Source organism: Haloplanus ruber (assembly GCF_024494725.1).
GTDB classification, from domain to species: Archaea; Halobacteriota; Halobacteria; order Halobacteriales; family Haloferacaceae; genus Haloplanus; species Haloplanus ruber.
Genome location: NZ_JANHDK010000007.1, coordinates 1 through 57,671, shown reverse-complemented (window position 1 = coordinate 57,671; position 57,671 = coordinate 1). Strand labels below are relative to the sequence as shown.

The following is a 57,671-nucleotide window of genomic DNA, read 5'->3' as shown; positions in this document are numbered from 1 at the left end:
CGCCATTCCGCACTTGAAACGGTCTGTGATGAGCTTGACGGGGTTGCTAGTAGAGATGCCCTTGATCTTCTGACAGGCATCAGCAGTCTGGAGAAGCAACTCCGGAATAGCGTCGAGGAATACACCTCGTCAGCGGCAGTTTTAGAAGCCGGTGCTGAAGTAGTAACGGGCTCGGAAGGTAGTGTTTGGCAGAACAAATACTCCGGGATTGAACGGATCAACGTCGTCGGAATAAGTACGTTGGGAACGCCGTTGCTCACGTTTCTGACGGCTATCGGTCGTGAGACGTCGAGTACTGTGCATCTCTATCTCCGAGCACACACTGGTCCGCGGATTGCCAGCCGACTTCGGTCACGACTAAACAGTGGTGGTACTCCCAGTACATCCGATTCGGTTGCTCGCTCGCAGATCAGTGAGTTCCGGACCACGCCAGTAACAGAGATTGTAGCCAAGACACGCGCGGAGGAGGCAAGGGCTGCAGTGGCGACGTGTGATGGGCTTCTTCAAAAGGGCGTATCTGTGAGCGATATCGCGATTGTCGCTCGCGACATCGACAAGTATGAACGTGTTTTGACTACTGCATCGGACATATACGGACGCCGTCTCTCATTTTGGACGCAGCTAGAACTGAAGCGAACGCTCCCGTATCGGGTTGTAGCTGAAACCTGTTCGCTGCTTGCCGCTGCGTCTGACGACACCTCCATCGATACGGAGACCATGTTCCAGCCACTGAAATGTCAGTGGATCGTCACGGAGGATGACGCGAAAAGAGATGAGGTCATCAGGCCGTTTACACCTGCTGAAATTAGTGAACTCCGACAGGAAGTCGGCACGGACTATTCCGGAACGCTGGCTCAGTGGCGTGACACTGTTGGCATGACAACATCGATTGGTTCGAATACTCAGCGTCGCTTCGAGAACTATCTTGACTGGTGTCAGCGCCATCGGTGTGCGCCGGAGCCAGATGATATTCTCGCTACGCTTGGTCCAGTCCTGAATGGGTTTGAGACTGTTGTTCTTCCGGACATCGAGGAAAACGATACAGCAGCATATGCAGAAACCTCACGTGCTGCCCGGGCCATGCAGCGTGTCGCTGGGGATACCGATTCCGAGCACTTGCTACGGGAGGCGCGTGCGAAATACGCTGACTGGCGTGACCGACACCAGATTGAGTCGTCATGGTCGTCAGTTCTGGAAGTGATCGAGACGATCGCGACAGTTCGCCCAGGCCGCCGAGAACACGAGAACGCTGAGCGACTCGATGTACTCGATGCGACTGACACATGGTTACGCTCGTATGCATACGTCATCGCACTCGGGTTTGTCGACGGTGAATGGCCACAGCAGCCCCACGGCGAATTGCCAGTGAAGGTCCAAACGGCCGTTACAGACGGCGACTCACCCGAGGCACGCAGTCTTGGGGTCAGAGGTGCGTGGACTGAAGAACGCGAGTACGACCACGCAGTCGACGCACTCCGGACGGCGACAAATCACATGATCGTGACTCGGTTTACCGAAGATATGGAAGGGGTCACCTATCAGCGATCACCACTGCTAGAGGAACTCTCGACAACGACACTCGGTGCAGAAGCGTATCACGAACTGTTGGACTACGATGCCGCGTTACCTGACCGACTCCGGAATTCGATCCCAGAGGACGTCAGCACAGAGGGGGTGAATAAATGACGGAGACTGTTCCCCCCTTGAAGGGGACACAGGCCGATATCCGTGGGGACTACTTTCAGCACGACGCTGGCCTCTTCGTTTTGGATTGCAAACCAGGGTTTGGGAAGTCCACGACACTCAACCAGATCGCCGCAGAGACACTTGTTCGGGCTGATGCGGCCGGCGATCGGTGCCCCGAACAACAGCTCTGTGTGCTCTCGTTTTCACGTGAGGATGCAGCGAGCATCAAGCCAGGCATCAGAAATGCGCTTGAAGCGTTTGCTGAAGACACGGATGAACAGTACCCTGTCCAGATATCCTTCGAGACGGCAGACCGGCTCAAGCGTCGACTACAGATGACAGATCATATTGGAACAATAGACAGCGTTCTTCGTGGCATTTTCGAGGATATTGCGTCTGAACTTGGCTTCGATAGTATGCCGAGCGTCGGGAACGCTTCGCAGCTCTCGCTCCTCCGACAGAATTGCATGGCGTCGGTCCGTCAAAATGAGGCCTATTCTGAGCTCTGTACACGGCTTGAGACTGCGTATCCGACGACTGCGGATTCGGACGGCCGTCTTCAGTCGCTTCTCGAGGACGCAAGAGTCAAAAAGCGTGATCGGCGGCTCTCGACCGACGACTTCGAGGCCCGGCTTCGAGAGACCGTCAACGACGTGTATCCGAATGGACCACCAGAGACATTTTCAGACCTCCTTGCCGATATACGGACCTTCTACGACGACGACATCGCCACCGATTTTGCAGCCCAACAGCCGCTTGGAACAGACGAGGAAACAAGCGAGGCTGTCAAACGCGATCAAGAGTGCTATACTGAGTGGCTCACCTGTATCGAAGAGTTCTGTATTGTTCTCGAAGGGTACGAACGTGCGTACGATGCTGCGTGCCGTGAGCAGGGTGTTGTTTCACACGCTGACATCGCTTATTGGATCGCGGAATACTTCGACAACCCGCTGGAGGACGTAGCTGGCACCGACAAGGGTGCGTCGGAGGAATACCGAGCCCGCGTGAAAGAGCGATATGCCGCCAAGTTCCAGTCGCTACTCATCGACGAAGCACAAGATATCTCGATTGCACAGCATGATGCGTTAGCGCCGTTTGTTACCGACAGGACACGGGTGCTGATGGCTGGCGATGTCGATCAGTGCATCTACGTTTGGCGGAATGCACGACCAGAGCAGTTTGTAACGGCTTTCAAGCATGGCGAATACTTCGAGACAGAGTGGATAGAGTATCAATCCTATTCTGGGTCTCGCACCTACCGGATGCGCCCAGACATCGCAGCAGCCGTGGATACAGTCTTTGGAGACGTGTTCACTGATCCAGCCCGTGGGGGCGGTGTCAAGGCTGTCTCGGCGAACACGGACTATACCTCACTCAAGCCGACGCGAACTGGTACAGCAGACCCTGCAGTCCATATTGCAGGATACACACAGCCAGAAGGTCCGCCCGGAACCCCACAGTGGTTCGAGACAGAAGTAACACCATTAGCGAATTATCTCGGTGGCGGACTTACAGATGGAACATTCGAAAATGACACCGTGACGGTCCTGTTTGCAAGCCGCTCGAATATGGATGAGTTGGCGGAACAGCTGACAGAACAAGGGTTCGCTGTCGTCAATGCAAGTACCCACCTGTTTTCGAACCCGCTGATCAAGCTCATCTGTCGAGTCGTCTGGTGGCTAGTTGAGCCATATGATCCCGAACGCACCCGTAGCCTCGTTGAGTCCGAGTGTCTCCCGCTCTCGTCCGAGAACAGCAGGCTATTCGAGAATGCCGGATATCAGATCGATGCCGTAGCAGAACGTGTTGATTCTGATCGACAAGCAGCCACTGAAGACGGATTTCTGGCCGGGCTCGTGGCCCTTGCGCGGCGGCGTGCTCAGCACGCAAGTGATCCAGGCTCGATCGTTGCCGAAGAGATCATCGAGATGCTCAGCTTGCGTGCAGACCCACTTGATCAAGTAGCAAATCCAGAGCGACGCCTGGCCGCCTGCGATGCACTTCTCTACTCGATTGAAGCTTGGGAAGGCGATGAGCGATATTCACTGAGAGAACTTGCACAGATTCTGGACGGCTACGCTGCGGAGCCAAAGGATGGTCTCGTCCTCCCCGTTCCAAATCAAGAGGAGTACGATGTCGTGTTTCGGACGATCCACAATATGAAAGGCGACGAAGACAGCGTTGTCTGTCTCGCAGATGCGAGCGGCTCCGTAAACTTTCGAGGGCCGCATACTGACACATTTCTCGCACTCGGCGATACACTGGCGCTTGCGCCGCCAGAGACAGTCTCTCGAACACCGCTCACACGGTCAGATGATCAGGGGCGTGCAACGACGGACTATGGGCCACTTCGGTGGGCAAGTGACTACCGGAATAACGGTTACGTCGCTGGTCCTCCAGCGCTCAGTAGGGTTAGTCAACGGCACTGTGCAGAACAGTGGCGACTCCTGTACGTTGCTCTCACGAGAGCACGCGATCATCTCGTCCTTTCACTTCCAGTTGAGCGCCGGAATACCGGTGCTGAAACGTCGTGGATAGCAACGCTAGCTGACGAGCTCTCGTTTGAAAAGAACTCATCAGCAGGGACATACGAAGCACCAGTGTCCGACACTGGGAAAGAAGAGACACTCACGGTAGGTGTGAACGACGTTGCATGGGCAGAGGGGAAATCAAGTGAGAGCCAACAACCAGCGCCTCAGAGCGCGTACGCCCCATCTGAGGTCAAGACCGGATGGACAAGTCGATATGTAAATGCAACATCGATGTACCAACTTGCCGCTGATTCGGCTAGTTCAAAGGCGCAATATATCCTAGATGAGGGAGAAAAGAGAGTCTCTACTCAACGTACAGCAGGAGACGCAGACCTACCGGATGGGATTGGACGAGAACAACTTGGAGAAATCACGCATCAGATTCTCACAAGTGCCGTCGCGCAGAGTTTGTCTACCGCGAAACTCCGGTCGTTTGATGAACCGCTTCCAGATATTCTAGCTCAGAGCCTTGCAGCCTCGAATTTTCGGATCACGCCTGAGATACGAACTTCGATTCAGACGTATCTCAGTGATCGTATTTGTCCACAATTTGCTAAGAGCGATACTTGGGCGGAGATCCAGCAGGCCCAAGCCCAGTACGTTGAGGAACCGATCCATACCGTGCTTGAGATAGATGACATCGAGATAGAAACCCAAAATCGAGCAGACATCGTCTCTATGCAGTCCGATGGACAGTGGGTTGTTGACGAACTGAAGCTCACGCACACACCCATCAATCAACAAACGAAAAAAGAGCATCAGCTGCAGACGGCGTTCTATGGATGGGTGCTTAAGCGACAACTTCCAGCAGAATGTTCGGTGGCTGCACGACTCACATATCTGGGTGAGTCGGTTGAGTCAGCAGTCGTGACATCTCCTATTGCGCCAGTTCCTGAGTGGCTCGCAAGCCTTGCCGATTCTGAGTGATTAGCATCAGAGAGCTCAGTTTGAGCTACCCACGACGAAGTCGTCTTTTTCGAGCGCGACACAAGCTCGAGAACGCCGTTGAGGTTCGTCTCCTCGTAGAAGAACGTGTTCGACTCATCATTGCTGGCCCGCCCGGGGACGTTGTACCGCGCCAGCGAGTGGCCAACATGGCCATAGGTCAAGTACGTTGACCGACTTGCGAGTTGCTGATAGTCGATGTCCAACCACTGACTCAACGAGAGGTCGTCAACGCCGGCACCCCCAGCCAACCACAGCGTCGGGACGATTTCGCTCGTCGAGCAGACCAAGACGTCCGGAGCGTCGACAAGTCGCTCGCCGAGCTATCGGTCTCGCCCCTTAGACAAACATTCCAGATAGTTCGCTTCGTTAGAACGATTCGCTGAATTTGATTACTAGATTGTATAGCGAGTTAGATTATTTTAGCCGTTCAGCTGGATTAGCTGGCTATACAATATAACTGAATTAAATAGCTAGATAGAATATTCAAGCAATACAGCTATACCGCTCAGCTATACTGTCTGACTTAGTTTTATGAATATTCCCTGTCGTTGTAGAGCTATGCTGGCCTATACGACGTACTCGGAGGCGGGCGGCGTCGGTAAATCCACCCTTGCGGCGAACCTCGCTGTATCGGACGCACGTGCGGGACGAAAAGTCCTGGTCATGGACTTGGATCCCCAAGAAGCGTCAGTTTCGTACCTCTTGGATGTGGGAGACTACCGGAGCGACGCGCAGGCCGACTCCCTCGTCCGGCACATGGTTGAACGCGAACGAGGTCCGTTCGAAGATCTCATCGAAACCAGTGAAGGCGTTGACGTCGTTCCGGCGCACAATAGCCTCGAACAACTCGATCGCCACTTGAATCGACGGGAAGAGGAAGCAAACGACTTCGGTGAAAACTGGAACCGCAATGTCCAGCTATTACGTGTCCTCCGCGAGAACGATATTCACGAGACGTACGACACCCTCATCGTCGATCCGCCGGCGACAGCTGATGTCAAATTGTATAATGCCATCCACGCCACCCGTGCCCTCCTCGTGCCGTTCGAACCGTCGGGTAAGGGGCGAAAATCCGTCGACGGACTGGAAGAACTCGTCCCAGGACTCGAAGAGAACCTCAACATCAACGTGGGCGTCCTCGCAATTGTTCCCAACCGGTTCAAAGGAACAAACGACCAGCAGGATATGCTCGCTGACATCAAAAAACGGGAATACGATATTCCAGTCGTACTGAACGAACGCGGATCGTTATTCGAGGGCTGCTGGCGACAACAGTGTTCGGCGTTCAAATATATCGAAGAGTATCGGTCACGAAGACGGGACTACGAGTTAGAGACGCTCGAACGGATCGACTCACTCGCGGACCACCTACGGGAAACTGTGGAGGCCCCAGCATGAAACCCGGCGCCGGTGACGACCCATTTGCTGAGAATAGCTCAGAGACAGTGGACACGCCCCCTGAATCGGAAGCCTCCGATAACGCATCGTCGAAGAAAGAGCGAACAGATTCGGAGTCTGGGTCAACGGCCGTCATTAGCCCAAGCGATCAGGCACAGAAGCAAGCGCTCCCATACAAGTACAGACGTGATTCGGTAAAACAAGGACGGAATCAACAGCCGGTCTTTCTGCAGTCTGAGACTGAAGATTTGATCGAGGAAACCATTGGCCGTATTGAGGACCGGTTCGACGAGAAGGTCTACAAGACCGATGTTGTCGAGGCAGTGTTGGTTGCTGGCGGAGAAGGGACAACACCCGAGGAAGTTCTGCAGCGGTGGGGATATGGGATGAAAAATCGGTGAATGCTTTTTAACTATCACTCTGCAACACGAACCCGAGCTTGATACTCGATCTGCGCTTGTGTGGAGGTAAACTTTCTGTACCCCGGCATCACCAATACGCTCAACCACCGACTGTCCTTGTCGGGAGCTCGCTATCGCAATAGATGTCCGCAGTTGATTAAATTCAATCCGAGTGCCAGTTGATACACTGAGTACATCGATGCGTACTGCTTCGAACTGGCTGAAGTGGGAACTGTACCCTCCGGTGTTTCCGAAGCTTTCCTACCCCTCCACCGTTTCCGAAGCTTTTGCCATGCGGCTAGGCTAGTCTAACTAAACATTCATCATCAGGTTCGAAATATTGAGTGGGAAGATACTGGTAGTATACGCTTTCTCACTACGATTTTCGGGTTTCAGGACTATATTTACCCTCCGTCGTTTCCGGAGCTCTCAGTAACACAATACCGCGTTAGAATTGACTCTCTTGTCCCTGAAGGCGAGGGTATGCGCTTGCCCCTCTATCACAAGATCCCGATTCAGTAGTCAGAGATATCTGACTGGAGGAGGTTATTGTCGTTGGCAGTCGATTCGATGATATTTGCAAGTTCCTCGAAGCGGGTCGTCGACAGGAGGACCTCAAGAACGGCCTTCAGCGGAACATCGAGCTCGTATTCGTGGTACCGGCCAGCAGAGAGCCCTTCGTTCCGTTCATAGACGCTGATGAGCCCAAGCATATTCATATCCGAGAGGTGGTCACGGACGCGGCGCTCGCTCACGCTATCGGCGTCAAGCCGGTCGCAGATCTTTACGTATCGTTTGTAGAGGTCGCGAGATCGAATGGGGACATCGTCAAGTGCTTGATGATACGAGAGTGCACAGAGGACAGCGTGTCCCTGTGTCGTGAGTTCCTGCATTCCCTCATAGAGTTGGTTCTTTTCCAGTTCGTCCTGGGCGTTCCGGACGTGCTCTTCGGTCACGGTGTCAGAGTCGGCGGCTTGCGCAAGCTCGCCGGCCTCACGGAGCAGTCGGATCGCCTGCCGGGCCGATCCCGTGTCTTGGGCAGCAAACGCCGCACAGAGCGGGACAACGTCATCCGCTAAGACATCGTCATGGAACGCTTTCTCTGCGCGTGGGTTGAGAATTGAGCGCAGCTGATTCGCGTCGTATGGGGGGAAGAGAATCTCTTTTTCGGCGAGTGTGTCCTTGACCTTCGGCGAAAGATTGTCACGGAACTGGAAGTCGTTGCTGATGCCAACAATCACCGGACGGACGTCACCAACGTAGCCATTCGACCGTGCTCGTGGGAGCCCGTAGAGAATGTCATCGGAGTGGCCGATGTTGTCGATTTCGTCAAGGACGATCACGACGGTACCACCGAGCGCGTCGAGTTCTTCGTAGAGGATGTCGAAGACCCGCTGCTGAGAATAGCCAGTGGTACTGATGCGGTCCTTGTCCTGGCTTTCACGGAGTTCGTTGACAAGAGCGACAGCGACTTGGTAGGACGAGGAAAGATTCTCACAGCTGACCCAAACAGTCGAGAGATCGACATCATCGTACTCAGTTGCATCGTTTTCAAGATGCGACAGCATAAACTTCGTTGCGACAGTCTTTCCTGTTCCAGTTTTCCCGTACAGAAAGATATTCGACGTCGGGCGGTTGTCGATGATCGGCTGGAGGGCTCGCTGGTATTTCTCGAGTTCCTCATCCCGTTCACGGATGTCTTCGGGCTCGTAAGAGTCGTCAAGTGGTTCGGCATCAGCGAATACCTGACGGTCTCGTTTGAACATCCCCATGACAGGTTGCCATACAGCACGATATCATAAAACCACCGCTTCCTTAGCTTCCGAAGCGTCCGGAGCTCGAGAGTATATAATAGAAGGACACACCACCGTTTCCCGAGCTCCTGATATTTATAAAACCCTCTCACTCCACCATTTCCGAAGCTATGGAGAAGATATGGGGTTGCCACTCAACAGAGCACTATAGGTATAGGGAAAGAACTAAGACACTCACTACAAAATAATATCCGCAAACCAGTCAAACTAATAAAGAATTTGATTGGGTGAGAGATGTGTACTATGGTGCAGACCGTCTTCCCGGCAATCTATGCCGTGTCTTTCGTGTCTCCCTTCGTTCTCCTGCGAATAGCTCCGGAAATAGTGGAGTGAGGGTCTCAGTAATTCGCCGTTAGCAAAAGCTCCGGAAACGGTGGAGGGTTCGTTAACTCTGTTCCACCTTTTCGATTTGCCCTGAGCGTCTCTCGGCTTTGAAGTGATTCATACTGTATGACAAGGCAATCGATCCCGCTTTCTCCGGCAATCTGCGAACGAGAGCTATTTATTGCGTATGTCATATTCACACCAGAACTACCAGAGTATAATCAGCGCTATAACCATTAGCTCCGGAAACGACGGAGGGTGCAGGCCGTCATAGCACTCCGAACCCCGTCGAATGGAAACACATACTGTCGGAAAACTAGCGCTGTCGACGATATCCGCGAGAATCCCGCGCAGTCTCTCGACGCCGACCGACTTAACGACCTCAAGCTCGCGAAAGCCCGGATCCAAGGGGCCGACTACAGATAATCAAAGAGAGAGCCCACGGCTTTAGCCGTGGGGTGAATCTGACAACTGAGAATCATCCCATGAGCCGTTGCAGGCCCGGATATTTATGCTTCTAGCTCGCTCAACCCTGCTTCCAGCACCTCTGTGTAGGCCTCTGAAAGGTCCAAGTTGTTCTCTTCTGCGTAGTCTTTTATCCGGCCACCGAGCGTGTGGGAAATGTCGATGTTAGGGCGCATGACCGAAGGTCTTTCAGACTAAAAGTATAATACTCTGTTGTTGTGAAGCGGACCAACACGTTCGCCGTGCGCCCGCTCACTGACGACGATGAGCAGGTACTACGGAATGTGTTGGACGCTTCTGCTTCCCTCTGGAACGAGGTCAATTATCAACGACTCATGCGGTACAACGATGAGGACGGCTTTGAAAATGAAGATGTGTGGGACGCCGACACCGGGCATCTCGAAGGTAAATACAAAGGCGTTCTTGGCGGCTCCACTGCTCAACAGGTGATTGCGAAGAACAGCGAGGCATGGCGTGGATTTTTCAAAACAAAGAAGTCGTATCACGACGAGTCAAATATGTCGGTCACGGAACACCCGGAGCCGCCAGGCTTCCGTGGCAACAGGGATGATGGGCGTGTTCTCAAAGGCGTCATCCGGAAGGACGCATACTCTGTCGAGTGGGGCGACCGATCCCGGCTTGAGATACTTGTCGGAGAAGACCTTCGAGACAAGCACAACAGCCCAAAAAGTCGTCTTCGGCTAGAGATCGTTGGCGAGCCAAACTGGTCTGACTACGAGGACCAAAGCCGATTAGATTTGTGGTACGACGAGACTACTTGCACGTTCCGAGCTTCGCAACCCGTGACTGTTTCTGACGACGCACGGGACACTCCACTGGCCGATGAAACGGCCGCTCTGGACATTGGTGCAAACAATCTCGTCGCCTGTACCACGACGACCGGTGAGCAATACCTGTACGAAGGCCGTGGGTTGTTCGAGCGGTTCCGCGAAACAACAAAAGAGATCGCTCGGCTCCAGTCCAAACTCAAAGAGGACCAATATAGTAGCAAGCGCATCCGGCGGTTGCACCGTAAGCGAACCCGTCGACGTGATCACGCGCAGGAGGCGTTGTGCCGTGAGCTGCTGGAACGGTTATACGCTGAGGGCGTGAGCACGGTGTATATTGGCGATTTGACTGATGTGTTAGACGCGCATTGGTCGGCCGAAACGAACGCCAAGACCCACAATTTCTGGGCGTTCAAAAAGTTCACCAAGCGACTGGCGTGTACTGCCGAAGAGTATGGTATTTCAGTTGAGGTTCAGTCAGAAGCGTGGACGAGTAATGAGTGCCCTCAGTGTGGCTCAACAGACCGAACAACTCGGCATCAGGACACACTCACCTGCTCATGTGGGTTTGAAGGCCACGCTGACCTCACTGCCTCAGAAACGTTCTTGAAGCGGCACACGCAGACAGAAGTCAGGCCGATGGCACGGCCCGTGCGGTTCGAGTGGGACGACCACGAATGGTCGGAGTCACCATACTCTCCCAGGCGGGAAAGTCCCAAAGAACAGCGCACAGACCAGAGTACCGTCCACCGAGATGGAAAAGTTGCCTCTGGGGAAGCGGCATAGCTAATATCCCCACAGAGGAATCCCACGGCTTCAGCCGTGGGAGGATGTCAAATCGCGATACTTCACTGCTGAAAAGCCGTTGAGCGGCAACTGCTCTACGAGCGCGAGGCCGAGCTTGAAGAGATTGAGGATCGGGACGAACGCCTGCCCGACGAGATCGGGTATTGGGACAACAGTACCGACGCCAAACTCCACGAAAACACCGGAGGGGGCCTCTCACAGATCGAAGATCGGCGGCCGATCACGAATCTTACCGAGGGATTCCGAGACCATCTCCAACAGTACGCTTCGGAGCACTGCCCAGAAGCTCAGCCGGGGAGATGACCGCTACTCGCGGGCATATCTCGGACAGCCTAACTGTCTAATTCTGTCCTTCGCCGTCCTGCGATTCGAACGAATCCTGCGAAACGCTTAATGACACTTGGTGACCGATAGTGACAAGAATGCCAGTCCACGTCGACGAGTTCACGAACGGTGAACCCTTCCCGGTCAAGCCGGACACCAACGAGTACGAAGCACTCCGGTTCCTCGTCGCCAACCGCGAATACGGCTTCACGCCGAGCGAGATCGCGGACAAGACCGACATCAGCGACTCCAGTATCACGAAGACGATGACCCGCCTCTTCGAAAAAGACCTCGTCGCGCGGTCTGCAGGCGTCTACTACGTCCCGCCGGAGGGCGCCGATACGATCAAGCAGCGTCTTGAGTCACTGGACGCGACCGTGCAACTGTTCGAATCGACACCTGACGACGACGCATACAGTAAGGACGGCTGGGAAGACGAAGTGCCGAGCCTTGAGGCCAGCGAGCAGGAGAGCACATCCAGTAGCGAGTCCGGCAAGTCGGTAGAGGATTGACATCCTCCCATCCCTGAAGGGGTGGGCTTTCTCCTTGCTACTGCTGTAATAACGACTCTAGTCTTGTTGTCGTATATAGTACAGGCGAGCGAGGTTTGGCCTTTCGGCATTCAGGTGTAAAATTCTCTTAACGACACGAGCGCTTGAAAACGCATCTTCCGAAACTCCGGCGGTATAACGTCTTCGTACGCTGTCCCGTCGGCCGACACGCTCTCGTGACAGTCAATCATCGAATATGTTTGTCTCGTAGGCGTCACTCAATTCACGGAGTAACCGTTCTGTCCCGTCGTGGTTCTGAAGTTCTCCTTCTTCGAGACTCTGATTGACTTCTTCGATGGTTTCAGCCGTTACTTTCTCTGTTACCTCGAACTCTTCGACAGGCCGGACGACACCCCACAGCGCCCCAACTGCGTGAAGCACGACAGCCAACGGCGTCAGAAGCAAGAAGATCGGCCAGAGTATCGGATGTTTTCGATATGCAATGACGCCGAGGAACATATACACGAACAAGATACCGAGCAAAGCCGATGAAATTAGACTGTAGAGTTCAACGCCGGGGGCCGTACCGGGAAGCAGATATGAGGCGATGGCCAACAACGGCACGAACGGAGAGAATGCCCACGCAATGATGCGGTGAAGTAGAGTGGTCGGTACAACAACGGAAGGAGATAGTCGTCTTTGACTGTCCCAGACATCCATCGACGCCGCTGTTTGAGCATTGATTTGACCGATGGTGGGGCTTGATTCCGGAAGCGTAAATCCGCAAGCTGGTATGTAAGGTCGTACTCTTTCGCGGCACGCCATATTAGATTCGCATCCTCGGTAATCGTCGCTACGTCCCATCCGATCTCCTGTTCGATTTCGTGGCGGATAGCAAACCCACCGCCCCACGCGTAGAGCGGATACGACAGTCGATGAAACCCGAGTTGCTCGAACTGGTAGCCAGTCCGGAAGACCTCACAGAGATACGTCAGCCGAGAGCCAGTGTATATCGGTTTCTCCGTGAACTGAATGAAATCGGCGTCCTGGAGTCCGGTAAAATCGGTCACGAGGGTATCCTCGTCGAGATAGAGAACATACTCCTTGTTACAGTCTACGTCGCGCCGCGCCCATTCGACAGCACGTCCCTTGTTTGTTGCGTCACAGGTGAACTCGTCTGGCACGACGTGGACTGTCGCCCCGTGGATAGCAATATTGGCTTCGGCAATGACACGAACATCTGTCAGGCCCTCCGGTATCGCGTTGACCGTCTGTTGGACGACCGACTCGGCATCAATTGTAAGGATACGGACTTGAATGTCGTCTAATCCCCATGCTCCAGTGCTATCTGGCTTCCACCCGCACGAGAGAACGAATGTTTCGATAATCCACCAGAGAGAAGAAAAACCGTACACGACAAGAGCGGCCCACAACAGTATAGAGAGTAGAACTTGGGCCGAAACAAATTCCACCATAGCGTATTCAGGGCTATGTTCATGCGCATTACTAAGTTTTCATCCACTACTTGACAATCACATAATGTGTTCGATAATTGCCCACCTCACAGGGATGTTCAAACCGAATCACGGAACGATTCGGTCCCCGAGAGCGACCTTGATAGTGTGTGGGTTTGGTATCCGCCTTCGTGCTGGTTCTAAGGCGTGCACGTCGGCGTACTCGGTAAGCGCATCAGCGACGGTCGTCTGCCTGACCTGTTCGGCAGCGTACTCGTCAGCGGCGCGGATTCGTCGACGGCCAAGCCAAACCCCGATAAGAACCACGCCAAGTGAGAGTCCGAGTAACGACCACCGTGATCCGATACCGATGACGGACGCGATGAGTGCGATACTCGCAACGAGGACAGTCCCAAGCCTGATGTCGAAAACGTGGGTCTGAAGTTTCCCTGCCTCGGTTGCAAGCAGCGCGGTGGCTGTCTCATCGCCGAATACATCGAGAAATGCACCTGTGACGAAGAGGCGTCGGTAGCTCGGTGGCCCGCGAACGACTGTACTCGCCGTTTCTTCATTTTCAGTTTTGAGGATTCGGGCGTTTCGTACGTTAGACCTGCCCGTGAACAGAGCCGTTCGACTCAATCGGCACGCACCCCAGTCGGCGTTGAAGTCGAACGAAGTACTGGGATCAGCCATGGGGACGCGTACAGCACACCAAGTATGAGAATGACGAGAGCGGGAACGAAGACAAGTGGTGAAGACGCAAGCGAGAACACTTGGAACGGTATGAATACTACCGAAAGAACAACACTATGCCCGACGACGTACCGTGCTATCTTGCTGATCGCGGTGCTGGTAGCAAGTTTCACATCATGTACTTCGCGGACACCTCGTACCGTCGGGAGATACGAAACAAGCCAGATACAGCCGGCCGCGAGGAACGTGACGAACTGCGAGAGCACTCCATCCAGCAGTTCCGGACTAAGCTGGAAGCGCCGTGAGGAATGCCGCCCCGGAGCCAGTGAGGGCTAATACGCCCTAGGAGGGCTGTGTTGAATCGCCATATGGCGGTGGAATTCACTGTTTCACAGATCGCTTGATGTTATAGACGACACACATCAGGGCGATTTCTCGGAACTCACGGAACCAGGAACGCGCTCGCACGGCGAAGCCGAGCGAGCGCTTGACAGCCGAGTTCACGGTTTCGGTCATCGAGCGCTGATTGTAGCGCTGTTCATCGATTCTGGCGTTGTGCGCGTGATCATACGGTGCGAAGATGCGATGTTTGATGAGCGGGCGAATCCCGAGGTCACGAAGGGATTCGCGGAGCGACTGCTTGTCATAGCCTTTATCGGCGGCAAGAGACCGCAGATCGCCCGCATTCCGGCGGGCGATCTGCTCAGCGAGGTCTGCGTCGCTTCCTTCTCGAGTCGTCGAGCAGTGAACGTCAAGGATGGCTTGAGAGTCTGTATCGACGAGTTTCGTGACCTTCAGCATCTGCACGCGGTAGCTTATTCGCTGGCAGTAGTGGCGGCTCGCTGCTGAGCGTTCGTAGAATGTCGCGTCGATCGCGCCGTGTTTCGAGGGGTCGTGCAGCTGCGCCGACTGGCGCAGCAGCACTCGGCAGACGCTCATACTGATCCGGTCGAACGCTTTACACAACGTGGATGGAGAGGGGAGATCGGCCGCGCTGAGGCCGATCTCCCCGGTTATTTGTGGCATCTCTTTGAGCAGGTCAATCGTCATTCGGTAGGACGTGTCGAGGTAAATCCGCAGACAGTGGAGGGAAACGAGGGCATAGTCGGCGAATCCGCCGCCACCTTCCGGGGCGGCGGATTCGTCTCCATCACCGGTAACAACTTGGGCAATCGGCACAATCTCACCAGTGAAGCGGGAGATTTGTGTCATAGACAACCAAATCGTCCCGCTTCAACTCCTTTGATTTAGCGACCCATCCCGACGCCATCTAGTGATTCAACACAGCCCCTAGGAGAGTATGCATACGGGAAGAGCACGGCCCCATACAGCAACCGGTACTTTCCACGGGATTTCGAAGTTGGCGAACCACGGCGGTACCGACGATCCTGATGAGGCCGCCGATGAGCGTAAGCCCAACAAATGCGGCGATCGCGGTACTAAGGGAGGGCGGCGTGGCCGCCAAGGAAATCGACCGCTCCGGCACCGAGTTCGATCCGATCGGGCGAGACGACCGTCCTCGCCTCGCTCGCGAGTACGGTGTGGTGCATGACACGTCGACGAAGGTTTGTGTCTATCTTATACCCCCGGGTCGCGATGGACTCCGGGCCGATAGCCAGTGCCACGACTGCCCCACCGCTGGGCTCGATGCGACCCGGACCGACAGAATCAACATGTGTAAAAACCGTTCATATCGATATCAAATACGTCAACTGACGTGACGTATCGCGTCGGTTCCTTTGGTGTGGCGGCGCCGTCGTGGCGAGCATCGACGGGACAAGGGATCGATCACGTCGAAACGCTTCATATCGGGCGCTCAGTCCCATTTGGGGGACCGTTCGTCGCTGTTCTCCGGAACGACGAGAGCCGCGGAATACGTGGTCGGGGACATCGCGAACCCGTTCTAGTGCCTCTGAACGGGCGGATATTCGTGGATTGTGCGTCGACCGACATCCGACTCCGGGATGGGGGCGGTCGAGCGGCACTCGTCGCGGACGTATAGAAACAATGTTTGTTTGACATGTGTGGATCCAATACAGTCTTTAGAACTGATTGGTTTGCGGGACGATGCCGGATCCGGCGCCTCGTTACCGTATCAGGGCGTCACGCCGTGTCCCGGGCCGGCGATCGAATGCACGGGGCCGCCGTCCTCGACGACATCCGCAGCGAGGAGGCGGTTGCCGTCGAGGTCGACATAGTCGAATCCGCCGAGGCCGGCGACGACGTGAGCGCTGGTGTGGATACCGACGGCGCTTTCGAGCATACAGCCGACCATGAGTTCGAGGTCGGCCGCCTCGGCGATGGCAGCGATGTCCGCGACCGCGAGCGGTCCCGACTTCCCCAGTTTCGCGTTGATGACGTCTGCGGCTCCCTCACGGACGATCCTGCTCGCGTCCGCGGGCGAGAAGACGGCCTCGTCCGCTGCGATCGGGACGCCGACGCGCTCACGGACGCGGGCAAGGCCGGCGACGTCGGACGCGGGCACCGGTTGCTCGATCAGTTCAAGACTGACGCCGCTTTCGGCCATCTGGTCGGCGAACCGGCCGGTCTCTTTGACCGTCCACCCCTGGTTCGCGTCCACCTTCAGCGACGCATCCGGAGCGACACGGGCGACAGCCCGGACGCGTTCGGCGTCCTCGGCGACGTCGGAGCCGGTCTTGATCTTCAGGTGGTCGTAGCCCGCCGAGACGGCCTCCGTCGCCCGCTCGGCCGCCCGCTCGGGAGTGAGGATCGGGATCGTCATGTCCGTCGTGACTGGCTCCGGAGGCCCGCCGAAAAGCGCCGACAGCGGGAGATCGACCTCGCGGCAGTAGGCGTCGAGGATCGCCGTCTCGACGGCGAACAGCGCCGAGACGGCGCCGGGCACGGCGGCTCGAACGTCGCTGACGAGTTCGCGGTAGTCGGCGACATCCCGTCCCTTGATCAGGCCGGCGACGCCGCGGACGGTTTCGACCGCCGCAGCCTGCGTTTCGCCCGTGACTGGCGGGAGCGGCGAGCCCTCGCCGTGGCCGGTGACTCCCGCCTCGGTTTCGACGGTGACGAGGACGCTCGACGCCTCTCGCTGTGTCCCGAGGCTGATCTCGAAGGGTTCCGCGAGCGGGTGGTCGAACGCGTCGACCGTCACGGCGACGACGTCGCTCATGCTCCTGACCCCGTGGCTTCACCGGTCGTCGACGGCGCCGCGAGCGCCTCACTGACGGCCGAGAGCAACTTTCGCGGCCCGCCCTCCTCGTAGACGTTCGCCACCGGGAGGTCGTGACGCGACGCCTCGGTTTCGGAGTCGCCCCACGTCGAGACGGCGGCCACCTCAGCGTCGGACAGTTCCTCGACGAGACGCACCTCCGTCTCGACCCCTGCCACCTCGAAATCCTCGAAGTGGGTTCGGGTCCGCCGCCCAGGTTCGTCCGCGATGACGACGGCGTCGGGCCAGCTCCCGTGCAGGACCGAGAGTGTCACGCCGGCGTAGGCCCGGTGGGTGAGCGACGCCTGTCCCTCGACGAAGACGACGTCGTGGGTCTCTCCCACCGCAGCCACCATGTCCTCGACGACGCCGGCGGTGAAGTCGGCCGGGACGCGGTCGATGACTGCCCCCTGGTGAGCGCCGATCATGATGCCCGTCTGGCCGGTCGCAACCCAGCCGGCGTCGTATCCCGCGTCGCGTGCGGCCCGATAGAGTTCGTATGTCGTCGTCCGCTTGCCGACCGCACAGTCCGTGCCCAGCGTGAGCACCACGTCCGTAGACACGTCGTCGACCGACCCGTCACCCACTCGGAGGGCGTCCTCGCCAGGGGGTTTCCGGACGTCAATCAGTCGTGTGCCGTGCTTCTCGGCGAGGTCCGTCCAGTGTTTGTCCTCCGTGAGGAACACGTGCAGACCGGAGACGACGTCACAGCCCGCTCGGATCGCCGCCTCGATGTCGTCTACCCACGACTCGGGCAGGGAACCGCCGGCGGGCGCCACGCCGATGACCAGTGCCTCTATCTCCGGGGCTTCTGCCAGGGCAGCCGCCACCGACGCCACGATGGGCACCTCCGGCGCGTCGCGACTCTCGAGGACGTCAGTGGGATGACGCCCGGCCCGCTGTGAGTCCACCACGACGCAGGTATCGAACACCTCGCTGCTTGTGACGATACCGTTCGCGGTCTTCCCTTCAGTCGTCCCGAACTCGCCCTCGGCGAGAACGGCAACCGGGACTGGCGTCTCGAAGTGGTCTCGAAGGTCCATACTGGTCTCCGCGGGCGGCTCCATCTAATCTTCCCTCCCTCTCATGAGAGGGTACCGTTCCGACGGGATTGGATGTCTCGACGAGCTGTAAGACGTTCGATACCAAAGGATATGTATGAGCAAAGAGACACGACGGTATGGATTCAGTAGAGCAATTAGAGCGGCTGATGCGGATCGAGAGTCACGAGGACGTCGACGAGATTCAGGAGTACCTGATCAAGGTGATCGACGGCGCGGAACTGGACGAGACGGGCTGTGTGTGCGCCGAGAAGCGCGGCGACCGAGACGGGCCACGGATCGTCCTCAACTCCCACATGGACGTCGTCTCCCCCCACGTCCCGTTCGAGCGAGTGGGTGACGAGATCCGCGGGCGTGGCGCCTGCGACGCAAAAGGCTGTCTCGCCCCGATGTTGGCCGCATTCTCCTGTGTCGACCCCGACGCCGGGAGCGTCCGACTCGTGATCTCTCCGGACGAGGAGACGACCCAGCGCGGCCTTTATCACTACCTCTCGGACGGTATCGAGGCTGACTTCGCAATCGTTGGCGAGCCGTCCGGACTGGATGTCTGTCCCTCGGCACGCGGGCACTACGACCTGCTGGTGGAACTGTTCGGCGCGTCGGCCCACGGCGCGACCCCCGAAAGCGGCACCAACACAACGGCGTGTGCCGCCGAGGCGATCAGGCGGATCGGCGACCTCCCGCATCTGGAAGACGAGACGCTCGGGCCGAACAACTTCACGCCCACGATCATCGAGGGTGGCAACCGTCCGAACCAAGTTCCGGAGTACACGAAGTTCGTCGTCGACTACCGGACGGTCCCCGGCGAGTCTCGGGAGGACGCCGTCGGCAAGATCGAGGAAGTGCTTCAGGATCTGGTCTGTGAGGCCGACGTCGGCTTCTACGACGGCGGCTCGTCGCTCGACTCCTTCAAGACCGACGCGACCGATGCGTTCGTCACGTCGTTCCGGGATCACGTGGTTGCGGAGCGGGACACACAGCCGACCGTCCGGCCGTTCGACGCCGCCACCGAGGCGGCGTTTTTCGCCCCCTACATGCCCGTCGTCGTGTTCGGTCCCGGGCTGATCAGCGACGGCGACCAGCCAATCGCCCACTCCGAACACGAGTTTGTTCCCGTTGAGCAGGTCGAACGCACGGGGGAGATCCTGACCAGGTTCCTCGCGGCGACGCTTTCGTAGGCCGCTTCGGTTGGAGGCCGCCGCGACACGTCTGCATCCGCTGTCAGGTCGGTGCGGAGAACGCGACCGTCGGGGATCGATGCCTCAGATGATCCCTTGGAAGGACAACACGGCTTGGGCGATGATCGCGGAGCCGAAGAACGTACCGAAGAAGACGAAGACGGCGACCACGACCAGTTTCCAGCCGATCTGTTTGAACCGGTCCATCTGCAGAGAGACCGAGAGCCCGGCGTATGCCAAGATCGGCGTGGCCGTCGCGAGGAAGCTGATCCGGTCCGTGTACCTGAGGAAGACCTCCTGTGTCGGTGAGAAGGGAAGTGCTAGGACCATCGCGATGAAGATGGCGTACGCGAACGAGGGGAGTTCGAGCGGGATCTCGCGGGCCAGAAACAGCGAGACGATTCCGATCGCGATGATGAGGGCGATTCCGGGGATCGATTCGACGAGGCCAGCGTCGTATCCCACGGTGTTGCCGATGAGCGTGATGATGCCGACGACGACGAGCATTGCCAGCGCGTTCGTGACGAATTCGGCTCGATCCATGTTAGTTCCCCCCGATGGTCGGATTAAGCACGCTGTACAGCTTGTTGATGAGCGGGACGCCGACGAACAGGACGACGTACACGCCGGTCAGTCCCGTGAGCAGGTTGCTCGTCGCGGCGAACGCGAGGATCTCGTCTTCCGGCACCGCGGTGACCGCGGTCGCCAGCGACCCCGCACAGGCGGTCATCATACTCCCGCTTCCCATGCCACAGGCCATCGCGATCGCTCGCGGATGGAGACCGGTTATCGGTGCGAGTCCGCCGAGGATGCCGAAAAAGAGCGTGCCGAGGAACGTCCCCGTCAGATAGGTGCCGAGCACGCCGATCCCCTCGGGCGAATCGGGGCCGTAGAGGTCAGTGATGATCCCCAAGGTCGGCTCGCGGGCGATGCTGACCGCGGCTCCGATCGCTTCCCGCTTGAGTCCGAGCAGGAGGGCAAGCGGCAACGCAAGTAAGATGGTGCTCAGATTGCCGAGTTCTTGAAGCAGGAACGCCGGTCCTGCCCCGATGATGTCGTAGAAGTTCGGGGCGACCAGCGTCCCGTACTTCACGCCCAGCGGCATCAGTGCGACCACAATCAACGGCGAACTGATCTCGCTGACTTCCTTCGGGACGACGCGCCGCAGTGCGTCGACGTACGATCCGAGGACTTGGTAACCGAGCAACATCCCGAACACGACGGCGTAGAGCATCGGGAGGATGACTACCTGTCCGGGACCAACCGGATACGTTTTCGTGCCGATGAACTCGGAGACGACCACGATCAGGAGAACCGTGAGGTGTGCCTTCAGGTGGAAGTTCCAGCTCCCTGATACTCGTATCGGATCCCATCGATCGCCGTCCGAGTTCGCATCGGTCGGATCGTCAGTCTCTGCATTGGTGTTTGCCATGATATACCTCGACATAGGATGCAAGGTCACACTTCAAAAGCATTGTTATTATTTACAGAACATCCGCGGTATATTCTATGGATGTGAACCGAACGAGCTCCGGGACGCAGACGCCTCATATGAGAGGGGCGGTTTATTAGTTCCGTCCACTCCCGGGAAACGTATGGAGACGTTCATTCTGAGCGGGTCCGACGTGGCGACGTACTCACCGATGACCGACGTCGTGCCGGCCGTCGAGGACGCGTTCGCGGCGTACGAGACGGACGCCGTCGAGATGCCGGCGAAATCGTACGTCGATGTGCCGACCGGTGACTTCCGATCGATGCCCGCGTTCGTCGGCGCGGACAGCTGGGAGGCGGCCGGGGTGAAGTGGGTGAGCGTCCACCCCGACAACCCTGGGACCCACGACCTTCCGACGGTCCTCGGCGTCATGGTCTACTCCGATCCGGCGACCGGGCTTCCGCTCGCCATCATGGACGGAACCGAACTCACGATGCGCCGGACCGGCGCGGCGGCCGCCGTCGCGACCGATCACCTCGCCGTTGCGGACGCCACCTCGATGGGGTTCGTCGGCGCGGGTGTTCAGTCGTACGCTCAGTTGAAGGCCGTCTCGACGGTTCGACCGATCGAGGAGGTAGTGGTGTCGGACCCCGACGACGACCGCGTCGAGCAGTTTGTCGACACGTTCGCAGACGAGTTCAGCGTCCGACCCGGAGACGTTGGGGACGCTGCCGCCTGTGATGTCCTCTCGACGGTCACCCCCGTCGAGGATCCGATCGTCTCCGCGGCCGACCTCGGCGGCCGGACCCACGTCAACGCCATAGGCGCCGATGCCCCGGGGAAACGGGAGCTCGCCGCCGACGTCATCAACACGGCCAAACTCGTCATCGACGACCACGAACAGTGTATCCACTCCGGAGAGATCAACGTCCCATGGAGCGAGGGACTGATCGACGAGTCGGACATCGACGCCGAACTGGGCGAAATCGTGACCGGTCAGCGCGACGGTCGCGTCGCCGTAGACGGCGTGACAGTCTTCGACTCGACCGGCCTCGCCATCCAGGACGTCGCGGCCGCCCACATCGTCTACGAGGCCGCACGCGACGGCGACGTTGAGGCGTTCGATTTCTTCGCGTAACGCTCAGGGGGCCAAGAGTTTCGCCTCGGCCTTCCGAAGGTGTTCCAGCACCGTCGCCTTCGCGACCCCGACCTCCTCGGCGAGGTCGGCGGCCGAGACGTTCCGTGGCCACTCGTAGTAGCCCCGTTCCCGTGCCAGTTCGAACATCTCGCGCTGGCGGTCCGACAGGGTCGGTAGATCGGCGTCGCCCCCGCCGACCGATCCACGGGTCGCGATCCGACGAACCGTTATCTCTGCGTCGTTCTCGCTTGCAATCGCGTCCAGAGCCGCCTGCAGCCGGTCGCGGGGTTTGTCGACGGCGACCGTCCAGTACTCGTAGCCGTCGCGCATCCGGAGTGGCTCTTGGGGAAGAAACCCCTTGGAGACGATCGCGTCGTGGATGCTCCCCTCGGGATCGAACTCGACGAGCAAGCCGCGGGTCGCCTTCCCGATCGGTCTCGACGCGAGGCTGAACTCGTCGCGTGGTTGCATCTCGGTGACCGAGTCCGTATGTACCGACCGGCGCGCGGCCGCGACGAGGTCGGCGACGGCCGCGTCGGTGTTGGCGTGGACGACGACGTGAGCCGTCACGTTCCCCTCGCCGGTGTAGACGGCGCTGACGAGTAGCCGTCCGTCGTTCTCCAGGGTCACCTCTGTCATCCAGCAGTTCGGGTGCCGAAGCTTCAGTTTCAGTTGGTAGCTTCCGCCGCTCGCGGACCGGTCGCTACGCCGGGTCGCCATCGGTGTCGTTCTCCCGGCCGGAGGCAGGCGAGCGGGCGGCCGTTACTCGCATAGCCGTTGCACCTCCGCCGATAGTTCTTCGAGTGCTTGTTCGTCGCCCGCGCTGTCGAACGCCCGCACGATGAAGTCGGCGACGGCACTCATCTCGGCCACCTCGAACCCACGGGCCGCGAGGCTCGTGGTGCCGAATCGGACGCCGCTCGCGTCCGCGGGATACCGCGGGTCGTCCGGGACGGACGCCTTGTTCGCGATGATCCCGGCCGCCTCGAGCGCCTCCTCGGCCTCGCTGCCCGGGAGGTCGCCGTGGGACTCGCGGAGGTCGACGAGTACGATGTGCGTGTCCGTACCGCCGGTCACGACGTCGACCCCTCGATCCGCGAGGGCATCGGCCAGCGCCCGGGCGTCGGCGATCGTCCGATCGACGTAATCGTCGAAGTCGTCCGTCAGCGCCTCGGCGAACCCGACCGCCTTCCCCGCGATGTTCGGCATGGCGGCCCCTCCCTGGAGCCGGGGGAACAGCGCCTCGTCGACCGCCTCGGCGTACTCCTCGTCGCACATGATGATCCCGCCCCGACCAGTCTTGATCGTCTTGTACGTCGACCCGGTACAGAACTCGGCCACACCGACCGGCGACGGGAACGCCCCCGTCGCGATCAGGCCGGAGAGATGTGCGATGTCGGCTAGGTGGTACGCGTCGACCGACTCAGCAATCTCCTGGAAGCGCTCCCAGTCGATTGTCTGCGGATACGACGAGTATCCGGAGACGACTAGGTCTGGATCGACCTCGTGGGCCCGACTGGCGATCGCGTCGTAATCGAGACGTCCCGACTCCGGATCGAGTTCGTAGTGTGCCGTCTCGTAGAGGTCGCCGCTGAGGTGGAGATCGGAGCCGTGAGTGATGTGTCCGCCGTCCCGGGGATGAAGGGCGAAGATCGTGTCCCCGGGATCGAGGACGGCGAGGTAGACCGCCAGATTCGCCAGCGACCCGCTGTGTGGCTGTACGTTGACGTGTTCGGTGTCCCACAGTTCCTTCGCGTACGCTATCGCCAGCGACTCCACCTGGTCGATGTTCTCCGCCCCCGGATACAGGCGGGAGTCGGGGTAGCCGAGGGCGTTCCGGTTCGTGAGGACGCTACCCTGTGCCTCCCGAACGGCGGGACTCGCGACGTTCTCCGACGCGATCATCATGAGACTCTCCGCCTGCATTCGCGCTTCGGATTCGATCGCTTCAGCCACGGCTTTTTCCGCAGTCTCGACGTGTTCGTACTCCATCTCACCGGCTGTTCCCCTCGCGATTGTATAACTTTTGGGATCGGAACGATTTCACCGCCACGCATATATAAACGTCCAGCAGAGCGATATTTTTATGTACATGCTGATCGCAGGGGTGGCACATGACGGTCGACGGAAACGGACTACAGACCACGGTGCGTTCGCTGGAGATACTCGAAGCGATCAATTCCCACGGCAGCGTTCGTGCGGACACCCTCGTGGCGGAACTCGGCGTTTCGCGGAGTTCCGTGCACAATCACTTGGCGACGCTCCGCGAGAGGGAGTACGTGGTGAAGAAGGGCGATCGGTATTATCTCGGCTTGAAGCTGTATCATCTGGGTGAGCAGGCCAAAACACGACGACTCTCGTACGACGTCATCGGTGAACACGTTGCCCGGGTCGCAAACGAAATCGACATGGAAGTGGATTTCTCGGTTGAGGAGTACGGGCGTGTTGTCGTCATCTTCGACGAGGTGGGACACAGGAACCGTCGCGGCTTCCAGCTCGGCCGATACATGCCGATCCACGCGTGTGCGTCCGGGAAGGCGATCCTGGCGGCGTACTCACCGGAACGAGTCGCGTCGATCCTCGATCGCCGCAGCCTGACCCGGGTCACCGATAACACGATCGTCGACCGCGAGGCGCTGTGCGACGACCTGCGAACCACCCGTGAACGGGGGTACAGTATAAACGACGAGGAGAGCAACAGCGGCATTCAGGCGGTCGGGACAGCAGTCAGGGAACCGGACGGCACCGTCGCCGGCGGCCTCTCGATCGCCGGACCCACGTACAACTATCCGCCGTACGACCAGATCGCGGAGACGCTGCTCTCCGCCGCCGACGAACTCGAACGGGAGATCGAGACCCGATGGCAACGGGAGTTCCAGCAACCGGACCGACGCGACGACGGATCGTAAGGGGTTATCCAGCTATGTTGGACGTCGATATAGTTCCATGGGAGTTCCTCTGGTGTCGGCAACGTCTCGGCCGCCGCTCCCGACCGGCGACGTCCCGCCCCCGACTGGCCCCCACGAGACGAATGAAATAACACGCATAACACTGTTATTATCGTGAAGGCGCGAGGTTCCGCCACGGTTCCGACCGGAGGTACCATTCGCTTCGCCGGTTTGACTGCCCGAACGTCTCGCTGATTCCACGAGTCGATGAACGACCGTCATCTTGGTGCGGAACGATGGACGCGTGAATGGCCGATGGCCGGCACTTCGGGGCGCTCCACGTGGATCCTCGGGGGGATCCGACAGGACCATGATCGTGTACGGTGGTCTGATCGGGCGGCACCACCCGCATCGCGTCGACGCCGGTGTGGGCAGTTCGACGTCGTCCTCCGGCGACGCCGCGGCCCCTCCCACGTCCCACCCGCTCACGGACGCCCACGCTTATCGCCTCTACTGAAAGAAGCATAGGCCGTAGCATAGTGGTAAATTAAAACAACTCGTCCCGGTTGATCAACTCTCCAGTTCTCCCCTTATATCGAACTTGAGAAGTGCAAACCGAGATACTTTTCCTGCGGCATTTTTCCTGAGATGCTGCGAATCTGAATCCCAGACAAGTTCGAACAGAATCCTGACTGCTTCAATTCGAATCTGCTTCCGTTGTTCGGAAAGAGGAACATCAGGGGTCGACAGAAGTTGAGACCGGCCTTCTCAATGCATACGCCTCAAGCCGTCTGCTCAGTACTTCAGAGTTGGTCGATCGGCTTATTGATTATCTTGAAGACTTCGTTCGCCCGGTAGAACCGATTCCGCTCTTTCCCGGTCAGCTCTTCGAGTATCCCGTCATCTTCAAGATGTCCGATCAGTCGGTTGGCCGTACTGTATTCGACATCCAACCACTCGGCCGCCGTATTCACGTCGAGGTACGGATCTTCGAAGAGTTGCATGACCAGTTCGAGGATGTTCTCAGACCGCTCGCTCTGGTAGCGCTGTTGATAGTCCTCACGAAGGTCGACCAACAAGTTTGCACGCTGATGGGCTTCATCTGCTTGCGACTGCACGCCACGCAGGAAAAACAGGAGCCACTCTTCCCATTTACCGCGTTGACTGACTGCCAAGAGATGATCGACGTACTCTGACCGTCGTGCGTTGAAATACGAACTCAAGTAGAGATATGGCTCGGGCAGGAGACCATCACGTTGCAGGAGGAGACTAATTAGTAGCCGCCCGAGCCGTCCATTCCCATCGAGAAACGGGTGAATCGTCTCGAACTGATAGTGAATCAACCCGATCCGGAGGAGCGGATGGAGGTCAGTATCTCGGTTGGCGTACTCAAGCAGGTCTTCGAGAAGGTCGGGAATCTCGTTCGGTGGTGGCGGAACGTACCTGGCGTCTTGGATGTATGGCGTACTGCCGATGAAGTTCTGGGTCGTGCGGAGTTCTCCAGGATTGGCTTCGTCTCCACGGACACCTGAAAGTAATCGGTCGTGCATTTCACACAGCAACTCGGTGGTAATTGGATCGCCAGCTGTGATCGCATCCAATCCGTGCGTCAGTGCATGCAGATAGTTCACGACTCCCTGGGTGCCTTGCCGCCTGTCTTCGTGGATAAGGGCTTCTTGTCCAGCCTCATAGGCGTAGATATCCGAGAGAGTGGCATGTGTCCCCTCGATTTGCGAGGATTCTAGCGCTTCTTTTCGAATGAACGGCTCGATCAGGATTTCTCTTGAGCCGACACGTGGGCCGATACCGTGGAGTCGCCCAAGTGCTTGTGTCGCCTCGGCCAGCGGTGTAATGAGTTGTTCAGTGTTGGTTGAGGGAGGAAGCGGATCAGGTCGGAACGCCGAATACGCCCCTTTTGATGTCGTCGTGGGAACGATTTCACCCGGCGCCATCTCGTCGAAGTCATCTCGCTCCATCAGTGGTATCTCTACAAATACGCTGGCCACTATTGGCATTTTTGGTGCTAAATAAAAATAGCGGGGTGGCTGATTGTACCATCGCAACTACTCGGGATATCTGAAGACGGATTTGATACTCATCTTTCTCTGGATTTGCGAGTGAAACTCTCGAAAATTTGTCCATATGGTTGAGTGTGTGACAAGAATAGCCGCTTGGAGGGCCATCTGGGGCAGTACCCGCTGACCGAATCGGTCAAATTCACGCATCAGAGCCCTGCTAAACCCGCTGTAGTCTCAACTTCCAGGGGGTCGACATTTTGTATAGCAATATGCGATATATAATTTCGCTAAGTGTCGAAATACTACGCTAAGAGACTCCAGATCCTCGAATTGTCTTGATGCTCCGAATACATCAAGTGGTCTTGATTATGCCCGTAATCACGAACACTTTGAAGTACCCCGACGCCGTCGGTGAAGCACGAATGCTGCAACCGCCTCACGACGGCGCTTCCCCTAGGGTAAAGTCACTGCGAGCACCTGACTCTCCGCAAGTGTCGGATCGGTCATGAGTTCCGATCATTCGCCGGAAGCCTTATTATGTTTTATCTATAATTCGTAATCGAGATGGCGCAATCACCTTCCCGGTCAGGCCAACCACCAATTCAGCAGCTTCAGACGGTCGCCGACCTCCTCGAAACGCCGGCACTCGCTCGGCTGTACGCCCATATCTTACAACACGGTCCGGTCACTGTGTCCGAACTGGTCGACGAGCTCGACATCCCACAGGGGACCGCCTACGACTACGTGCAGAATCTCGAAACAGCTGGCTTAGTGGAGAAGACCCGTGAGCAGCGCCCCTACGAATACGATGCCGAGTCGATTGCACTCACGCTCTCGACGGACGGTGAGACCCAAACGATCACGCCGGCACTTATCGCCGCCGTTGCCCGCCGCGACCAGAACGAGGACATCGACGTCTACATCGAGCGCCATGGCCTCGACGGTCTTGCTGTCGCCCTCGAGTACGCCTACGAGTATGTCGACGGCACGGTCAACCATCGGATTGCGGCCCGGGAACTTGACCTTTCACCGCTTGAAGCCGAGATCATTCTCCAAGCGATGGAACCGGTTGCCATCGAGTACGCTGGCACGGTTGCATGACGACGATCTATATCGCCGATACCGGCGTCTTCGTCCGGTGTGGTGGGCCGGACAAGGACAAATTTCACCGACTTCGTCGGGCACTCCGACAGGCAGGTGTCTCGTTGAGTGTCCCCCAGCGCGTCTACGAAGAGCTCGGGGGCGATCCGGCAGCGGAGGAGTATCCTTCGGCGAACATTCCCTATCCCGATGGATTCGAAGAGGGCTGGATCGCCGTCGCCGACGAACTCAACTACGCCAATCCGCTCGTCTCGACGGTGATGGACGAAGCACGCCGGTTCATCGCCAACGAGACCAACCGCGACGAAGACATCACCGAGAAAGCGGACACGGCGCTCGTGGGGCTTGCTGCCCAGATACTCGATACCGGACAGGCGGACCACGTCGTTCTCTTGACGACCGACAAACCGGCGGGACAAGCGGCCGAGACACTCTTGCCACAGCACGGCTTCAGCGACCGTATCGAATACCGGTACGTCAGTGTCGAGTATCTCGAGACGATCACATCCAACGAATTTCGATAACATGGCGACGAGGTGAGGTCCGATGAGCGACGATCGGACTTCTTCCCGTCCTGAAAGCGCTCTCGACGACAGCTTCGAGCGCTACCTCCAGGACAAAGGGAAAGGCCGTGGTGGCGACGGCGGGAACTATCGACGCAACGCAGCCCGCGAGCTCGAGCGGTTCGCCGAGTGGGCCGCCGGCGACCGCGGCACCGACGACTGGACCGGGTTCGTCCCCGAGGACGCCGACCGGGAGCCGAACTTCGACGATCTCGACGAACGCGTGTTCCGTGAATACGCCCGACATCTCAGTGGCGATCGAGGACTCAAGCAGAACACGGTACAAACCTATTACCGCTATATTTCTGCGTGGTGCGGGTGGTGTGTCAACGAAGGATATCTCGAGGCCCACTACGCCCAGCGGGCGAGTGCGATGGCGCCGCTGCCCGAGGACGACGGCCGCAAGCCCGGCGACCAGCAGGCCTGGACGTCCGAACAGCGCCATGCACTCACCCGTCACGTCGACGAACAGGCTCGCAACGCCATCGAGACATACACGACACTCCCGAAGGATACTGACCTCATCGACAAGCAGCGAGCGCGCTACGCGGCGCTGAAGGCGGATCGCGACCGGGCGCTAGTGTTCGTTCTTGCGTACACCGCCGTCCGCGTCGGTGAACTCCTCCGGGACCCGAATGATCCGAGACGACGCGGCGTCCGCTGGGAGGACCTCTCGCTCGACGACGGGAGTATGGACGTCTACCGGAAGAAACAGCAGTGGGACGCCGCCAGCCTTCCCGACCCGGTAATTTCGCCGCTGCGGAGTTATCGTCAGCTCATGGATCCGCCAACGGAGCGGTGGCCGGTGTTCCCGACGTTTGACCAACGATCGCTTGCGGGGCTCGTCCAGGATGAACTAGCCGACCAAGGGGAACGCCCGGAGGAAATTACTGAGCGCCGTGGGGAGTACGCCCGCGATCTACTGCTGACGCTCGATGAGGACATTCGGCCGCCGTCAATCACGACGGACGGCGCACGGTCGATTCTACAGCGGCTTTCAGACGATGCGGAGATTGAGATCAACCATCCGAAACATGACTATCTCGCACCTCACGGTGGTCGACGTGGGATGGGGGAGGTGCTGGTCCGCGCGTTCGGGTACACAGTGGCGGCCCGATATCTGGACAACTCCGAAGAGATGGTTCGTGAGCGCTATTCTCACATCGAAGCTGGTGAATTGGGGGATGTCGCTACCGAGGCCCTCGAAAGCGTGGACAATATAGGGCCGAACTAAGTCGAAGTTGGTCACCGTCATCGGTTGGTAAATTGGCTCGGCTTGATGCCCGCTGCTGGATACACCCCCTCTATTCAGCACGACTGCCGAAACCTCTCACTAATTGAGAGTTTCAACAATGCCGTAGAATCAGGTACCGTTAACCGAGACTTCCCTATTCTGGAATCTCGTACCAACAGAAATCGGTTTCGCCGCACTCGGGACAGATTTCGGTCTCAGGAGTGACTGTCGTCCCGCATTGACGACACTCAACTACGACAGTTGGCCCGGTATCGCTGAGTAGCTGAGTGAGTACTGCCCGAATGCTCATCACTGGGAATCAGGGTGCGAGGGAATTAGTTTTAGCGACCGTTCGTCTGTGATACGATTCTGCACAACGATTCTGCACAAAGCTTACGCCAGAGTATCGGTCTACAGGCGAGTGGAAGGGACTTGTCACACGCTCCCTTCCCTCCCCTGTGTTCCGCGACACTCCGAACCACAGGCGCTGTCTGGTGTGTCAGGAAGCTATTTCTGCCGCATACATCTTGGTCGAATACGAGAAAAAACGACGGGACGACTGGAATTTGGGCAGAGTGTCCCATCTGTGACGATGTCGTGAGTGCCGAATGAATATCGAGTACCAACACAACCGCAGAATCAAGTGGTTAGCCATGCTACTCTGCTGAGAGACCAATTAATGGAGATCTCTGAAGAACTCGAATGTCTGTTTTCGGCTTCGATAATGGAACAGGACGACTCGTATGTGATCGGCGTCCCCGAGCGGGAACTACAATTGGGAGATCTACAGCAAGGAGAATCATATCGCGTCGCACTCGTGTCTTCCCCGACACAGAGCGGGCAGGGACAGACTGAACAGGCTGAAGCGAAATCACAGCAGCAACGTGAGCCACCGGAACCACCAGTTGAGGACGGTGAGACTCGGGAAGTCGAGATTGAGGACATCGGCGAACAGGGTGATGGCATCACTCGAGTCGAACGTGGCTTCGTCGTAATCGTACCTGATACGAAAGAGAGTGAACGAGTCAAAATCGAGATTACCGATGTACGGCAAAACGTCGCATTCGCTGAGGTCGTCGAGCGGTTGAGTTACTACGAGTAATTGCTCGATTTGCACTACAAGAAGGAAGACGAACACGTCGCACAACGATCCGCAGAACTACTAGGTAGCCCGCTTGAGGGTTTCGCCGGGCGGCTCATTCACAAGATGGTACTGTCGTCTCACTATTTGAACGAGGGATAGAACCAGTATTCTGATCAAAATAGGTATGTTTGCTTTCCGTCTGAGTAGACACATGGTGAAAGTGGATCCAAACGGTCGGATTATCCTCCCACAAGAGATCCGAGATCACCTCGGACTCACCCCCGGTACGGAAGTCGAAATCCACAAAGAAGACGGGAAGGCAGTCATCGAACCGGCAGATAACCCTGAAGAGATTATCGAACGCATGGAAGAGCTCGTTGAGGAAACGTCTTCGGAGCATGGGGAGAGGTCACCGCTTGAGGACAGTACCGATCCAATTGCTCAGAAGCATAGGGACGCGGTTCGGCGCGGAGCAAATAACGATGGATGACGCTGGTGACCTGTATCCGTCCGACATCGTCCGTTCCCATGCGTCGCGAACTGAGTCGGCACGGTCTTTTCGACGCCGACGTTTCGACCGGGGATCATAGTGCTTCTTGATGGCTCGCTATGTAGCGACGTAGTCCGCCGCTGAGGTGGTTGACTCCGCCGTTTCTGTTCTATATCCTCTACGACAACGAGATCAGTTCGCGTCATGAGTTCTGCGAAGCGTGCGGGGAGCTGTTGGAACGTGAGGGCTGGACCGGATACAACGTCGTAAAAGCTACGTGGGAGGGGATTCCGGTTGATTGTTGCGATATGCTGGACGACCACCTGCTCCCGTGACGAACACGTATGAATCAGAACACTTCATCGACACGCGACGGTACGACAGCGCTCACGAGTTCCTTCGAGCGCTACCTACAAGATAAGGGGAAGGGCCGCGGTGGCGGCGGCGGAAACTACTCAGATGAGACGGTGTCGTCGCCTTCCTCGTCGCTAGGTTCCTTGTCGGATGACTCGATGGTTACGACTTCGCCCTCTTTGTCGAGGTTGATCCGGAGCCCACCCTCAACGTGGTCGCCGCCGATGTCGTCGTCCCACTCTGGCGTGTACCGGTGCTTTCTTCGGTCGTGATTGTGACCTACCTACTCGTTCGCGGCTATCAGGTCATAGCCGGTTGGGAGTCTCCGACTAATCCATGGGAAGCTTGGGAATTAGCCCCAAGACAGGTTACTGATTCGCGCGGTTGATCAGTTCGAGGACATCCAGATTGCTGACTGGTTCGCCGCCGACTTCTTGATTAGTGTTGGCTGCGTTGACTGCTCGGAGGATGTCCAGATTACCGATTTCGTTGTCGGAACCACCGAACCGGTTCACGAGTGGGTCTTGTTCAGTCACAGTCAGCGTTGTTGTGGTCGTGTTTGTAAGCGTCCCCTGATTAGAACTCGCGGTTGCATCTGTCGTCACGGTCTTCTGGCCTGTAGTGGCGTTTTCAGGAACTGTAAGAGTTAGATCGACTGTCGCCGATCCATCAGCAGCGAGCTCTGACGTAACCACACCTGGTGGAGTTGAGCCCAGCAACTCTTGTGCGACGTCACCGTCAACCGATTGAATCGATACATTTGCAGGCAGATTAGGGAACTCGATGAGCATGCTTGTCGGCTTTTCTAACGGGTTCTGCACCCTGTAGCTGAGTGTGATCTCTTCGCCTGGAGCAAGGGTGGCTTCTGACTGGCTTGCCGACAGGAACTCCGCTGTTTCCGACTGGTTCCCATCGTTACCGTCGCTAGTATCGTTACCGGTGACAGTTAGCGTTCCATTGGTAAAACTCGTGACCGTCTGGCCGTCTGAACTCAATCGTGCTTGATACTCGTAATCGCCGGAAGCAAGCTGGACATCACTATATGTGAGTACTTTTGTGGAGTATTCGTCTGCGCTGAGGCTGATTTGTCTGGATGCTACGGTTTCATTTGTATTGAAGATGTTATCTCGGTTCTGATCAATTACCAGCTCAAGCGTTCCAGATACTGATTGGTTTGCACGGTTGTCCGGGTACGTTTCAATATCAACGCTCCCATCTTGAGAGACGGTCGCTTCCTGCTGCAATTCGATACCAACATCAAGCCCCCCGTCCGTTCCACTACTGTTGGCAGCGATTGAAACGTCGCTACCGTCGGTCTGTCCGAAGGTTGCCACGCGTGCCGACCGGAGCCTGTCCGTAGGCCCATTGGTAGGTTGTATCTCGCTCCATGAGAACTTGTCGGGATGTTCCATGCGCTCGGCTGCGCTGTTCTCTGTAGTATCTGCAACCATCATTGGCGCCGCACCCATCACGGGAGCCGATGTTATCATTACCAAGGTAAATACTGCCACCGATACCGCCGTGCTCCTGTAAAGGAACATACGGTTAAAACAAACTGATTTTATATAAATTTGGGTGGTTATTTATTTTATCTATCATGTTCCAGTAACTCTCCTGATGATGACAATATGATGACTACAGTGATGCAAGGAGAAAGCCCACGGCTTCAGCCGTGGGAGGGTGTCAAAAAAGATTCATGCGACATGACGCTGCTGTGCGGGGCTAGTGCGCCCCGAGCAACGACGCGAGTTCGTCGATTCGACTATCGAGCTTCGACGGCTCGAAGACGGTCGTCGTCTGGTTGTACGCCCGCTCAAGTTTTTCTGCCTGTTCAGGTGGGTCTCCGGGGTGACAGTCTGTCGCGATAGTCAACGAACAGATCGGTGAGTACGAGGCCTTGGTCTGCGCTTCGACGGCGTCGACGTCGTCGGGCTTGTCGTCGGTGATCGAGATGATCAGCGATTCCTTCCGGTCGGCGTCGGCGACCGTTCGGGCGAGCGAGAGTGCATCGGCAAGTGGCGTCCTGCCGCCTGTGTCCGTGGCGAGGATGGCCTCCTGTGCGTATTCCGTTTCGACTGAGGGCGGCTTGACGTACCGCGCTTCATCATCATAGAAGTCGATCACCGCGACGTCGATATCGAGGTTCTCGCAGGCCACGGCAAAGCGGGCCACAGCACTCGTCGCGATATCGATTTTCCCGGTGGATGCACCGTAATCGCGACTCATCGACCCCGACCGATCGAGGACGATGACGACGAAGTACTCTTTCTCGTCGCCGGGCAGTGACTCGCTGAACGTCCGCGGGTCGTTATGCCCCAGTCGGTAGGCAGTCTTCGTGTTGACCGTCGTGCCACTTGAGAGGCCACCCCGCGTCGCTGTCTGCTGGTCGAGTCGGAGTTCCTTAGCGAGGGTGTCAGCGACGGTGTCGGCGGCCCGCTGGACACTGCCCCAAGAGTCACTTTGCTCGTTGGAGGCCGAGTCCGGAAGGATCGTCAGTTCATCGACCGACCCGGGCCCAGCGCCGTTTCCTTGTTGGGTGCCGTCAGGTGTCGTTTCCTGTTCCTCGCCAAGGGCATCCTCGAGTGTCTGGAGGTCCTCGGCAAGGCCCTGTTCGTCGACGGTGCTTCGGTCGGCGGTGCGCTTTGCTCGGTTCCGGTCACTGGCGAAGTCTTCGGGGCTGAGATCGGCGTCGTCGTGTGCGGGCCCGGCCGGTGACTCTGTGGGGGCGTCGTCAGTGGGTTCCGTATCGGGCGTTGAGTCACGCTGGGAGTCGGTGTCGTCGGCCGTGGTGATTGGGTCGTCGTCCGGCTGCTCGCCCGCGTCTGGGTCGGTGGACTGGTCGCCGGCGCTGTCGGCTCCCATCGGCGTCGACGGCCCGGTGTCAGTGTTCGTGGGAGCGGACTCAGGGCTGTCGTCGTCCTGTGTGCTGTTCGTCTCGGCGTTCTCGGTGCCCCCAGCCGGGTCCGTGTCGGCGCTGGATGTCTCCGCCGTGTCTGGGCTACCGTCGCTCTCGGCGGCTGTCTCGCCCTGGGAATCGTCCGTGCGGGTGGCGTCGTCGGACGTGGCGGCTGTCTCGTCGGCGCTGTCCATGCCGGACGCCGACGACTGAGCATCGTCATCGCTGCCACCGAAGTCCCCGAACGTTGCCTGCTGGCCAGTATCGTCTGCTGAAGACTGGTCAGTGTGGGAGGCGAGGTCGGTCGTGTTGGCGCTTGAGTCAGTGGTCGCGACATCCGAGTCGCCGGCGCTCCCGTCGGCTTCGCTGTCTGACTGTCCGTCTTGGTCTCCGGTGGGCGAATCGGCGCTGTCAGCGGGTTGGTCGGCGCTGTCGGCGGCCTCGCTGTCCGGCTGTCCGTCTTGGCCACTGGTGGGTTGGTCGGCGCTGTCGGCGGGCTGATCGCCAGCGTCTTGGGCGGCCGATTCGTCGCCGAGTCCGTGACTGTCTGGGGTGGACTCGGGGCCACCCTCGCTCTCGCCTTCGTGGTCGCCGCTGTCTTCGGTGGGCGTGTCTGTGTTGCCGTCGCTACGGTCGTCGTCGCCGGCCTCGCTGGGGATGGAGTCGGCCTCGGATGGCCCTCCGTCGGCTCCGCTATCGTCAGTGTCGTTTTGCTCAGCGGTGTCGTCCGTCGACGATGGCGAGTGCTCCGGGGCTGGTTGTGGCTGGGTGTCGACGTCGTCCGGGTCGGGTTCGTCCGCGAGTGAGGGATGGGACTGGACACCTTGGAGCGGGCTGTCGATGCTGTCCGTATCCAACGACAGTTCCTCTGGGTCGATATCGCCGGCGTCACCGTCGGCGGTCTCGCTGGATCGGTCTTCGTCATCCAGCTGTTCGTCAAGCTCGTCGGTGTCGCCGTGCTGTTTGCCGTAGTGGACGCTTCGCCCGTGGTCCGAATCGAACGAGTCCTCACACTCGGGACAGTCGAAGGTGTCCTCGCCCTCGGCGGTGTCCGACTGCTGATCGGGCGTATCGGTTGGCGAGTCAGGCGTCTCGCCGGACTCGGGGGCTGAACCACTCTCGTTCGCCTGTTCGGGTGTGTCGGGACTGCTGTCGGGCGGGGACTGTCCCTGCTGGGATTGTTGGGATTGCGACTGGCCTTGTTGACCGGCCTGTTGTTGGCTGCCTTCCTGCTGGTCGCCCTGTTGCTGCCCGCCCTGTTGTTGGGACTCGCCGTCCTCGTAGAGCGGCTTCAGGACATCCTGCCAGAAGGCAATCGCTCGCTTGGCCCGCTGGATCGACGCCTTCCGATCGTCCTCGTAGAGTCGGTCGCTGTGGTCGCTTCGCATCGCGAGGACGTCGTCTCGAAGGGCCTCCACCTCTTCGTGAACCTCCTGGAACGCCTCACGGCCACTCGCTGACGCGAAGGTCACACGGGGATCCGATTCATCGAGGAGCGCATCGGTCACGCCAGTATCGAAGATGATCCGGTCGTGGAGGGCCTTCATGACTGCCTCCCCGAAGGTGAATTCGCGTGCCTCGCTGGGGAGGTCCGCAACCGTCTGGGAGTGCATCTGCCGAATGAGGGTGAGCCGGTTGCCCGCTCGCTCGGTGAAATCGTCGCCGGTCTGGGCTTCGTTCTCGATGGCCCCGTCCTCGACGATGTTGATCAGTTCGTGGACGAACTCGTGGTACTGCGCTTCGACCTCGGTCTCGACGAGTGACTGGACAGCGCCGAAGGAAGTTTTCAAAACGTGGAGCGTCTCGTGGAACGCAAGCCCAAACTGGTGGGCGGCGTCGGCGGTGAGCTGATCGGAGAGACAGATCGAATCCGTGTCGGCCTCGCGCCCAGTGACAAGCACGAGATAGTCGCCGTCGACGCGGTTGATGAGGTTCTGGGCCTGCTGGCGGTCGAAGTCCGTCTCATCGCCATCCAGCAGTGCGTCCTCCGTTGCCGGCATGACCGCCGCCGTCGCGACGTTCTCCGTGATGACGACGTCAACTTCGGCGGCCAGATCGGATGGGAGCAGTCCTTCGATGTACTGTTTGATGCTTGTGGCCCGGTCCCGGGAGGTACGGACCTGTGCCGCCTCTGGTGGCGTCAAGTCACTGTCGTGGCCGGGAGCGGTGCGAGCTTGGTGGCTCATGGCGGTTAGTTGATATCAGCGTCGGTCAGTTCGACGGGCTTGATGACGACGTCTGCGACGTACGGGAGCGAGGAAAGCACGTCTCGCAGTTCGGGGATAACTTCGTCAGCGATGTCTTCACGAACTGAATCCATTGGTTCCGTTGCCGAAATCTCTCGCCATGCCTTGATCTCGCCGACGGCTGTCCACCCGTGCATTCCAACCTCACCATGCTTGGTTCGCATGTCACCAGCGCCACCAAACATCTCTGCACAACAATCGACTAGTTGGCATCGGGTGTTTGGGCCACCCCTATTTTCTTCGAACGTTACCTCGAACTGGATGAGCGTGTTGACTTGCATTGATATAGTTGAATTGGGGATCTGTGACTGTTCACATCCCCCTTAGGCCTCCTTCACTACTTTTTCGGGAGATACAAACACCCTGCAGTGGCCATAGTGGAACGATACCGTATTCAGTGACTTATCGTGATCTAGTTGATATCAGCGTCGGTCAGTTCGACAGACCCGATGGTCACGTCGATGACGTACGGGAGCGAAGACAGCACGTCATGCAGTTCGGGGACAACCTCGTTGGCGATATCTTCACGGACGGGCGCGACTGGTTCCGTTGTCGAAATCTCCCGCCACGCCTCGATCTTGCCGGCGGCTGTTCGCCCGGACACCTCAACCTTCTCGTGCCTAGCCCGGTTGTCGCCATCTTGGACAAACAACCCTGCACAGCGATCGACTAGACCGAACAGGGCATTGGAGGATTCTAGGTTTTGTTTAAACGTCACTTCGAACTCGATGATCGTATTGACTTGCATCGTCATGTATTGAAGCGAGAATCTGCTACGTCTACCGCGCTGTATTTCCGTGGGGTGGTCGGCGGGTTGCAGGCGTCGCGCCGCCCGTGAATGCCATCTGGGCAACTCTGCTTTCGCAGGTGGGGCAGGGCTCCTCGGGCGGGCCTACCTCGCCGCACTCGGAGCACTCCTCGCCCCACCAGTCGATATCTGGCAGCTGAATCTCGTATCGATACAGTTCTCCCTCGAGGACCAGTTCGTTGGGCCCGTCGTCGTTGGTGACTGTCCCACAGAAGCGCCCCGAGACTTCCTGCAGGTACGGGCGGGCGAAGCCGTCCCCGATTCGGGCGACAGTTGCGCCAGCCATCTCTGGGGTGTCGTCGCTTTCTAACTGAATCGTGAGTTTCGTGCCGTCTGCGAGCGATTCGAACGCCTCAGTGGTGGGATGGTCACACATCTTTCTGGTAGCCCTCTTTCACTACTTCTTCGGGAGATACAAACACTCTGGAGCGGCCGCAGAGGACTTAGCGCACCGGTTCCCACACGACGGTGGGTGTCTCTCCGTCCGGGTCGATGCCACGGACGTAGCCGACGTGGGTCGCCTCCACGCCGTTGAACTGTTCGATCCGGGCCGCCGGCCGACCAAAGTACTTGTCCCAGCGAGTGAGGTGGAGGTACTCGACAGTCCGATCCCAGTCGTGGACCGGTACGTCGGGATCGGAGAGATTCACCACAAGCGACTCGCCGTTGTGTTCGACGCCCCAGATCTGGATTGCATCGCGGCCGTCCCTATCGTCCTCGCTGTCATCGTGGGGTTCGAACTGGAGCGTGTCGTCTGCCGCAAGGGCCTCAAGTTCGGCTGTCGCGGCGTCGATTTCTTCGTGGGCCGGCGGCTGGCTGATCTCGATCATCCTTCACTACTTCCGGGAGGTACAAACAGCTCACAGGAACCCTTCCAAGCCGGCTTGCTTGCGCTTTTGCTTCGTGACAGACTGGGTTGCCCCGAACACAGCGAGAACCGTTTCTTTCGCTGTGGTAAGGGCATAGCCTCGCGCTCCGCCATCGGTTTCAAGGATAAGGTCATCCTCGTCGTGGACGGCCGCCTGCTCGTGGGCGACGATCTGCTTCCTGGCAGACGAGCGGGGATGGGCCCGCTTTCCAAGAAATTCCTCTCGTGGAAACGGTGCCGACGCCCACTCGTCGGTGGGCTCCGCGACCGTAATGTAGTGATTCGTGTCCTCGGTTGCATCCCGAAGACGAACCCGAGTGGCGTGGAAGATCGGGGCCTCTCGCTGGTGGGCCTCGGGATCGAACGGGAGCAGCTGGACGAGCGACCCCGACTCGTGGCTCAGTGCGCCCTCAAACGCTGTCGCGTCGGTTTCGGCGTGGTCGTTGGTCTCGATGTGGAATTCCGAGACGTCCCACTCCGGGGCGGTGAACCGGCGAAACAGCCACTCGTATTGGCGTTCGAGTTCGCACTCGGCGCTGTCGGTTGGTGGAGTGCGCGGCACGTCGTCGTCGATGAGTTGGGTGTTGGCAGGCATTGGTCACTCTTCGTCGGCGTAAAAGTTCTTGACATACACGTCGCCGGCGTCTTCCTCGAGACAGAGTCGGCATGATCCACACTTGATTTCCCCATCACTGACATCGTGGGGGCAACGGATTCCTCCGTCGGGGATATCCGAGACGTCGTCAACGACCTCAAAGCGGCGCGCGCCGAAGTCCTTGCGCTGGTTCGAGCGATTGACCACAATGTGGTCGATCTTGTGCCACGGCAACCAGTCCGAGGACGAGTATGTGTACACGTCCACGATATCGTCTAACAGCCGGGCCACTTGATCGACTTTGAACAGGTCGTGTCGGTGCCGAAAGTCCCCGGATTCGTTCAGGCGCAGCGCCGTCACCTCGTTTCGTTTCCGACCGTGCCAGTGGCGGAACGCGTCGGCGAATGTCTGGGGGTCCAAGTGGTCCCATATTATCAGTTCGCGACGGCGGGCATCGAGTGGGTGTGGATAGTTGTCCTCCGTTCTGACGGCATAGCAATTCGCGGCGTCCACCTGGCAGTGCTCTGTTCCCAGATTCAGACAGTCATGCGCTGCACCGCCGAAATTGTAGATCGCGACTTCTTTTGCGACCTTTTTGTTGCCCATGGTGAAGTGGTCGCCGAGGATCCAGGACCACTTCTCGGCGGGGTCGTCAGCAAACACCGTCTCGTGGATTCGCTGGCGGAGCTTGTGGATCCCGTTGACCTGATCCACATCGAAGTCATAGATACAGTTAGGAGCGATATGATGTTCGAGTTCGTCGTCGTCGAACCGTTCGGGGGGCCGCTTCGCTGCGGGGCCCTGCCCCGGGCCAAAGGTGCCGATTCGACTCTGAACAGACATACTCAACTAGAGCTCTCCACTCTAACCGGAGGGCACAAATGGATCCACCCCCCTCCCCCTGACAGCTGTTTTGGTGGCCGATATACGCTTCTGAAGAACACTCAGAGAAGTCCACTCACAGTATTTCGCCGAGCGACTCGAAGGCGTCCTCGGGATGCTGGTTCGGCTCGGCGACCATCCGCAGGACGTTTTTCATCGCTGCGTTCGGAGAGGCCCCGTCAGCGATATGCTCGCAGACGATGGTGAGGTTCCGCGTCGAGAGGGTCGGCCAGTTCGAGAGGTCGTCCTTGCGGGTTCGATGGGCGAATTCGACGATTTTCTCGAGGGTCTGTTCGTCGACGACGGGCTGGCCGGTGTTGACCTGTTGATCCAGCGCCCGCACTTCGTCTTCGACCGTATCGGGATACCCTTGCCAGAACGAGCGGAACCGCCCCCGAGTCGCGGAGTTCATCGGCTCGGAATCGCGGTACTCCCGCGTCGGCGGGTTCATCGTGATGACCACACGCGCCTGGGGATGGGGTTCGATCTCTTGGCCGTGGCTTTTGATGACGATTTTGTTCTCATTCAGGAGCTGATGCAGGCTCATGGCGGCCCCGGCTTGCATCACGGGAAACTCGTTCAGAACAATTACGTCGCCGTTGAGCAGTCCCTGCTTGACTTCGGCGTTCTTGGGCTCGAGCTTGCCGTTTTCGTCGGGGGCAATCGGACCGAAGAGGTCCTGGGGCATCGTCGCTTTGTCGACGTCTAAGGACCTGTACCCCCGATTCGTCTTGTAGCAAAGATACTTCATGAGATAGTTCTTCCCGCTCCCACGGGGACCAACGATTCGCACCGGGACGTTGCGCCCGAGCTTCTTCGCGATCAGTTCGTCAAGGGGCAACTGGAGGTCGCGCTCGACCGGCACCGTCGGCGGGACGACTTCCCCGTCCTCGTCGGTCGGGAGTGCCGAATGGCCGGCGTCGGGGTGGGTGTCCGGTTTCGGAACGAGGTCGTAGCCAACGTCCTTGAGAATCGGAAAGCCGGTGTTCACGGGGGCGGGCTCGTTGCGACCGATATCGGACACGTAGTTCGCTTCGGGATCAGCCGGGTCCAAGTCGTCCCGGACTACTGCGAGCGGTTCGCCCACGGTGTCGGTCTGCTCTTCGACCTCGGTGATGACCGCCCCCGCGTGCCCGAGTGTCTCCTTCCGGGCCTTGTGGCGTTCGATCTGGGTCGCGGCAATCTCGTTGCTGGCGGGCAGCTGTCGGTGGGCCTCGGTCATGAGGCTCTGGGCATCGCTGGTGTCCCAGATGTCGACGTCGTCGGCGACCCGCCGTTGGACCTGCCTGATCTTCGCGGCCCGAAGGGTGGACGACTGGCTCTGGCTTTCGACGTACTGGGGATCGGCCTGGGCCAAGTCACGCTTGGTGGTGATGTCTTGGTGTTGGAGGTCGGTGATCTCCGAGCTCGTCAGCCCGTTCAGATCATCGAAATCAGCCACTTCGGCGCGGGCATCCAGTTCGTCGTTGATCTTCGTCGCGACAGTCTCGGGATCGGCCTCGGACAACTCTTCGAGCGACCCGTACCCAGCCGCAACCAGCGCCGCCTCCACGGCCTCGTCGACGCCGTCGAGGGTGATGAAATCCGCATCGGTGGGGGCCGGCCCACCGAATCGTTCCGCTACGACGGCCGGTTCGGCACCGATCGGATCGACGCCTTCGACCTGTCCTTCGCCGTGTTGGTCGCGGCCGATCGTGTAGATGGTCCCCCGTCCATTGGTGATGAGCGCGCCCGCCTCGTTGGCGGTGAGGTCGGCGACGTCGCTGACGGCGTAGGTGACCGTGGGGATGGAAATAGTTCCACCATTTTCGCGGAGTTTGCGAGCCACGAAGTGGCTCAGGATCTGTTGGTCGGTGGGCGTGTCCGCTCCATCGTCGGTACTGGCCATTAGGCCTCACCCCCCGAGTTCGGCAGGCGCTGTTGAACACGCTGTTCGATCTGCTGGGCTTCCGTGGCGTCGATTCGGTTCTCGGTTACGCCGGCCATATCCATCACGTCCTCAAGGGAGTCGGCGAGGGTCGTCTGGTCGGCATCGAGATCGGGCTCGTCTTTCTCTTCGTCTTGGGCCGCCTCGATCCGATACTGTTCTTTGGCGGTGGTGATCATCGTCGCCGGATGGCGCAGAATCTCGCCGGCAAGTTCTTGGTATTCGCGGTAGGTCTTGCCCGCCCGATTGCCGTCGTAGTTATCGAGAATGGCGAGTTTCAGGGACAACTGGAGGTTCCACAACGTCGGCTGGTCCGAGGGACTCGCCAGCGCCGTCGCCCGGTCGGCGGCGGCCTCAACGTATTTGTCGTTCCGAACGCCGAGATAGCGATAGAACTCGGCCACATCGAAGGGCAGGTCACCGAAATCAATCGCGACCAGACGGGCCCGTTTGATCTCTTGGTTGACCGTCTGGCTGAGGTCATCGATCGTACTCAGCACCCGTTCGTGCCAATCGATGGCGTCGTCCATCAGGTTGCCTGTGTGTTTTCGGGAGAGGTCGGCTTCCGGGTGCGGGAGTGGGATCATCGTACCAGCCTCGGGGATGTAGATCACTGGCTTCACCCACAACTTCTGGCGGCCACGGAAGTCGTATCCCAGCCGATCGCCGTAGTACACCGTCGTCGGCTCGGATTCATCGATATCATCTTCCAGGTCGCCATCGGTCGCGACGGTCAACTCGCCGTTTTGCAGATCGATATCGGTCTCGCCGGCGGGGTCGATTTCGAAGCCCTTGGAGGGATAGATGGTCGTGATGGTGACCGAGCCACCCCAGTCGTAGTGGCGAATCCACCCAAAGGCGTTCTCGATCCCGTGTTGCTGACAGGCGGCGATTTTCCGCTTGAAGAATGCGCGCATGTTGCCGGGCGTATACCGACTGGACGCGATCTGCCAGCGGAACTTCACGTCGAAGCCGAGTGTGCGAAGCGCTAGACGGCGGCGGTCGATAATGTCTTTGTGCGTCCCGATCCCGATGAGGGGTTCGGGGTCGGCCCGCTGGACCATCTCTGGGAGCGTCATGCCGGTTCGGCCTTCGAGATCATCGATATCGAGTCCGTGGACGTTCCGAATGGCCTCAAGGTCGACGTCGACGGTGCCGTCCTCGCCAGGGGCGACGAATTCGTTGTCGGCCCAGAGGTTGCCCTCGCCGGCGTGGGGGAGGACTGAGAGCGCCGTTTTGAACGACTGCGGGGTGTCCTCGTCTTGGACGTACCGCCGGCCCCGAGCGGTGATGGCGTCGGGGTACTCGGCGTCGACGGCGTCGTTGACACCGAGGAACGGGACGGTGCCGTGACTAAAACTAGCTCGGCGAGTGGGTGTTGTCAGCTGTCCCGAGACTTGGGACAGTCATGCATCTGGATTCGTTCCGGCAACCCAACCCGTCCACAGACAGGACACTCAACGAGCGGTGTCGACGGGAGGTCACGACAATGCCGCAACGCAGCCTCCAGATGAGTCCGGACAACCGGCGACTTACACCGAGTGATCGCCTGAGCGAGATGCATTTCGAGCGCTTCGCGACTCCTCTGTCCCTGTTTGCTACGTTCGCTCATTAGGGACTCCGCGAGAAACCACTTCGCTGGTTCAAGAGTCGATACAGCTGGGGAGTGTGTCGCCACTGTTGATGCCATCTCATAGAACTCAGAGGCGGAATGCGTCAAGACAACCACGCCAAGATTACACTGGCTCGTGGCTGTCTGTCTGTCTCTCTACCCCGCCTCATCCCAACCGGGAGATACAAACTCTCCATCTCACGACGACATCACTATTCTAGCTACGCAACTTCACCCTCGGACTCAATCTACAGCTGATTCAATTGCCGTCTACTGTGAGTACTGCACCTACCTTGACCCTGTCTCAGTACCAACAGATGGGTACACATCAATTCTTGTCGGGTCTGTGGTCCTTTCTAGGTACCTCCCGTAGCCAGAATTAATAAAAAGAGATCGACAATCGCGTCGCTGGGGGGTAGCTTCAGTGTTGCTCACTATCGGCGAGGTTTCCCCGCCGACATCCACCTTGGAGCCCCAGTTGGGATCCAAGTGAACCATGTACTCCAGATTCCTTTGGCAGCCGACCGAAGCTCGGTGTATCCAACATCAGTTGGAAGACATCCGAACCGCAGTGACGGCCTGATCGCCTATTAGACGACCTACATGGGTTACAACCTTTGACATCCTCCACCTGCCGCACGCGACAGGTGGCTTCTCCACGCTACCAGTGCATACTTACCATCGACTTATTCCCACCAGTATAAAAAAATTCAGTTTTAGGTAAAAGTGTATTTAGCCGGGTTCTATACGCCTATACCAAGTGATCCGCCTTATTGCGGACCGCGGCTCGGCTCAGTGCCACGGTCTGGATTTGTCGATAAGTTGTCACCCGCACAGTCAGCAGGGGTGGCTACCCCCTCGCAGTAAGTCCCGACACCGTCGCTATCTATCACAGTCTTCGTTTCATCACTATCGATCGCGTGGCCGGCGTTGGCAGCGGACTCGTCGTCTGTTTCATGTGGCTAAAATTCTGAGGGGTCAAAGTCCTCGCGTTCGTGTTTGAGATATTTTATGAGCTCTGGGATCCTTTGTCGTCACCGGACTGGCGCTCAGCTTCTTCACGAGTGAGGCGAGGGCCCTTGTAGTACTTGTGGTAGTAGGCGTTCCAAGCGTGGCGGTGCTCCATCGGGAGTTGACGATGCCACTTCTGAGACGGGGCTCATGATGATACGAGCACAGAACGCGCGAGTCGCCCCCTGACGAGACTTGGACGGACCAACCAATCTGGGAGTGCCAGGTGTGTGGCACAGGTCGCTACGGGCCTGCTTACGAATAGGGAAGAAGGAATCTCGCCGATTAACCAACAGTCTCCGATGGAGGTGGTCTCTGTTGGTTAATACGGTGAGTATCCTCGAGTCCGACGTCAGTCACGGCGGGCGTTCATTCGGCAGGGTTCGCAGCGGCTTGTCTCCACAAATCGGGACAGGAACAGGGGTAGTGGATAGCGCAACGTGACATCACCGAGTCCGGAAACGTCACGCCGACCACGGCACGGACGCATCACCAGACGCTCGATGAACTCGCTGTCTAGACGGGCCAAGTAGGGAGCGAGGGCGCTCTATTCTTCCAGTGAATCGCATCTAGCGCGGGTGGGAACTGCTGTAGTCGGTCATCGAGGACAGCGAGTGGATGGGCATCGAGAAACGTCGCCTCGTGCCGACCAATCGGCGTGTCTTCGTGATTGAGTTGGATATGACAGGGCCCAAGGTCCGGATGGTCGGCGTCTTGGTGGAAGCCGAGCATCAGATTTCGGTCCGGTTCGACCCAGTTTATGCGGTAGTATTCGTGGTCGACGCCGGCGGGATACCAGAAACGAATCTCCAGTCGTGCTGTCGCCGCGTCGTAAGAGTCACTCAGGAACGTCGTCGGATCGACATCCGCGATGACGTACCGGGGTCGGCGTCGAGACGGGCGATAGCGGACTTCTTCACACCCTGGTTGGTTCGTCAATCGGTCGTGAACGTCCCGGAAGAGGGTCCGCTGTGTATAGCGGTCGCGACCGGCAAGAAAGATCATTCTGTGAGAGAAGAGGATTAGCTCGTGGCGGGGTCAGCCACGTCAGCCATCTGCTCGCGGGCGGCTTCGACGTCGGAGTAGAGTTCCAGTGCGTGCTTGATGAGGCGGCGATCCTCCTCGTTCTCGCGCCAGAACGCGATGACGTCGCGGCGGTCCCAGAGCTCCGCACTTGTGAGGTCGCCGTCGGCGAGCGACTGTTCGAGTTCTTCCCACGTCTCGACGTCGTAGGTCGCCTGCCACTCCTCGATCTCCTCGGTGATCGTGGCCAATTCGCTCCGCAGCTCCTCGCGCGTGTTTTTCTCGATGAGCGTCCGGATCTCCTCGAAGAGCAATCGCGTGTAGTCCGGCTGGTAGCGCGTCGTCTCACCGGCCTCAACGCGACGCAGTTGGCCCTGGTCAACGAGATCCTGGAGTTCCTCGTTGGTCGTGCTCCAAGCGGCGTCGGCCTGCTCGCTGATCCAGTTGACCGACCGCGGTTCGCGGAGCGTCTCGGTGACCGCCCGAATGCGGTCGCGGGCACTCATCGATTCAGTCCATGACTGAACCCCATCTCGCGAAAATTCGGACATGTTTGACACCTCTTACGACAGTGTTGGCGCTGCATTCTCATATATGTTTGTGCCCTCTCGCATAATCAAGAGTGCGTTGCGGGCGAAGGGGTAGTGTTCAGATAAGCTAATTCCATGCGAAGGCGAACGCTTGAAGCCAACTTTCAGCGGTACTCGGTTCAACGTGGCTAAAAGTATTTAAGAACTGTTATGTTTGTCGTTTTAGTTTTCGAAAGACACGTTCGACGGCATTCTGATTCCCATGTGTAATATGCTGGAATCGGAGTCCTAAGCGGTGGCAGGCCGCCTGCAACCACGGTGCGCCATCGACGAGAAAGACTGCGTCGTCGACGAGATGTTTCTCACGGAGTTCAGAAGGGAACATCTCGATCAACGCCTGTGTTCTCGTCGAATAGAGCCGCGCATGGAGCAGGCAGTTGGTGTCGGGATCGACCGCGGCGTACAGTCAATATCGCTCGTCATTGAGTTGGATCACAGTTTCATCGACCGCAACGTGATCTGGGTCGGCACCGCCTGCAGGCTGTAAATCGGCTTTCTGAACCCAGTTGTGAACGGTCGAGCGACAGCTCTCGACATCCAAACTGTCAAGAATTGAGATAGTATTCGAAAGTGATATTCCAGCCAGATAGAGTCGAATACCGAGCTTCATCGCCGGCCCGGGTGTCGCCTCTCGCTCCACAAATCCTAACTCTAAGCGGTCGCTATAACCGCTGAGACGGGTGATTTCGGACACAGGCACTCAGAAATCGCACCGGCTCATCCTTCATCCTTATGTGAACACCGCCAATAACGGTGGGAATTTACCAAAAATGGAGGCTATTTGCGGTAGAGGTCCTATACCGAGTAAATTGGATATTGAAGGGCCCGTTACGATGTGGTATCGCCTCCATCACAGTCTACATCAGTGTGATCGTTGCTGTCGTCGTCTGGGACTGTCTCGTCCTCACTATCCTCGTTGGCGGTTGGTTCCTCGGCGGTATCCGCAGCCTCAAACTCGGAGGGGTCGAAGTCCTCACGTTCGTGTTTGAGGTATTTGACGCTCTCTGGAATACCTCCCTCGTCACCGAAGCGGCGTTCGGCTTCTTCACGAGTCAGGCGCGGGCCTTCATAGTACTCGTGATAGTGAGCGTTCCAGGCGTGACGGTGTTCGATGGGGAGTTGACGATGCCACTTTCGATAGGGTGGTTCGTCGACTTTGTGGATGTGGACGTGACAGCTCTGACACAGCGGAATCAGATTGTCAACGCGGTGGTCAGTATCGTCGCCATTGACATGGTGCAACGACAGTTTGTCTTGGACTCTGTTCCCCGAGTCGGTCTCAAGCCATTCGTCTGGGGTTCGACTGCAGACCACGCACTCGCGGCCCCAACGGTCAAACACAGCTTCTTCGATATGTGTTGGTCGCATATTCGATGATAGTGGCTGCTCGCGTGGCTGGGCGTCCTCAAACACAGTGAGGGCGACAAGAGAACACCACTACACAAGCCGCACTGCGACGCGAGCGATAGCTGCTGATTGAATCTCGATGCCTCAACAGAGGAGTTGACTCTCGGTCACGGGGCCTCGCTTTAATAACTCACCTCACCCCACTCGGGAGATACAAACAACTCACGAGGACCGGTCTTCCACCACAAGAATTACACTCAGGGGGACAGGGTATTCGCCGAACAGCAAACCGTGGGACTCGAAGAAGCCTATCGGGAAATTATCGAAGCGGTGTTGGAAACGGTGGAGCATCCTGCCGAGCCGTAGCGCGTGGACTTCCAGGCTATGCTGTCGATTACACCCACCCGTGAACAGCTGGGCGACGAACCGAGAGGCACCCACGTAGACTCCTAACTGGAGTCGCCTCTCGCGTCGGTTTATTGTCCCCAGCAGAGGTACGAGAGCGACCCCGTGAAGTCCAGACAAGAGACACTGCAAGCTGCGACGATGTCGGCGGATTCTGTACTGGTCCAGTCTGGCAGCTACGCTCCCTCGTCGACGGTATAACACTCAGTTGAACGGATTGTCGGCCGTACCCAGGCGGGTGATGCCACCGAGCGTGTCGAAGTCGTCATCGAACGAGTACAGGTACTCGATGTCCTCACGTGCCATGTACGCCGCGATGGTTGCGTCCCCAAATGACAGACCGTCGTAAGTCTCAAACAGTTCCACGGCCCGGGGAAAGTCTTTCTGAGCCGCGTGGAGTATTTCGAATCCGGCAGACTGATTGAGACGTTCGTACGTCTCAACGGCTTTTGCGTGGCGTTTCCGGTTGTGTATCCAATTTAGCGTCTCGAGGACGATGTAATTCGTCACCTGGCCCGTGGGGAGGTCGCCGTGGTCTATCCCACGAATAATGTCCATCGCGACGCCGTGGTGTTCGTCATCGGTGTCTGCCATCCCGACGAGAACGCCTGTGTCGACGACTACGACTGACATCAGCTGCTCTCCGAGAACGCGGGATCGTCTTCGTGACCAGCGAGGTCGTGCGTTTCAGACCCTTCGCCACCCATCGACACCGGCTCAAAGTCGTCGAAGGCTCCGTATCGTTGCTTGACGACCTCAACCACGAGGTTTCCATCGTCGTCGACGTCCTAGCGGAGCTTGTCGCCGGCCTTGATGTCAAGACGGCGGCGAAGGTTCGCCGGGATTGTGACCATCCCCCGGTCGCTGATTTTAGTTTCCTCGGGCGGTTCTTCAGTTGCCATACCCAAGAGTACAGGCTCTCTTATTACACATGTTGCGCCACATGTAGATCGTTGCGGAGTCTCACCCGTCCGAAAGTACCTCCGTCGAATGCTGACTGACCACTATCTTACGACTGTCCTCGAGAAACCCGTGCACGTTGTCGAGCAGCATGGCCGAGTCGTCCGAACGACAGACAACCAAACCCACGAGCAACTCCAATACGCCGTCTTCCGGGCGGCTGAAGTCGAGGCGGACCACCTTCTAGCGGACTGGACGCCAATCGACGGCGTGATGATCGGCTAGAGGAGCAGTGATGCGATATTCGATAATGGGGCTCCAGCGAAGACTGGTTGGAAACCGCCCTGCTCAGAGAAGCGTGTTCCCGGTTCTGAAGTTTCCACACCCGGAGGCGACAAATTTACAACAATTTGTGACTTATCGAATAAATGATCCAATGGCGACGAAACGAACATTGGCCATCACCCTCGTCCTTGTGACCACTGCGGGTATTGTTACCCCGGCGTTCACTGGTGGCGGAGTCGTCTACGCCACCGATACAGAACCGAACGATGACTTTGAGACAGCAGTAGCGATATCCGAAGGGACTTTTTCGGGTGAGATTGTGGACGGTGAGTCGGACTTCTTCAAATTAAATGCGAGCACGACTGAGGCACTCAGCGCTGAAGTCACTAGCGCCGATAATCTGGATGATCTAACACTCCGTATTTACGATGCCGATCGGACACAACTGGCCAGTGACGGAAATGCCTTTCAGGGCATCGACGCGACTATCAAACTACCAGAGACAGGAACTTACTACGTTGAGGTTGCAGGACAGAGCGCGGGAACGAACAGCAGCTATACGCTGAATATTGATGTTGTGACGCCGGCTGAAAATGATCAATTTGCACCGAATGATGACTTCGGATCGGCTGCATCAATTCCGGAGGGTTCCAGTGAGGCGCGCATCGTTGGCGGTGAGTCGGACTTCTACCAACTGGAAGCAAATGCGACCGATGCGATTAGTGTGGACATAACAAGTGCAGACTCGCTCGATGATTTGGCTATCCGGCTCTACGACGCTGAGCGGAGTCAACTGGCTGCCGATGGAAATTCCTTCCAAGGGATTGATTACACGATCAAGGCCCCAGAAACCGGGACTTACTATATCGAAGTACTCGGGCAGAGCCAACAAACAACGAGCAACTACACATTAAATGTCGATGTCGTAACGCCAGCCGAGAACGACCAGTTTGCACCGAATGATGACTTCGAATCAGCTGCATCAATTCCGGAGGGCTCCAGTGAGGCGCGCATTGTCGGAGGCGAGTCGGACTTCTACCAACTGGAAGCAAATGTGACCGACGCGATTAGCGTGGACATAGCAAGTGCAGACTCGCTCGATGATTTGGCTATCCGGCTCTACGATGCTGAGCGGAATCAACTGGTTGCCGATGGAAATTCCTTCCAGGGGATTGATTACACGATCAAGGCCCCAGAAACCGGGACTTACTATATCGAAGTACTCGGGCAGAGCCAACAGACAACAAGCGACTACACATTAAACGTTGACGTCGTAACGCCAGCCGAGAACGACCAGTTTGCACCGAATGACGACTTTGAGTCTGCTGCTCCTCTTCGCGAGGAATTCAGCGATGCCAGAATCGTTGGCGGAGAGCTAGACTACTACAAGATCACGCTGAACGAGAGTGAGAGCGTCAGTGCTGAGATCAGGACCGCAGACTCGCTGAGTGATCTGGTCATCCGACTTTACGATCCCGGGCGAACACAAGTGGCGAGCGACGGAAACGACTTCGGAGGGCTTACCATCTCTCATCAAGCCACCACGTCGGGAACGTACTACATTGAGATCGCTGGCCAGAGCGAACAGACAACGAGTTCGTACGAGTTACAGAGCAACCAGACGTTCCAACCTGACTCTAGCAACAGTCAGGTGCCTCAGAATCTTCAGCGGTTTACCGGTGGAGATGACAGCATTGGAAATTTGGATGTTCTTAACGCGGTTAATGCAGCTAACAGCAACCAGAACATTGGTGGTCAGTCTGTTGGGAATCTTGACATCCTTAGATTAGTTAATTACGTGAACGACAACTAAGCAAGCGAACCTTCGATCCAACTCCCCTTCAGATACTATGAGCTTGTAGGGGCAACCAGTGAGATAAGTACGATCAAGTTATGACGAGGGCCTCTAGGCCATGGATATTAACGGTTGAGTCGCCGTCTAATCACCCTCAGCTGCCGCCACTTTTAAGGGTGATTTGTCTTACGTAGCCACTGAAGACACAATGGCACCTTCTTCACCGAAAGACTCAGATGTCTCCCCTAATCTACTCGTTGAGATCGTCAACACACTAGAATCTCAAGGGTTGGCAAGCGATTCGTACCAGCTTTACGACGCCGTTGACGTTGAGGCACTGGAACGAATTCTCATATCTTCCTCCAGTGATGTTGAGGTCCGGTTCACTGTGGAAGATATTCAAATTGTTGTCACCAAGGACGGGGCAACTGTTCTTCTTGATAAACCGGACGGACCACCAGACAAATAGCATGATCGGACTTATTGACGGCGAGAGCCTCAAAAACCACGACTGCTCAACACCCTGCGATCGCGGCTATACTTTTCGTTTCTTCGGTGCTCGCGAGGCCAAAGAACGACCAAAACGACTTTTGCCTTTCCAAGTCCGTTGAGGAAGTAGACAGTTCGTCAGGCGACACAGTATCTGACAAAATGATGCGTCTTGGCTTGCCTCGCTCGCCGCTGGCACTCGCAGACTCCAAAAAAGCCTCTTTGACAGAGTACCAGCGGAAAGGTCCAAGCTGAAGTAGATGCGGTAAAACTATCCAATTCATAACTGCGATATGACAAAGAGGCCTATGTCATTGGATATAACTAGAAATTGGCACTGAGGTGTCCTCGGGATAATCAGATACAACAATTTCACGAGGCGTGGATTGACTGATTGTCCAGTTGAGTCGATCTGAGAGCAGTGTTGCGAGTGCGTCCGAGAATTGCTCGCCAGTACGGCGGGGGATAGTTAGGGTAAATGAAATATCTTCGCTCGTAGACATTTTCGCGTAATGAAGACACCAGATATCTGCAACCTGCTTTGCGTGGCGTGGATAGTGGTACGCGAGGGGTGGTAACACGGCTGTTGTCTGTGGCTCACTCCGCCGTGGAGCGCCTAAAACATAAAGAATCCGTCCAAGTAGGCTACCACCAACTGCTGGCCGAATTTCGGTAGACCGGTAGTCATCGTCTTGATGAACAATATTATATGAGAGTCCTATTGTTTCAGCAATGGATGCGAACCGTTCCTGTTGAGTATCTGTATTTGATCGAAAGATAGGATAGTAAGTCTCGCGGAGGGCTCCATGGGCAAGCAGCCATGTAAGCAGTGCTATCATGCTAGTTGTAGTCTCACTTTCTACCTTGGAGGAGAGCCATCCGTGTTCGCGGGCCTGTTCAAGCGAGTTGGTTGCATAGGGGCGACTCCCTCGGCGCCAGCTTTGAATTGTTGACTCAGGAATACCTAAATCGGCAGCTAGGGTTGCTTTGGAGTCCTCTTGAGCAAGGGCGGCCTGATAGCACTGGTGATAACGATAGCCTCCCGGGGTCTCTGTACGTCGGTAGGTTGAGGCGAAGGCTCGCTCTGTGGGAGGAGAGAGCGAACCATAAACTGCTGCTGTCGCCAATCCTGATCGGATATTCATATTTGCTCCCCCAGCAAGACTGTGTACCGCTTCTGCTGGTACCCATACCCGATGTTGGTGACCAACGGTTGCTGAGCACGGAGTAACTGACTCAATCAGATCGCATAGTTCGTGAGCATATGTTTCTGATGGAACAGACTGAATATATGATCCTGCTTGCTCCGGGTCTGTAGTACGATTGAGGAGATAAATCCGGATGAAGTCACGTCGATGTTCATCATCAACGGTCGAGAGGTATCCGGGAAGTGAAATATTATCCAACTGGGCTTTCACACCACGTGGGGCGCCAAGAATTGAAAGGATACGGCCTAAAATTGCGCTTCCCTCTGCAGGGACGACTTCAAGATGATGCTCTGGATTCTCTGGATGTCGGCGCCGGTAGTCTAGTTGAAGCCAGCGGAAGTGTTGAGAAAGCACTGCCAGCATCAGTGGATCATCAACAGAAAAGTGTGGAGTATACCTATCAACAGAAATTCCGCCTCCCGAAAATATCCAAGCGACTAACTGGTTAAGAGAGCGAAAGCGTTCAGATTCAGAGTTGACATTAATCCATCCGTGTTCACGGGCAGTTTGAATCCCGGAAACAACACGTGGGACTTTGTTCTCGACGAGCCAGCCCCGGACCGCACCTGCGGGCCGGTCGACACGACGCGCAATTTCAGCACGTGCCATATCGGGATTTTGTTCGCGGAGTTGGGTCGCCTCGCGGTACTGCATAACCGTCTCCAAGCCGGATTCTGGCCCATACGTCTCCGCAAGTTCTTGTTCAGAAACAAACTGTGGGGACACAATTATTATGCATAACTGTTCGTATATAAGATGTTTTTGATGTAATTAGGATCTCTCGGTGTCATTGTACTCAGTAGAAGGATTTATTATATATAATATATCACATAAATACTGTAATATGTGCTCAGATCCAGAAAGGTCACGGTCGAGATTATGCGTCCTCATCGTATCGGTGCTAGTTATGTTATCGATGCCCGGTATAAGCGGAGGAATCATCATAACGGCACAGGCTCAATCCAGTGGCAATCCTGGGGGCGTTAGTATTAGTGACCTATCTGGTAGTGGGACAACAGACGACCCTTACGTTATCACGACAGCCTCTGAATTACAGGTAATGGAGGATGATTTAGGTGCTCACTATCAACTCAGCAATGATATCGACGCTACCGGAACTGCACAGTGGAACAGTGGAAAAGGGTTTGATCCAGTCGGGCCAAATGAATCGTCCCCCTTTGTAGGGACCTTTGATGGCAATGGATACACTATCTCGGACCTTACTATTAATCGTCCAGAGACTACTCGGGTCGGACTGTTCGGCTTTGTGAAAGGTGGTGAAATTCGAGACTTAACATTAACAGATGCTACTGTCACTGGGCAACAGGAAACCGGCTCGGTAGCGGGTGAAATCACCGGGAGCACGATTACAGATATAACTGTTAGTGTGACTGTTGATGGAGGCAATGCCGTCGGCGGAGTCGTCGGTACCGCAGGAGATGGTTCTACATCTACAACGGTCACAAGTATAAGCGTCGAAGGCACAGTCAACGGAACGAGCGCTATCGGAGGTGTTGTGGGGAATAACAACTTCGAAAGCGTAGTATCGGACGTAGACTCCAGCAGTACGGTCACAGGTAATAATACCATCGGTGGGCTGGTCGGGACTAACAGTGGTACAGTCAAAAACGCGACTGCAAGCGGATCTGTTGATGGGACTGAAACCGTCGGTGGCCTTGTAGGAGCTAACAATCCTCCAAGTGGAGAGATTCGAAACGCAATCGCCCGTGGATCCGTCAACGGTACCAACAAAATCGGTGGACTCGTTGGTACTAATGGCCCAACACTTGTTGATGGTGATGCACAACTTCAGAACGTGAGTGCAGATGGATCCGTAGAGGGGCAGATTCGTGTCGGCGGCCTTGTGGGAGTTAACACCGGAACGATACAAGAAGGGACAGCTAGTGGACCCGTTACTGGAGACGATACGGTCGGAGGACTTGTTGGGCAAAACGGTGTTGCGGGCGATCAAGAGAGCTTAATCAAAAACACAAAGGCAACTGGTGATGTGACCGGTGAGCAAAACGTCGGTGGACTTCTCGGAGTCAATCCGAGAAGCGGAACAGTCCAAACATCATTCGCAACGGGAAAGATTGCTGGAACACCGACTGCTGGTGGACTTGTTGGTACCAATACTGAGGCGTTTTTCGGTGAGCAACCGGGCACGATCCGTGACTCATACTGGGACATAGAGACAACAGGGCAAGACAGCTCCGCAGGCAATGCTACTGGGTTGACAACTGCTAAAATGACTGGGGAGCAGGCCCTGAGTAACATGACCGCGCTATCAGACTTCTTCTGGCAGTCACGTGCGAATGATTACCCTGTCCTCCAAGTGCGTTCACAAGGGTCAAGTGATGATTCGTCTAGTACCCTCAATATCTCGCTTTCGCAATCAACAATCACAGCTGGAATGCCTACAGAAGTTACCGTTACCGTAACTGAGGCTCAAACCCAAAATCCTGTTGAGGACGCAACTGTCGAGATCTCGGATCTACAGCAGTCTGGAACGACGAATACCACCGGGAGTATAACATTCTCAATCAATGCAAGCTTGGCTGGTGACTACCCAATATCGGTCTCCGCTAGCGGATTCAGCGATGCGACGGTAACACTGAGAGTTGATGAGAATAATACAACGGAGCAAGACCCGCTGGTTGCTCGATTTGGTGGCCCAGACAACGAAATCGGGAACTTGGATGTACTTGAGGCGGTAAACGCTGCAAACAATGGCGAACCGATTGGTGGGGAGCCCGTCACGAATCTGGATATATTGCAACTCGTGAACAGAGTTACGGGGTGAGACATAGCTGGCGGAAGTTTATTATCGACAGTTGAATAAGGAGATATGCAGCATTCGCTGCCAGACAGATATAGCTCTGTCATGTCTTACGAGCCTGTCCTGGTAGGGGCAGGCTTTCAGTCTTCGGAACCACTTGATGACCAAAGCATTCGATTCAACAGTATTGCGATTTAGTCACAGAAAAACGGATATTAATCTTTTATCTCTACGCGGATTTCCACTTTTTCACCCTCTTGGGCGTGACTTTGACTGTCTTCATCTTTTTTCTCTTTTCGAAGTACATAGCTGAGTGAGGATTTCATGCCTTGAGCTCCTATTGCAGGCATAGTTAGTAACAGTCCAACTACGTCACGTCGATCCATACTGGTATGCCAATCGCAAGACAATATACGCTTTGTGGGTGACTCCTGATACTCGTACAAATGCAACGGAAAGCCCCACGCCATCTGGGCTGGAAGGCAGTTCATCAAGGTACTGCTTTCTAATTCAATCAGGTCCGATCTGTGCAAGGTCTCGCCACCGGCGCACTCAACGACTGCCAAGATCCATTATTTAAAACCTGAAAACAGCGAGCAAATCTACGCTGTGGTACCGTTATGGTATATGATAGTCAACACCGTCGCGTACAACAGCGATTGCTGCATGCCTGCAACCGTCTATAGCTGTGTTCGCGGCAACTGACACCCTCCCACAATTAAGCCGTGGGATTCCCTCACTGGGGTTGAACCCACGGAAATGGAGAGGTTCGCAGGTTCGTCGTCACGTGGGACGATGATCTGCGTTTCGGGCTGTCCCCCGCTTCGGACAGCGGTTTCGAGAACTTGCCCAAAGCTCGTTTGCCGATATTCAGCGCACCGTTCTTGTCCGCATTATCGTCCAGACCACACTCTGGACACTCGAAGCGTCCCTGTGTTGCTCGGACGCCCTCAGAGGCACAGCGCTTGCACGTCTTCGACGTGTCGTATTCATCAACCAACTGCACGTCGATACCCGCGTCGTGGGCCTTGTACTCGATGTAGTTGAGCAGGCGGGCGAACGGCATCTTGTGGATCTTGTGGTTAACGTATCGCCTCTGTCGTTGTCCTTGCGAATCCCACCGAGGTCACTCACGACGACGACCGCATTCCGTTCTTCGGCATCCCCCACAATGGAGCGATCGATCTTGTGCAGGCGGCCGTCTACCTTTCGGGCTTCTGCGTCACCGATATGCTCCACGATCTGCTGTCCCTGTCGGGGCTTCACCTTCCCAATGACTTCCACAACTGCTTGTAGTGTTCGCGGATACGGCGAATCTCCTCGCCGTAGAACGTGGTCTTGCGGTCGGAGAGGAACGCGGAGGTAGTGCGAGGAGTAGACCTTGACCTGTTACTTTATCTTGTTCGGGGCGAGCGTCGGGTCGCCCGTAATAAACAGGTGCACGTGGTCGGGACGAATCGTCAACTCCAGTATCTCCAAGTCAACTTCGTCGGCTTTCTGCTCGATGAGTGCTTCGAGACGGCCACACACCTCGCCTTCGAGTACCGATTTGCGGTACTTCGGACACCAGATGAAGTGGTACTGGAGTTTGTGAACGCTGGTTCGTTCCCTGTCGAACCTACAAGGCATCGTTAGTATATAGATTATCTTCACCTGAAGATGTTACACAACCATTCAACCCCAGCCGTGCCGACGAAAGTGGACAGATTCCCAGTTGTCGGCTTCATCCCACCGCTTAAGCGGTGGGCTCTCGTCTCGCTACCGCTGTAATTCGGTAGCTACCTACAAATCAGTGTTGTAGCCGATACGAACGCGCTCTTCCTCTCCCTACTCACTTCTCTTGCTCCTTGGGGAAGGGGATTCCGCGCCATCGCTTTAGTTGAATTTCTTCGTTGGTAAAGAGATCAAATTTCTCTAACAGGTGCTAGCTATATCACACCTACAAGAATGTCTCCCACTCACTTCGATTGTCTGCACCCCAATCTCCAGCTATAGCTGGTCTGTCAAATTCGTATAAAATAATACCGCGAAACCGCACCGTGTGACCGCTACCGGCGGTCAGTCGTGGTGAGTTAGTCGCGCCGGGTGGCCAGCAGGGCCGCCGCGAGCAGCGCGATGACCGCGACGATGGCACCGAAGCCGGGCCCGCCACCGCTGGT

General features: G+C 57.2%; 49 protein-coding genes and 7 pseudogenes (1 of these 56 running past the window's edge). 21 read left to right on the top strand and 35 right to left on the bottom strand.

What is annotated here, in order from left to right; genetic code table 11:
- On the top strand, positions 1 to 1,686 hold the 3' portion of the coding sequence (locus NO878_RS16800) for a hypothetical protein (RefSeq protein ID WP_481128863.1). 471 nt of this gene lie to the left of the window's left edge; only the last 1,686 of its 2,157 coding nucleotides appear in the window; its start codon lies off the left edge, out of view; the stop codon is at positions 1,684 to 1,686.
- Entirely contained in the window at positions 1,683 to 5,144 is a 3,462-nt protein-coding gene (locus NO878_RS16795) for a UvrD-helicase domain-containing protein (RefSeq protein ID WP_256407121.1), read from the top strand. Before NO878_RS16800 ends, NO878_RS16795 begins: the two co-directional genes overlap by 4 nt.
- A gap of 44 nt (positions 5,145 to 5,188) precedes the next feature.
- Here the strand turns inward: NO878_RS16795 and NO878_RS16790 are convergent.
- Positions 5,189 to 5,461: pseudogene (locus NO878_RS16790) on the bottom strand (type B DNA-directed DNA polymerase); the annotation flags it as partial.
- A 262-nt stretch (positions 5,462 to 5,723) separates the two neighbouring features.
- On the opposite strand from NO878_RS16790, the gene NO878_RS16785 reads away from it, so the two are divergent.
- Positions 5,724 to 6,563, top strand: coding sequence for a ParA family protein (locus NO878_RS16785; RefSeq protein ID WP_256407120.1), 840 nt, complete (start codon positions 5,724 to 5,726; stop codon positions 6,561 to 6,563).
- A complete protein-coding gene (locus NO878_RS16780) occupies positions 6,560 to 6,964 on the top strand; it encodes a DUF7970 domain-containing protein (protein ID WP_256407119.1) in 405 nt (134 codons plus the stop codon). The genes NO878_RS16785 and NO878_RS16780 overlap by 4 nt, the downstream gene beginning before the upstream one ends.
- A gap of 515 nt (positions 6,965 to 7,479) precedes the next feature.
- On the opposite strand, the gene NO878_RS16775 is transcribed toward NO878_RS16780, so the two are convergent.
- Both NO878_RS16775 and NO878_RS16770 read right to left on the bottom strand, forming a co-directional pair.
- Entirely contained in the window at positions 7,480 to 8,736 is a 1,257-nt protein-coding gene (locus NO878_RS16775; RefSeq protein ID WP_256407118.1) for a Cdc6/Cdc18 family protein, read from the bottom strand.
- An 875-nt stretch (positions 8,737 to 9,611) separates the two neighbouring features.
- Positions 9,612 to 9,743, bottom strand: coding sequence for a hypothetical protein (locus NO878_RS16770; protein WP_256407117.1), 132 nt, complete (start codon positions 9,741 to 9,743; stop codon positions 9,612 to 9,614).
- Positions 9,744 to 9,785: 42 nt separating this feature from the next.
- Between NO878_RS16770 and NO878_RS16765 the strand changes: the two genes are divergently transcribed.
- Positions 9,786 to 11,141 carry an RNA-guided endonuclease InsQ/TnpB family protein gene (locus NO878_RS16765; RefSeq protein ID WP_256407116.1) on the top strand — a complete coding sequence of 452 codons (1,356 nt, stop codon included), beginning with the start codon at positions 9,786 to 9,788 and terminating at the stop codon, positions 11,139 to 11,141.
- 30 nt (positions 11,142 to 11,171) lie between these two features.
- On the opposite strand, the gene NO878_RS16760 is transcribed toward NO878_RS16765, so the two are convergent.
- On the bottom strand, positions 11,172 to 11,336 hold the full coding sequence (locus NO878_RS16760; protein WP_256407115.1) for a hypothetical protein: 165 nt from the start codon (positions 11,334 to 11,336) through the stop codon (positions 11,172 to 11,174).
- A gap of 248 nt (positions 11,337 to 11,584) precedes the next feature.
- On the opposite strand from NO878_RS16760, the gene NO878_RS16755 reads away from it, so the two are divergent.
- Positions 11,585 to 11,998, top strand: a complete 414-nt coding sequence (locus NO878_RS16755) for a helix-turn-helix domain-containing protein (protein WP_256407114.1) — start codon at positions 11,585 to 11,587, stop codon at positions 11,996 to 11,998.
- Between the two features lie 222 nt (positions 11,999 to 12,220).
- Here the strand turns inward: NO878_RS16755 and NO878_RS17365 are convergent.
- Together NO878_RS17365 and NO878_RS16740 are read right to left on the bottom strand one after the other, a co-directional pair.
- Positions 12,221 to 13,452 (bottom strand): annotated as a pseudogene (locus NO878_RS17365) (glycosyltransferase family 2 protein).
- A 108-nt stretch (positions 13,453 to 13,560) separates the two neighbouring features.
- Positions 13,561 to 14,124, bottom strand: coding sequence for a hypothetical protein (locus NO878_RS16740; RefSeq protein ID WP_256407111.1), 564 nt, complete (start codon positions 14,122 to 14,124; stop codon positions 13,561 to 13,563).
- Positions 14,125 to 14,240: 116 nt separating this feature from the next.
- On the opposite strand from NO878_RS16740, the gene NO878_RS16735 reads away from it, so the two are divergent.
- Positions 14,241 to 14,429 carry a hypothetical protein gene (locus NO878_RS16735; protein WP_256407110.1) on the top strand — a complete coding sequence of 63 codons (189 nt, stop codon included), beginning with the start codon at positions 14,241 to 14,243 and terminating at the stop codon, positions 14,427 to 14,429.
- A 76-nt stretch (positions 14,430 to 14,505) separates the two neighbouring features.
- Here the strand turns inward: NO878_RS16735 and NO878_RS16730 are convergent, their stop codons facing one another.
- The 3 genes from NO878_RS16730 to NO878_RS16720 all read right to left on the bottom strand — a co-directional run bounded on the left by NO878_RS16730 (position 14,506) and on the right by NO878_RS16720 (position 18,348).
- The gene (locus NO878_RS16730; RefSeq protein WP_256407109.1) at positions 14,506 to 15,336 is read right to left on the bottom strand and encodes an IS5 family transposase; all 831 of its coding nucleotides are present in this window, start codon (positions 15,334 to 15,336) and stop codon (positions 14,506 to 14,508) included.
- Between the two features lie 883 nt (positions 15,337 to 16,219).
- The gene (locus tag NO878_RS16725) at positions 16,220 to 17,266 is read right to left on the bottom strand and encodes a dipeptide epimerase (protein ID WP_256407108.1); all 1,047 of its coding nucleotides are present in this window, start codon (positions 17,264 to 17,266) and stop codon (positions 16,220 to 16,222) included.
- Entirely contained in the window at positions 17,263 to 18,348 is a 1,086-nt protein-coding gene (locus NO878_RS16720; RefSeq protein WP_379823027.1) for an N-acetyltransferase DgcN family protein, read from the bottom strand. The genes NO878_RS16725 and NO878_RS16720 overlap by 4 nt, the downstream gene beginning before the upstream one ends.
- 137 nt (positions 18,349 to 18,485) lie before the next feature.
- Between NO878_RS16720 and NO878_RS16715 the strand changes: the two genes are divergently transcribed.
- Positions 18,486 to 19,544: a M20/M25/M40 family metallo-hydrolase gene (locus NO878_RS16715; RefSeq protein ID WP_256407106.1), complete on the top strand. Its 1,059-nt coding sequence runs from the start codon at positions 18,486 to 18,488 to the stop codon at positions 19,542 to 19,544.
- An 84-nt stretch (positions 19,545 to 19,628) separates the two neighbouring features.
- Here NO878_RS16715 and NO878_RS16710 read toward each other — a convergent pair whose 3' ends face one another.
- Positions 19,629 to 20,087, bottom strand: coding sequence for a hypothetical protein (locus NO878_RS16710; protein WP_256407105.1), 459 nt, complete (start codon positions 20,085 to 20,087; stop codon positions 19,629 to 19,631).
- Between the two features lies 1 nt (position 20,088).
- The gene (locus NO878_RS16705; protein WP_256407104.1) at positions 20,089 to 20,976 is read right to left on the bottom strand and encodes a DUF3100 domain-containing protein; all 888 of its coding nucleotides are present in this window, start codon (positions 20,974 to 20,976) and stop codon (positions 20,089 to 20,091) included.
- Between the two features lie 163 nt (positions 20,977 to 21,139).
- Between NO878_RS16705 and NO878_RS16700 the strand changes: the two genes are divergently transcribed.
- Positions 21,140 to 22,114, top strand: a complete 975-nt coding sequence (locus NO878_RS16700; protein ID WP_256407103.1) for an ornithine cyclodeaminase family protein — start codon at positions 21,140 to 21,142, stop codon at positions 22,112 to 22,114.
- 3 nt (positions 22,115 to 22,117) lie between these two features.
- Here the strand turns inward: NO878_RS16700 and NO878_RS16695 are convergent, their stop codons facing one another.
- Both NO878_RS16695 and NO878_RS16690 read right to left on the bottom strand, forming a co-directional pair.
- The gene (locus NO878_RS16695) at positions 22,118 to 22,834 is read right to left on the bottom strand and encodes a helix-turn-helix domain-containing protein (protein WP_256407102.1); all 717 of its coding nucleotides are present in this window, start codon (positions 22,832 to 22,834) and stop codon (positions 22,118 to 22,120) included.
- Positions 22,835 to 22,876: 42 nt separating this feature from the next.
- Positions 22,877 to 24,106: a serine hydroxymethyltransferase gene (locus tag NO878_RS16690; protein ID WP_256407101.1), complete on the bottom strand. Its 1,230-nt coding sequence runs from the start codon at positions 24,104 to 24,106 to the stop codon at positions 22,877 to 22,879.
- A 122-nt stretch (positions 24,107 to 24,228) separates the two neighbouring features.
- On the opposite strand from NO878_RS16690, the gene NO878_RS16685 reads away from it, so the two are divergent.
- Positions 24,229 to 25,023: an IclR family transcriptional regulator gene (locus NO878_RS16685; RefSeq protein ID WP_256407100.1), complete on the top strand. Its 795-nt coding sequence runs from the start codon at positions 24,229 to 24,231 to the stop codon at positions 25,021 to 25,023.
- Between the two features lie 782 nt (positions 25,024 to 25,805).
- Here NO878_RS16685 and NO878_RS16680 read toward each other — a convergent pair.
- Positions 25,806 to 26,978 (bottom strand): Fic family protein, encoded by a 1,173-nt coding sequence (locus NO878_RS16680; RefSeq protein WP_256407099.1) that lies wholly within the window; start codon positions 26,976 to 26,978, stop codon positions 25,806 to 25,808.
- 606 nt (positions 26,979 to 27,584) lie between these two features.
- On the opposite strand from NO878_RS16680, the gene NO878_RS16675 reads away from it, so the two are divergent.
- The 7 genes and pseudogenes from NO878_RS16675 (at position 27,585) to NO878_RS17410 (ending at position 31,827) form a co-directional block, all read left to right on the top strand.
- Positions 27,585 to 28,121 (top strand): DUF7437 domain-containing protein, encoded by a 537-nt coding sequence (locus tag NO878_RS16675; RefSeq protein WP_256407098.1) that lies wholly within the window; start codon positions 27,585 to 27,587, stop codon positions 28,119 to 28,121.
- Positions 28,118 to 28,645, top strand: a complete 528-nt coding sequence (locus tag NO878_RS16670) for a PIN domain-containing protein (RefSeq protein ID WP_256407097.1) — start codon at positions 28,118 to 28,120, stop codon at positions 28,643 to 28,645. Before NO878_RS16675 ends, NO878_RS16670 begins: the two co-directional genes overlap by 4 nt.
- Positions 28,646 to 28,667: 22 nt before the next feature.
- Positions 28,668 to 29,918, top strand: coding sequence for a phage integrase SAM-like domain-containing protein (locus NO878_RS16665; protein WP_256407096.1), 1,251 nt, complete (start codon positions 28,668 to 28,670; stop codon positions 29,916 to 29,918).
- Between the two features lie 491 nt (positions 29,919 to 30,409).
- A pseudogene (locus NO878_RS17415) lies at positions 30,410 to 30,530 on the top strand (DUF7837 family putative zinc-binding protein).
- Positions 30,531 to 30,597: 67 nt separating this feature from the next.
- Positions 30,598 to 31,020: a TRAM domain-containing protein gene (locus NO878_RS16660; RefSeq protein WP_256407095.1), complete on the top strand. Its 423-nt coding sequence runs from the start codon at positions 30,598 to 30,600 to the stop codon at positions 31,018 to 31,020.
- A 193-nt stretch (positions 31,021 to 31,213) separates the two neighbouring features.
- Positions 31,214 to 31,492, top strand: coding sequence for an AbrB/MazE/SpoVT family DNA-binding domain-containing protein (locus NO878_RS16655; protein WP_256407094.1), 279 nt, complete (start codon positions 31,214 to 31,216; stop codon positions 31,490 to 31,492).
- 149 nt (positions 31,493 to 31,641) lie between these two features.
- Positions 31,642 to 31,827: a hypothetical protein gene (locus NO878_RS17410; RefSeq protein WP_465262096.1), complete on the top strand. Its 186-nt coding sequence runs from the start codon at positions 31,642 to 31,644 to the stop codon at positions 31,825 to 31,827.
- A gap of 387 nt (positions 31,828 to 32,214) precedes the next feature.
- Here NO878_RS17410 and NO878_RS16650 read toward each other — a convergent pair whose 3' ends face one another.
- The 16 genes and pseudogenes from NO878_RS16650 to NO878_RS16575 form a co-directional block, all read right to left on the bottom strand.
- Positions 32,215 to 33,387: a hypothetical protein gene (locus NO878_RS16650; protein WP_256407093.1), complete on the bottom strand. Its 1,173-nt coding sequence runs from the start codon at positions 33,385 to 33,387 to the stop codon at positions 32,215 to 32,217.
- A gap of 181 nt (positions 33,388 to 33,568) precedes the next feature.
- Positions 33,569 to 36,928, bottom strand: coding sequence for a VWA domain-containing protein (locus NO878_RS16645; RefSeq protein ID WP_256407092.1), 3,360 nt, complete (start codon positions 36,926 to 36,928; stop codon positions 33,569 to 33,571).
- A gap of 5 nt (positions 36,929 to 36,933) precedes the next feature.
- Positions 36,934 to 37,152, bottom strand: coding sequence for a hypothetical protein (locus tag NO878_RS16640; RefSeq protein ID WP_256407091.1), 219 nt, complete (start codon positions 37,150 to 37,152; stop codon positions 36,934 to 36,936).
- Between the two features lie 248 nt (positions 37,153 to 37,400).
- Positions 37,401 to 37,742 (bottom strand): hypothetical protein, encoded by a 342-nt coding sequence (locus NO878_RS16635; RefSeq protein WP_256407090.1) that lies wholly within the window; start codon positions 37,740 to 37,742, stop codon positions 37,401 to 37,403.
- Between the two features lie 25 nt (positions 37,743 to 37,767).
- Positions 37,768 to 38,172, bottom strand: coding sequence for a hypothetical protein (locus NO878_RS16630; protein WP_256407089.1), 405 nt, complete (start codon positions 38,170 to 38,172; stop codon positions 37,768 to 37,770).
- 67 nt (positions 38,173 to 38,239) lie between these two features.
- Positions 38,240 to 38,626 carry a hypothetical protein gene (locus NO878_RS16625; protein ID WP_256407088.1) on the bottom strand — a complete coding sequence of 129 codons (387 nt, stop codon included), beginning with the start codon at positions 38,624 to 38,626 and terminating at the stop codon, positions 38,240 to 38,242.
- A 30-nt stretch (positions 38,627 to 38,656) separates the two neighbouring features.
- Entirely contained in the window at positions 38,657 to 39,259 is a 603-nt protein-coding gene (locus NO878_RS16620; RefSeq protein ID WP_256407087.1) for a hypothetical protein, read from the bottom strand.
- Positions 39,260 to 39,262: 3 nt separating this feature from the next.
- Positions 39,263 to 40,102 carry a GP88 family protein gene (locus NO878_RS16615; RefSeq protein ID WP_256407086.1) on the bottom strand — a complete coding sequence of 280 codons (840 nt, stop codon included), beginning with the start codon at positions 40,100 to 40,102 and terminating at the stop codon, positions 39,263 to 39,265.
- 115 nt (positions 40,103 to 40,217) lie between these two features.
- On the bottom strand, positions 40,218 to 42,029 hold the full coding sequence (locus NO878_RS16610) for an AAA family ATPase (RefSeq protein ID WP_256407085.1): 1,812 nt from the start codon (positions 42,027 to 42,029) through the stop codon (positions 40,218 to 40,220).
- Complete coding sequence (locus NO878_RS16605; protein WP_256407084.1) at positions 42,029 to 43,147, bottom strand: hypothetical protein; 1,119 nt, start codon at positions 43,145 to 43,147, stop codon at positions 42,029 to 42,031. The genes NO878_RS16610 and NO878_RS16605 overlap by 1 nt, the downstream gene beginning before the upstream one ends.
- Before the next feature lie 2,060 nt (positions 43,148 to 45,207).
- Complete coding sequence (locus NO878_RS16600) at positions 45,208 to 45,696, bottom strand: hypothetical protein (protein ID WP_256407083.1); 489 nt, start codon at positions 45,694 to 45,696, stop codon at positions 45,208 to 45,210.
- A gap of 17 nt (positions 45,697 to 45,713) precedes the next feature.
- Positions 45,714 to 46,265 (bottom strand): DUF7342 family protein, encoded by a 552-nt coding sequence (locus tag NO878_RS16595; protein ID WP_256407082.1) that lies wholly within the window; start codon positions 46,263 to 46,265, stop codon positions 45,714 to 45,716.
- Between the two features lie 106 nt (positions 46,266 to 46,371).
- Positions 46,372 to 46,998 (bottom strand): annotated as a pseudogene (locus NO878_RS16590) (IS6 family transposase).
- A 275-nt stretch (positions 46,999 to 47,273) separates the two neighbouring features.
- Positions 47,274 to 47,672 (bottom strand): annotated as a pseudogene (locus tag NO878_RS17360) (HNH endonuclease); the annotation flags it as partial.
- 588 nt (positions 47,673 to 48,260) lie between these two features.
- Positions 48,261 to 48,689: a type II toxin-antitoxin system VapC family toxin gene (locus tag NO878_RS16580; protein ID WP_256407080.1), complete on the bottom strand. Its 429-nt coding sequence runs from the start codon at positions 48,687 to 48,689 to the stop codon at positions 48,261 to 48,263.
- A pseudogene (locus NO878_RS16575) lies at positions 48,689 to 48,958 on the bottom strand (AbrB/MazE/SpoVT family DNA-binding domain-containing protein). The gene NO878_RS16580 and the pseudogene NO878_RS16575 overlap by 1 nt, the downstream one beginning before the upstream one ends.
- Before the next feature lie 130 nt (positions 48,959 to 49,088).
- On the opposite strand from NO878_RS16575, the gene NO878_RS16570 reads away from it, so the two are divergent.
- The 3 genes from NO878_RS16570 to NO878_RS16560 all read left to right on the top strand — a co-directional run bounded on the left by NO878_RS16570 (position 49,089) and on the right by NO878_RS16560 (position 51,505).
- The gene (locus NO878_RS16570) at positions 49,089 to 49,241 is read left to right on the top strand and encodes a hypothetical protein (protein ID WP_256407079.1); all 153 of its coding nucleotides are present in this window, start codon (positions 49,089 to 49,091) and stop codon (positions 49,239 to 49,241) included.
- A 151-nt stretch (positions 49,242 to 49,392) separates the two neighbouring features.
- On the top strand, positions 49,393 to 51,054 hold the full coding sequence (locus NO878_RS16565) for a PPC domain-containing protein (protein ID WP_256407078.1): 1,662 nt from the start codon (positions 49,393 to 49,395) through the stop codon (positions 51,052 to 51,054).
- Between the two features lie 190 nt (positions 51,055 to 51,244).
- Positions 51,245 to 51,505 (top strand): HalOD1 output domain-containing protein, encoded by a 261-nt coding sequence (locus tag NO878_RS16560; RefSeq protein WP_256407077.1) that lies wholly within the window; start codon positions 51,245 to 51,247, stop codon positions 51,503 to 51,505.
- 331 nt (positions 51,506 to 51,836) lie between these two features.
- On the opposite strand, the gene NO878_RS16555 is transcribed toward NO878_RS16560, so the two are convergent.
- Positions 51,837 to 53,387, bottom strand: coding sequence for a hypothetical protein (locus NO878_RS16555; RefSeq protein ID WP_256407076.1), 1,551 nt, complete (start codon positions 53,385 to 53,387; stop codon positions 51,837 to 51,839).
- A 406-nt stretch (positions 53,388 to 53,793) separates the two neighbouring features.
- On the opposite strand from NO878_RS16555, the gene NO878_RS16550 reads away from it, so the two are divergent.
- Positions 53,794 to 55,536 (top strand): carboxypeptidase-like regulatory domain-containing protein, encoded by a 1,743-nt coding sequence (locus tag NO878_RS16550; RefSeq protein ID WP_256407075.1) that lies wholly within the window; start codon positions 53,794 to 53,796, stop codon positions 55,534 to 55,536.
- A 191-nt stretch (positions 55,537 to 55,727) separates the two neighbouring features.
- Here the strand turns inward: NO878_RS16550 and NO878_RS16545 are convergent, their stop codons facing one another.
- From NO878_RS16545 to NO878_RS17355, 4 genes and pseudogenes are all read right to left on the bottom strand, one after another.
- Positions 55,728 to 55,898 carry a hypothetical protein gene (locus NO878_RS16545; protein WP_256407074.1) on the bottom strand — a complete coding sequence of 57 codons (171 nt, stop codon included), beginning with the start codon at positions 55,896 to 55,898 and terminating at the stop codon, positions 55,728 to 55,730.
- A gap of 350 nt (positions 55,899 to 56,248) precedes the next feature.
- Positions 56,249 to 56,578 carry a transposase gene (locus tag NO878_RS16540; protein WP_256407073.1) on the bottom strand — a complete coding sequence of 110 codons (330 nt, stop codon included), beginning with the start codon at positions 56,576 to 56,578 and terminating at the stop codon, positions 56,249 to 56,251.
- Between the two features lie 326 nt (positions 56,579 to 56,904).
- A pseudogene (gene tnpA, locus NO878_RS16535) lies at positions 56,905 to 57,141 on the bottom strand (IS200/IS605 family transposase); the annotation flags it as partial.
- Between the two features lie 443 nt (positions 57,142 to 57,584).
- Positions 57,585 to 57,671: PGF-CTERM sorting domain-containing protein (locus NO878_RS17355; RefSeq protein ID WP_256407138.1), on the bottom strand; the 87-nt coding region annotated here is incomplete at its 5' end.

Coding starts and splice junctions, on each gene's coding strand:
- NO878_RS16785 (WP_256407120.1), top strand. CDS start 5,724: ATGCTGGCCTATACGACGTACTCGGAGGCGGGCGGCGTCGGTAAATCC.
- NO878_RS16555 (WP_256407076.1), bottom strand. CDS start 53,387: ATGCAGTACCGCGAGGCGACCCAACTCCGCGAACAAAATCCCGATATG.
- NO878_RS16720 (WP_379823027.1), bottom strand. CDS start 18,348: ATGGACCTTCGAGACCACTTCGAGACGCCAGTCCCGGTTGCCGTTCTC.
- NO878_RS16640 (WP_256407091.1), bottom strand. CDS start 37,152: ATGCGAACCAAGCATGGTGAGGTTGGAATGCACGGGTGGACAGCCGTC.
- NO878_RS16560 (WP_256407077.1), top strand. CDS start 51,245: ATGGCACCTTCTTCACCGAAAGACTCAGATGTCTCCCCTAATCTACTC.
- NO878_RS16730 (WP_256407109.1), bottom strand. CDS start 15,336: ATGACACAAATCTCCCGCTTCACTGGTGAGATTGTGCCGATTGCCCAA.
- NO878_RS16580 (WP_256407080.1), bottom strand. CDS start 48,689: ATGTCAGTCGTAGTCGTCGACACAGGCGTTCTCGTCGGGATGGCAGAC.
- NO878_RS16655 (WP_256407094.1), top strand. CDS start 31,214: ATGGTGAAAGTGGATCCAAACGGTCGGATTATCCTCCCACAAGAGATC.
- NO878_RS16710 (WP_256407105.1), bottom strand. CDS start 20,087: ATGGATCGAGCCGAATTCGTCACGAACGCGCTGGCAATGCTCGTCGTC.
- NO878_RS16630 (WP_256407089.1), bottom strand. CDS start 38,172: ATGTGTGACCATCCCACCACTGAGGCGTTCGAATCGCTCGCAGACGGC.
- NO878_RS16740 (WP_256407111.1), bottom strand. CDS start 14,124: ATGGCTGATCCCAGTACTTCGTTCGACTTCAACGCCGACTGGGGTGCG.
- NO878_RS16635 (WP_256407090.1), bottom strand. CDS start 37,742: ATGACGATGCAAGTCAATACGATCATCGAGTTCGAAGTGACGTTTAAA.
- NO878_RS16775 (WP_256407118.1), bottom strand. CDS start 8,736: ATGGGGATGTTCAAACGAGACCGTCAGGTATTCGCTGATGCCGAACCA.
- NO878_RS16755 (WP_256407114.1), top strand. CDS start 11,585: ATGCCAGTCCACGTCGACGAGTTCACGAACGGTGAACCCTTCCCGGTC.
- NO878_RS16665 (WP_256407096.1), top strand. CDS start 28,668: ATGAGCGACGATCGGACTTCTTCCCGTCCTGAAAGCGCTCTCGACGAC.
- NO878_RS16650 (WP_256407093.1), bottom strand. CDS start 33,387: ATGTTCCTTTACAGGAGCACGGCGGTATCGGTGGCAGTATTTACCTTG.
- NO878_RS16540 (WP_256407073.1), bottom strand. CDS start 56,578: ATGCCGTTCGCCCGCCTGCTCAACTACATCGAGTACAAGGCCCACGAC.
- NO878_RS16725 (WP_256407108.1), bottom strand. CDS start 17,266: ATGAGCGACGTCGTCGCCGTGACGGTCGACGCGTTCGACCACCCGCTC.
- NO878_RS16695 (WP_256407102.1), bottom strand. CDS start 22,834: ATGGCGACCCGGCGTAGCGACCGGTCCGCGAGCGGCGGAAGCTACCAA.
- NO878_RS16625 (WP_256407088.1), bottom strand. CDS start 38,626: ATGATCGAGATCAGCCAGCCGCCGGCCCACGAAGAAATCGACGCCGCG.
- NO878_RS16705 (WP_256407104.1), bottom strand. CDS start 20,976: ATGGCAAACACCAATGCAGAGACTGACGATCCGACCGATGCGAACTCG.
- NO878_RS16545 (WP_256407074.1), bottom strand. CDS start 55,898: ATGGATCGACGTGACGTAGTTGGACTGTTACTAACTATGCCTGCAATA.
- NO878_RS16645 (WP_256407092.1), bottom strand. CDS start 36,928: ATGAGCCACCAAGCTCGCACCGCTCCCGGCCACGACAGTGACTTGACG.
- NO878_RS16690 (WP_256407101.1), bottom strand. CDS start 24,106: ATGGAGTACGAACACGTCGAGACTGCGGAAAAAGCCGTGGCTGAAGCG.
- NO878_RS16715 (WP_256407106.1), top strand. CDS start 18,486: ATGGATTCAGTAGAGCAATTAGAGCGGCTGATGCGGATCGAGAGTCAC.
- NO878_RS16735 (WP_256407110.1), top strand. CDS start 14,241: ATGCCCGACGACGTACCGTGCTATCTTGCTGATCGCGGTGCTGGTAGC.
- NO878_RS16615 (WP_256407086.1), bottom strand. CDS start 40,102: ATGTCTGTTCAGAGTCGAATCGGCACCTTTGGCCCGGGGCAGGGCCCC.
- NO878_RS16780 (WP_256407119.1), top strand. CDS start 6,560: ATGAAACCCGGCGCCGGTGACGACCCATTTGCTGAGAATAGCTCAGAG.
- NO878_RS16660 (WP_256407095.1), top strand. CDS start 30,598: ATGGAGATCTCTGAAGAACTCGAATGTCTGTTTTCGGCTTCGATAATG.
- NO878_RS16610 (WP_256407085.1), bottom strand. CDS start 42,029: ATGGCCAGTACCGACGATGGAGCGGACACGCCCACCGACCAACAGATC.
- NO878_RS16605 (WP_256407084.1), bottom strand. CDS start 43,147: ATGACGCTCCCAGAGATGGTCCAGCGGGCCGACCCCGAACCCCTCATC.
- NO878_RS16700 (WP_256407103.1), top strand. CDS start 21,140: ATGGAGACGTTCATTCTGAGCGGGTCCGACGTGGCGACGTACTCACCG.
- NO878_RS16770 (WP_256407117.1), bottom strand. CDS start 9,743: ATGCGCCCTAACATCGACATTTCCCACACGCTCGGTGGCCGGATAAAA.
- NO878_RS16685 (WP_256407100.1), top strand. CDS start 24,229: ATGACGGTCGACGGAAACGGACTACAGACCACGGTGCGTTCGCTGGAG.
- NO878_RS16565 (WP_256407078.1), top strand. CDS start 49,393: ATGGCGACGAAACGAACATTGGCCATCACCCTCGTCCTTGTGACCACT.
- NO878_RS16600 (WP_256407083.1), bottom strand. CDS start 45,696: ATGATCTTTCTTGCCGGTCGCGACCGCTATACACAGCGGACCCTCTTC.
- NO878_RS16670 (WP_256407097.1), top strand. CDS start 28,118: ATGACGACGATCTATATCGCCGATACCGGCGTCTTCGTCCGGTGTGGT.
- NO878_RS16550 (WP_256407075.1), top strand. CDS start 53,794: ATGGAGGATGATTTAGGTGCTCACTATCAACTCAGCAATGATATCGAC.
- NO878_RS16595 (WP_256407082.1), bottom strand. CDS start 46,265: ATGTCCGAATTTTCGCGAGATGGGGTTCAGTCATGGACTGAATCGATG.
- NO878_RS16680 (WP_256407099.1), bottom strand. CDS start 26,978: ATGGAGCGAGATGACTTCGACGAGATGGCGCCGGGTGAAATCGTTCCC.
- NO878_RS16795 (WP_256407121.1), top strand. CDS start 1,683: ATGACGGAGACTGTTCCCCCCTTGAAGGGGACACAGGCCGATATCCGT.
- NO878_RS16675 (WP_256407098.1), top strand. CDS start 27,585: ATGGCGCAATCACCTTCCCGGTCAGGCCAACCACCAATTCAGCAGCTT.
- NO878_RS16620 (WP_256407087.1), bottom strand. CDS start 39,259: ATGCCTGCCAACACCCAACTCATCGACGACGACGTGCCGCGCACTCCA.